Raw genomic sequence first — 57,671 nt, 5'->3', positions numbered from 1 at the left:
GGTCTTGCTGCAAAAATTGCAAAAGGAGAAGTTCCTTTCAATCTGATAAAAAAGCGGGTTTTGGCCTTGGATATGGTTGCTGTCGTTGCAGGAACAAAATTCCGCGGTGATTTTGAAGAAAGAATGAAGAGAATCATGAAAGAGATAAAAGAAGACGGAAACATCATTCTTTTTATCGACGAGCTTCATTCAATAATCGGCGCTGGCGGCTCTGAAGGCGGAATGGACGCTTCAAATATTTTAAAGCCGGCACTGAGCCGCGGTGAAATTCAAATTGTCGGCGCAACTACGACAAAAGAATACCGCAAATACTTTGAAAAAGATTCAGCCCTTGAGCGCAGGTTTCAGATTGTAAAAGTTGATGAACCTTCGGTTTCTGATACGATTGAAATTCTGAACGGCTTAAAGCAAAAATACGAAGATTTCCATGGCGTCGTTTACGATGATGATGTAATTCCTGCGATTGTAAAATTTTCCGAGCGTTATATTCCTGAAAGATTTTTGCCGGACAAGGCGATTGATATTCTTGACGAAGCCGGAAGCGCAAAAAAAATTTCAGGAGAAAGCCGGCCTGTAGAACTTGCCGAACTTGAAAAGGCGATTGAAGAATTGTCTTCCGAAAAAAAAGAACTTGTCGCAAAACAAAATTACGAAAAAGCAGCGGAAGTCCGCGATAAAGTAAAGGATTTAAGGCTCAAACTCGAGGAATTTTCAGAACTCTGGCAAAGCAATTCCTACGGTCTAAAAAAGCACGTTACTGTTGACGACATTTGCAGAATAATTGCTTCGATAACGGGAATTCCTCTTGAGCAGCTAGACTCAAACGAGGCCGGCCGTCTTTTAAAAATGGAAAATCATCTTCATAAAAACGTAATCGGACAGGACGAAGCAATAAAAGTCTTAAGTTCTGCAATCCGAAGAAGCAGGGCAGGAGTAAGTTCTCCGGACAGACCTTTGGGTTCATTCATCTTTCTTGGACCTACCGGAGTCGGAAAAACTCAGCTTGCAAAATCTCTGGCAGAATTTCTGTTCGGCTCAAAAGACGCGCTTATCAGAATCGATATGTCGGACTATATGGAAAAGCACAATGCAAGCCGCTTAGTTGGAGCGCCTCCAGGATATGTCGGTTTTGACGAAGGCGGAATTTTGACGGAAAAGGTTCGGCGTCAACCGTACAGCGTTGTTCTTCTCGACGAAATTGAAAAAGCTCATCCGGATATATTTAACCTTCTGCTGCAGCTTCTCGAGGAAGGCGAACTGAGCGACAACCTTGGACACACGATAAATTTCAGAAACACGGTTATCATTATGACCGGAAACGCAGGCGCAAGACAGATAAATTCTGAGCACAAGCTTGGCTTTAATTCATCTCCAGACGGAATTTTGCCGTATAACGAGATTAAGGCGAACGCCCTTGAAGAATTAAAACGAATTATGCGCCCTGAACTTCTGAACCGGGTTGACGATGTTGTTGTTTTTGAGGCTCTTAACAAAGAGCAGATTTCAAAGATTCTCGATCTTCAGATTAAGGAGCTTGAAAACCGGCTTTCTGACAAAAATTTGACGCTTACGATAAAGCCAAAGGCCAGAAAATATCTTGTAGAACACGGTTACGATGCCAACCTCGGAGCACGCCCAATGCGCCGTCTTATCCAAAGCGAAATTGAGGAGCAGCTTTCGATACTCATTCTGGAAGGAAAGGCTACAGAAAGCAAAAAAATAACCGTGGATCTTTCAAAAGATAAGCTTATTGTAAAAGTTGAAAATCCGCAGAAAAAAAACGAAACAAAAAAAGAAAAACAAAAAGTAGAAGCGCAATAATTTTTTGTGCAGAATAAAAAAAAGAATGTAAGATAAAAACAGCCGAAAACAGCGTCTGTTTCTATCTTTAAAAGTTTGCGTTGCAAACTTTCTTATCATCTGTTGTTTCTCACTTTGTTGCGAAACGACTTAAAAAGCCAAGATTAAAACTTCAGTTTTTATCTTGGCTTTTTATGGGAAATAAAAATGAATTTCAGTGATTTTGGTAAAAAACTTTGCAGCCAGTCGGGAATCCTGCAGCTGATGGACGATATTGGCAGGCCGCTTCCAAAAAACGTAAAACCTTACAGGCTTGGCGGCGGAAATCCTGCTATGATTCCGGAAATTTCTGCAATGTACAGGCAGGAAATGCAAAAAATAATGGACAACGGCGATGAATTTGAAAAACTGATCGGACTTTATGACAGTCCCCAGGGAAGAATGTCTTTTATCGAAACAGTTGCCGAATATCTTTCAAAAACTTACGGCTGGAAAATCGGACCGGAAAATGTTGCAATTTCCAACGGAAGCCAGAGCGCCTGTTTTTATCTTTTTAACCTTTTGGCAGGAACTTTCAGCTCTGAGGGCTCTAAAAACAGAAAAAAAATTGTATTTCCGCTTGCTCCGGAATATATCGGTTACGCTGATCAGGGAATCGAAAAAGAAATGTTTGTTTCAATTCCGTCAACATGGAAAGAAGAGGCCGATCATACTTTTAAGTACCATGTAAATTTTGAACTTCTTGAAGAATATATGAAAAAAAACTCTCAGATTGGAGCAATCTGCGTAACACGGCCGACAAATCCTTCAGGAAACGTTCTTACAGATTCTGAAATTACCCGGCTTTCTAAAATTGCAAGGCAATATTCAATTCCGCTCATAATCGACAACGCATACGGACTCCCATGGCCGAACATTATTTTTACAAGCGATGCAAGCCCGTATTATGACGACAATGTTATTTTGAGCATGAGTTTGAGCAAAATCGGTCTTCCTTCGCTTCGTACAGGAATTATAATCGCTCCTGCCGAAATCGTAACGGCAATCGGAAACATGAACGCAATCGCGGCCCTTGCTTCTGGTTCTTTTGGACAGGCTTTGGCAGAAAATCTCATAAAAACAGGCGCTCTTGTTGAAAAAGCAAAGAATTTTGTCCGTCCATATTATGAAAACAAGGCAAAAAAGGCAGTTCAGGCTTTCCACAAATATTTTGCCGGAACAGACTATGCAGTTCACAAAAGCGAAGGCTCGATTTTTCAGTGGCTGCTTTTAAAAGGACTTTCGATTCCTACAATGCAGTTCTATTCTGAATTAAAAAAGAAAGGCGTAATAGTTGTTCCGGGAGAGTATTTTTTCTTTGGCGACGACACTGAGCACGGACTTCCGCCAGTTTGCGAACATCCCCACTTCAACAAATGTCTTCGCATAAATTATGCAGGAGACGAAGAGGAAGTTGATGAAGGCATCAGGATAATCGCCAAAACTTACCGGAAATTTTCTAAATAGACGTCTTTTCGTTGAGTTTTTCGGCAACAGCCAGAAGTTTTTCACGGTCGTTCATTGACGGATCATCAAGAACGGCCTGAAAAAGTTCATTTAAAATCAAGCCAAGTTTTTTTCCAGGCTGAATTCCTCTTTCAATAAGGTCTTTTCCGTTCACTTTTAAATCTTTCAGGCTCAAAGCCGAGTGTTCGTCTTCGATTTTTTTAATCCGCGCTCTTAGTTCCAGAATATTTTGAATTACGGGGCTGCCAGGCTCTGCTTTTTCGCAATTTTTTCCGTAGTTGTCGGCAAGCCTGAGTTCAAAAAGGTCGTCAAGATAGTCTTTTCCTACGCGAACCAAAAAACGGCGCACAGAAGAATCTTTCCATTCCGGCTCATAATAAAACATGTGCTCGCGAATAAGGTGGCAGATTCTTTCGATTTCGGCATTTGAAAATTTTAACCTTGCAAGGACTTTTTCAGCAATTTCCGCCGAATAAATTTCGTGTTTCCAAAAATGAATTATTTCAACTTTTTCTTTTGTCGCAGGATTTTCTTCAAAACTTACAGATCTTGCCCTTACTTTTCCTACGTCATGAAAAAGCGCTGCAATTCTGACAATGTAGTTGTCTTTTGGAGCGCCATCGCACGAAAAAATATTGTGATCAAGAACATCAAACTGATGAAAACCCCGCGCGTCTGCCTGCGTAACACCGCGGCCCTCTGCGAGTTCCGGAATAAAAAGCCTTAAAATTCCTGTCTGTTCCATAAGTTTCAGGCCGACAGACGGAAGAGGACTTTTTAAAATCTTCAAAAATTCGTCTCGAAAACGTTCCAGCGAAATTGAATTGATTTTTTTCTGAACTTCGCAATTGGAAATTTCTAAAAACGTAGAATTTTCTATGCAAAAATCCAGCTGGCTTGCAAACCTTAGCGCCCGCACAGGACGCAGACCGTCTTCCATAAAGCGTTCATGAGGATTTCCGACAGTTCTTATTGTTTTGTTTTTTATGTCGAGCTGACCGCCAAACGGATCGACTAAATGTCCGTCGTCAAGGCTTGCCGCGATTGCGTTCATTGTAAAATCTCTGCGGCTCAAATCGTCATCAATCGACTCAGCAAAGACCACATTGTCAGGATGCCGTCCGTCGGAATATCCCTGGTCGGCTCTGTATGTTGTAACTTCGATTTCTTTTTTCATAAAGTGAACCGTCACAGTACCATGCTTTATTCCTGTCGGAATTACGTGACGAAAAAGTCTGATTACGTCTTGCGGATGTGCATTTGTCGTCAAATCCCAGTCGCTTGCGCTTTTTTCAAGAAGAATGTCGCGCACAGCACCGCCAACTAAAAAAGCTTCAAAACCAGCTTCTTTAAAAATCGAATTCATTTTTTTGAGTTCATAGGGAATCTGAATTTTTTTCATGTTTAATCTCACTTTTGCACAAGGCCACCAGAAAGAATTTCTATCGAATTTGAAGAAAGGCAGATAAAAACCGCCAGAATAAAAAATACAATAAAAATTATGAGGTGAACATAAAAATAGATTTTTTTAGTCGAAATAATGTAAAAAATGCACTCAAGGCAGGCTGCAAGGGCAAAAAATCCTGTTCCGATTGAAGTGCAGCATATAGAAAAAAGAATGAGATTTAAATTTTCATCAAGAAAATTCTGAATATTTCCCGAAAAAAAGAGCACAATCTGAGAAACAAGGACGCAACTAAAAAAAATAAATGCGCGTCTCGTAAGAGAAAGAAGCAGCGGCAATCTGCGGAAAACTGTAAAATATCTGAGATTTTTCCATTTCGGCTGAGTTTTTCGGAATTTTTTATTGTCTGACAGTTTTTTTTCCATGCTTGCTAACTGCTTTGGTTTCGTTATAAAATCATCTCTAATCTATAAAATAAATTATACAGAAAAAGGGCTGGTATGAAAAAGGGTTTTATAAGCTTTATAATAATTCTTTTATTTGCGGGATTTATTTTTTATCTCGGCTTTGTAAGTTTTAGGGTTCCTGTCGGGAAATACGGCGTAATGACGTCAAAAACTTCCGGTGTGTATCAAAAAATCATCGAAAACGAAAAATTTTGCTGGCGATGGGAAAAAGTCATCCCAAAAAACGCTGAAATTTACGTTTTTGAAAAAAAATCCTGCGTCTTTGAGCAGTCGTTTTCAGGAGAGCTGCCGTCTGGAAAGATTTATTCAAGCCTTGTTAAGGGCGAGCCTGATTTTTCCTATTCCTTTGACTTTGAAATTTATCTTTCTGTAAAACCGGAAAATCTTATAAAACTTGTGGCTGCGCAGAATTTAACAGGGCAAAAGTCGCTTGAAGAATATCTTCAAAAAATTTCTGCAAAAATTTCACAGGAATTGAGCCAGTACATTATAAAAATGAATGAAAATACTGTAATCGCTTCTTACAATGTGCCGGAAATTATCGAAAATCTCAATCTGAATAACAAATATGATTTTGTGACAGTCGATGAGATTCTTATAAAAAACGCTTCTGTTCCTGACTTGAATCTCTACAACCTGGCAAAAGAATCTTATAAAAAACTCCAGGCCGAAATTGATGCAAATCTGGCTGAATACGCAAAGCAGCATGCCCAAAAAATCATCGAAAATGAAAATTCAGTAAAAAAACTTTCAAAAATCGGCGAAATGCTTAAGCAGTATCCGGAACTCAATTCGCTTCTTTCAAATGCAAGCGCCTCGGAAGTATTAAAAGCGCTGAATGATTTAAAATAAAAAAACGCAAGATAAAACTTCCGTAAAAGAGTTTGTTTTATCTGCTAAAGGAAAATTAAAAATGAATTTGTTTTTTAACCAGAAATTAAGGCTTTTTGGAATTCGCGGCGCAACAGGCTGCGAAAATACTAAAGAATCGATTGCAAAAAATGTCGTTGAAATGTGCTCGAAACTTTTTTCAGAAAATAAGGTTCTGCCAGAAAACATTGTTTCCATTCAATTTACTTCGACAAACGATTTAACAGCAATGAATCCTGCAGCGGCATTAAGGCAAGGAGGAGACTGCGGCATTGACGTTTCCAGTGTACCTTTATTTTGCAGCCAGGAACCGGAAATTGAAGGCAGCCCTGAAAAAATGATCCGCATCCTCGTTACCGCATATCTTGCTTCAAATTCAAAGGTAAAACCTGTTTATATAAACGGCGGAGAAAAGCTTCGTCCGGACTTTGCGAAAAAAAATTAAAAAAAGTTTAAAAACTTTTAAAAAAAATATAAAAAGACTATTGACAGTTTTTTTTCAGTTTGCTAATATATAAACACATCGCGAGGGTAACTAAGTAACTCAAGCGAAACAAAAAAAATAAGAATGCTGCCTTAGCTCAGTTGGTAGAGCACGTGATTTGTAATCTCGGGGTCGAGGGTCCGAGTCCTTCAGGCAGCTTTTTTTATTAAAGGGGAGTTTCCCGAGTGGTCAAAGGGGACAGACTGTAAATCTGCTGCCTAGTGCTTCGTAGGTTCGAATCCTTCACTCCCCAGTATCTTGAGCCTTAAGTTAAATCTTAAGGCTTTTTTATTGTATTTTTGCCCTTGCGCAGGAAAATAAAATGTCTTTGTCAGAAAATAATTCTGAAAATAAAATTCCTCCTGAAAATTCCGGTTCATTTGAATATAATTTTAGTGGCAGGGAAATAAAACTTCTTGCCAGGTTTTTGAGAAAAAATCAGTCGCAAATTCCATCCGGACTTGAAAATTTTTCCAGAAAAGTTGAGCTGTATATTTACAGCCTTATGTCGATTGACGAAGTTGAAAAATTTTTTAGAACCGAAGACTGATTTTACATTGGAGTGATTATGAATAAAAAAACATTCGCTCGTTGCGCAGCTGCTTCTGTTTCGGCTGTTTTTCTTTTTGTCTTAGCTTTTCTTCTTACAGAACTTTATGTTCCCGCATCAATTTCAAGAAAGTCTGAAAAAATTCGCGTTGAAATTCCTTCCGGAACAAGCACAAGAAAAATTGCTTCCATCTTAAAAAAATCAGAGCTTATCCGTTCTGAAAACTTTTTTTATGTCTCTTCAAAATTTCCGTTCGTTTTTGGACGAAAAACTCCGTATCTTTTAAAATCTGGAGTTTACGAACTTAGTCCGAATATGACAGTTTCCCAGATTCTTTCCGAACTTGAATCCGGCCATCAGGAGTACATAAAAACGGTTTTGCCGGAGGGGCTGACTGTTTCCAAAATCGCAGAAATTCTTGACGAAGAAGGAGTCTGCAAAAAACAGGACTTTATGCTTGCCTCGAGAAATTACTCGCTTTTAAAAAAATATCAAATTCCTGCCGCAAACATGGAAGGCTTTCTCTTTCCGGACACATATTTTTTTACACCGGGAATGAAGGCTGAAGAAGTCATTGAAATGATGGTAAATAATTTTTTCAAAAAAATTGAATCTATTCCAGAATTTTCAGGAAAAAGCGTCTCAGAATATTACAGCACGATTATCCTTGCCTCTGTCGTTGAGCGTGAATACCGCGTCGCAAGGGAAGCGCCTTTGATTGCCTCTGTTTTTAAAAACAGGATTGAACAGAATATCGGCCTTTATTCCTGCGCAACGATTGAATATATAATCACAGAAATTCTTGGAAGACCGCATCCAGACGTAATCACTTACGACGATTTAAAGATTGACTCACCTTACAACACTTACAAATGGGCAGGACTTCCGCCGTCTCCGATTTCCAATCCGGGAATCGTCGCTTTAAAAGCCGCTGCAAATCCTCCAAAAACCGATTATTATTATTTTACGCTTAATGACGAGATGAACGGAACCCATACTTTCTCAAAAAGCTTCAGCTCTCATTCAAAGGCAGGAATTCAATTTAAAACAAAAAAGGCGGCATCATCTAAATAATGGCAGGATTTATTACTCAAGAATCAATTGAAGCTGTAAAAAGGGCGGCAGATATTGTTTCTGTAGTTGGAGAATATGTAAAACTTGATAAACGGGGCTCGGATTTCTGGGGATGCTGTCCTTTTCATGGAGAAAAAACAGCTTCGTTTCATGTGATTCCTGAAAAAAATGCGTATTACTGTTTCGGATGCCATGCCGGCGGACCTTCGGCAATAAAATTTATTCAGGAAATTGAAAAAATCTCGTTTCCGGAGGCAGTCGAGCTTCTGGCAAAAAAATTCGGGATTGCGCTTCAGTATTCAGAAAACGGAAATGCAGAATATAAGGTCGACCACACAAAAGACGACTTAAAATCCCTTTACAACAGGCTTGCAGGAACTTTTAACTATCTTCTTACTCAGACCGATTCCGGCAAAAAGGCGCTTTCATATATAAAAACCCGAGGAATTACAGACGACGTAATCGAAAAATTTAAATTTGGCTATGCTCCTGCCGACCGCTACTGGCTAAAAAAATTTCTTCATTCAAAGAATTTCAGCGAGGAACTGCTTTCTTCGTCAGGGCTTTTTTCTAAAAATTACAGGGATATATGTCTTTTTTCCGACCGTTTTATGATTCCAATTTTTGATGAACGCGGAGACTGCGTAGCTTTGAGCGGGCGCGTAATTCCTCCGGCAGATGAATCCCAGCGAAAATACATAAATTCGCCGGAAACTGTAATCTATTCAAAAAAACACACTCTTTTTGCCTTGAACCTTGCAAAACGCTCAATGGGCGAAAAAGGTTTTGCGATAATCTGCGAAGGACCGATGGACTGCATCGCATACCATCAGGCTGGAATAACAAACGCCGTCGCTTCCTGCGGAACGTCTTTTACAGAAGAGCATATTCAAAAATTAAAGCGGTATGCCTACAGCCGGGAAAATGGCGTTTCTACGGTCTACCTTTCGTTTGACTCCGACGGAGCTGGGCAAAATGCCACAAGAAAAGCAATTCTTGCCTGCAGAAAGGCCGGAGTCGCCGTAAAAGTAATAAAACTGACCGGTGGAAAAGATCCTTCAGAAATTTTACTCAAATACGGCGCGGAAACCTTGACGATGGACGTCAATAACGCTATATTAGATTCTGACTATCTGTTTGAATCTTTGATGAATGAATATCCGGCCGATACGCCTGACGGAAAAGCGCGAATTTCGATGGCTTTTTTCCAGTATGTAGATTCACTTCAAACTGACATTCAGAAAGAAACTAGCTTGGAGCAGCTTTGTCAAAAACTTAACCTGTCGAGTCAGGCTGTTCTCAGAGATTACAATAATCGGGAAAGTGCCCGCAGCCGTTTAGAAAAACGGACAGATTTACAAAACAGCGAAACCGAAGAAAACATCCGGAAAGGAATGGAATTAAGGGTTTTGCTTGCAGTAATCGCCGATACTAATCAGTTTGAACTGATGCGGCGGGAAATAAACGAAGATGTCTTTGAATCATCTGAAGCTAAGCAGTTATTCATTATTCTGGAGGATTGTTACCAGCAGAAAAAACTTTCTTTCAGTTCAATTTGCGAACACTGTAAAGATCCGAAATTAACGCGACTGATTACCGAAGGTGTAATGTCCGGAGAATATTCTCAAAATACGGAAAAAATTATCAGGGACGGAATTGAGATAATTAAAGAAAAAAATTTAAAACGGCAGATGGATTATATAATCGAGCGCTTAAAAACTCTAAAAAATCCTTCTACACCTGAACAGATTCAGGAATTTAATTCTTTAATGAAAGAAAAAATGAATATTGACAGGCTTGTTTGTTCTAAAAAAAATTAGAATATAAATTCAACTAAAAAAAAGAGGCGAAAAATGGATCAGGAACTCGATCCCGTAGTTGTAAAACTCCTTGAATATGCGAAAGATAAACAGATAATTTCCTGGGACGAAATCAACGAGATTCTCGGTCAGGACTTTGTTAATTCTCCAAAAATGGAAAATGTCCTTCAGCTTTTAACCCAGAATAATATTCAGGTTATGGAAGAAGACAACCTCGATGAAGACGAGGACGATGATGAAAGTCTTGATGAAGACGGAGAAGGTGAAGAATCCGACGACGAAGCCCATATTGTAAACGGAGATAAAGATTCTAGCGTTGACGATCCGATTCGCCTTTATCTGCGCGAAATCGGCAAAGAAAAGCTTCTTACTGCAGAAGAGGAAGTAAAATATTCAAAAGAGATGGAAGACGGCGAAAACATCATTAAAGGAGTTATAAAAGATTCCGGAATGATGATTCCTGAGTTTTTTGCCGTTGCCCAGAAGGCTTTTACAAGAATTGATCCGCATGAGCCGGGAAAAGCAAGAAAAGAAATCAACGAAGAGATGGCGGAAAAACGCCGCTTAAAGTCTTGCTATTCTGAATGGATTAAACCGATTTTGCCAGAAATGAAGCAGTACATGGCTTTGAAAAAAACACTTTTCGAAGCAGAGCAGTCGGCGGATATTTTTGACAATTCTCAGCTTGTTGAATTGAGCGCAAAAATTTTGCCTGAACTCAAAAAAATCGAAATTCAATCTGAAGAAATTGAAAAATTCAGCGGAAAATTTGAGGAAGCAACTGAAAAAATTGAAGATTATCGCCACAACCAGGAAAAGAAAATGAAGGAACTGAGAATCTCAAGCCCTTCAGAACTCCGCAGCCTTGGCCGCAAACTTGCAATTCATTCAGAAGCATTAAAACTCGAAAAAGAACTTGGAATGTCCAGCGACGAGATCCGCGATGTTTACACTCAGATTCAGAAAATAGACAGAAAACTTCGCCGCATGGAATACGATTTTGAAAACAGCGTGGAAGAAATTCTTACAAAGGCAAAGGAAATCAACCGCGGAAAACGCATGATGGAAAAGGCAAAGAATAAGCTCATCAATGCAAACCTCCGTCTTGTTGTTTCTATCGCAAAAAAATATACAAACCGCGGATTGCAGTTTTTCGACCTTGTTCAGGAAGGAAATATCGGGCTTATCAAGGCTGTTGAAAAATTTGAATATCGCAAAGGTTACAAATTCTCAACTTACGCAACCTGGTGGATCCGTCAGGCGATTACCCGTTCAATTTCCGATCAGGCTAGAACAATCCGTGTTCCAGTCCACATGATTGAGCAGATAAATAAAGTTGTCCGCGAAAGCCGCCAGCTTATGCAAAAACTGGGACGTGAGCCAAACGATGAAGAAATTGCACAGCAGCTTGGCTGGCCTGTCGCACGTGTAAAACAGGTTAAAAATGTTGCAAGAGAACCGATTTCTCTCGAAACTCCAATCGGCGAAGAGGAAGACAGCCAGCTCGGAGATTTTATCGAGGATAAGGAAGTTGAAAATCCTGCAAATCAGACTGCGTACAAGATGCTTCAGAATCAGCTGCACGAAGTTCTTTCTTCTTTGCCTGAACGTGAACAGGAAGTTCTTAAAATGAGATTCGGACTTGACGACGGCTACAGCTTGACTTTGGAAGAAGTAGGACTGTACTTTAACGTAACCCGTGAACGAATCCGTCAGATTGAAGCAAAGGCTCTCCGCAGGCTCCGTCATCCGCGCCGTGCCAGCGGTCTTCGCGATTACATCGAATCGTAAACAGCGATTGATAGACAAAAAAAAGTTAATTTTATATAATTTTTCGAATACTTATCTAGGGGATATTAAATGGCAATGACAGAAGTTTTTGATAAGCTTAAGGCTTTGCAGGATGTTCTTGCAGAAAAATACAGTCTTATGGCTAAAATTGAAGATTCTCCAAAACAGCTTTTTACACAGGATGAACTTCTCGTTCGTTTAAGAAAAGAATTCCTGGAAACAAGCGCAGTTTACGAGAAAGTAAAGGCCGAAGCAAGTCAGCTCCAGCTTGAGCTTGAAGAAGCAGAAAAATCTCGTGAAGCAGGCGAAAAAGGAATGGACAGCATTTCTACTCACCGCGAATATGAAGCGCTTGAAAAACAGATTAACGAAGCATCTGCGAAAGAATCTGGAATCCGCAGCGAGCTCCAGAAAAAAGACAAAGAGCGTGAAGAACTTAACGAAAAACTTCGGATGGACGAGGAAATGATTAAGGCTCAGGAAACTGAACTTAATTCAAACAAGGCCGCCCTGGAAAGTGAAGTTCAGTCATATCAGAATCAGATAAAGGAACTCGAAGCTCAGGAAAATGAAATCACTCCGGGATTGGACAGCGAGATTGTCTATAAATTCCAGAGAATTATCCAGCGTAACCGCGAAGGTATCGTTGCCGTAAAGAACGGTGTCTGCACAGGCTGCCACATGATTCTTCCAGCACAGTTTGCCAACGAAGTTCACGAAGGCGAAAAAATCCTTTTCTGTCCATATTGCAGCCGTATCCTTTTCTATCAGGAAATTGCAGAAGGCGAGGAAGCAGAAGACTTCCTTTCAATGGACGAAACAGGAACCCTTGCTGATTTTGATGATGAATTCAGCGATGAATATGACGAAGAATCAGACGGAACTGATGATGATTCTCTCGATGACGGAGATGAAAAATCGATTTCTTTTGACGACTAATAAATGTTAAAAAATTATACAGAAAAGAAATAATCGTGCCCGCAATTTTTAATGATAAATTTTGTGGGTGAGGAAAGTCCGGGCTCCACCGGAAAAAATGCCTGGTAATAACAGGGCGGAAGACGGTAGTTGCATTTTTATGTATAACCCGGTTTCCGACAGAAAGTGTCACAGAAAATAAACCGCCTTAACAAAGGTAAGGGTGCAAAGGTGAGGTAAGAGCTCACCGCATAAATGGCAACATTTATGGCAGGACAAACCTCATTTGGAGCAAAGTCAAGCAGTGGTTTTGGTTTCCGGTCTTTAAGCCACGGGTAGACTGCTAAAGGCTTTTGGCGACAAAAGTTTCGGATAGATGGTTATGCGTCCGGTAAGATTTTTAATTTTGCCGGACAGGACAGAACCCGGCTTATTTTCTTTTCTGTTTTTTTATTTTAAAAGTGTAGCGGTGGGAAAATGAAATTCAATATTTTGCCAGGTGGAACAGTAAAAAGAAAAAGCCATGTGCTTCGCAACAGTATAATTTTATTTTGCTGCGTGCTTTTTTTATCTGCCGTTACTTTTTTTATCTGCCGTTTAATTGATATTCACGTTTATAAAGGAAATTCAATCACCCACTTATCAAAAGAGTGGAAAAATTTTAACTATCAAAAAGTTTATGATATAAGCGGTGCGATTTTAAGGGACAACGCCTTTAACAACAGGGCTTTGACGTACCGCGGATATTCCGCGTTTTATCTTGCCGTTGCGGCTGTTGAACCTTCAGAAACCCAGACTCTTCTCGACGAGTCGATAATCAGTTTGCGGCTTGCCCTTCATGACGCAAAATCTTCGCTTGTTCCGCAGCTTGAATATATGCTCGGAAAGGCTTATTTTTATAAAGATTCGGCATCAAACTACCATTATTACGCCGACCTTGCAATTCTGTATTTAAACCGCGCCCTGAAAGACGGTTATCTGGCAGATGATATTCCTGAATACCTTGGCTTAAGCTATGCTTCTCTCGGAATGACAATGGAAAGCATTTCTGCTTTTACACAGGCGCTTTTGACTCGGGAAAGCGATTTGCTTCTTCTTTCAATTGCAGAACAGTATTATAATGCAGGACAGGCTGCGGCGGCAGAGCAGTATCTGTTTAGAATTTCAAAGGAATGCAAAGAAGAAAAAATAACAGATAAGGCTCATCTTTTGCTTGGAAAAATCTACACAGGACAGAAGAAATTTAGCGAAGCCGAAAAAGAATTTGATTCAATTCTCAAAAAAAATGAAAATTCTGCTGACGCTCTTTGCGGTCTTGGTGTAATATATGAGAATATGGGTGATATTATAAAAGCTCGTTCTTACTGGCGAAAAGCCTTGAAAGTACAGGTTAATCATCCTGAATCATTAAAAAAACTAGCTGAATACAAATAAGTCGTCTTAAAAATTTTAAGATGCGCATAAATATTAAAAAATGGGGCTGGGAGGAATAAAATGGGTTTTTTTGACCGTTTTTCAACAGATGTTGGTATTGACCTTGGAACTTGCAACACGCTGATTTATGTACGTGGTAAGGGGATTGTAGTTGATGAACCTTCGGTTATTGCAGTAGAAAAAGGAACTAAGCGGGTTGTTGCAGTTGGCGCTGAGGCTAAACGCATGCTCTGGAAAACTCCAAAAAACATCATTGCAATCAGACCTCTTGCAGACGGCGTAATTGCAGACATTGACAGCGCCGAAAAAATGATCCGTTATTTTGTTGCAAAGGTTGTTCCTCGCCATCAGTTGTTCAAATCAACTCGCATGAAAATCGGAATACCTTCTTGTATTACTCAGGTTGAGCGCAGAGCTGTAATCGAAGCGGCCCTTAAAGCCGGAGCCAAAGAAGTTGATGTAATTGAAGAATCTCTGGCCGCCGCAATCGGAGCAAAAATTCCTATTGATGAGCCTGCAGGACACATGGTTTGCGATATTGGCGGCGGAACAACAGAAGTTTCTGTAATTTCTTTGGGTGGCATGGTTGTAACAAGTTCAATTCGTGTCGGCGGAGATAAATTTGACGAGGCTATTGTAAAGCACATTCTTCAGGTTTCAAATTTAAACATTGGACAGCAGACAGCCGAAAAAATCAAAATTCAAATTGGAAATGCAGAAACTGACGGCACTACAAACGAAAAAATGCAGGTCCGCGGAACAGATGCAATCACTCATCTTCCACGCCTTCTTGAAATCGACTCTCTTGAAATCCGCGAGGCCCTTAAAGAACCTGTAAAAAAAGTTGTAGATGAAGTAAAACGGACTTTGGGAAAAACACCTCCAGAACTTGCAGCCGATATTATCGAACGCGGAATCGTAATGACCGGTGGCGGCAGCATGCTCAAAGGTCTTTCAAAACTTATTTCAAAAGAAACCGGAGTTCCTGTAATTCTTGTTGAAAAGCCTCTTGAATGTGTTGCTCTGGGCGCAGGCCAGGCATTTGATGTATTTAGCGATGTATCAAGCGGCCGCATGGTTTACAGCGATATTAACGACTAAGTAAAAATGGCACGGCGTTCATTTTCTTTTAGTTTTGCAGAATTCGTATTCCTAATTCTTCTCTTTCTGTCTGGACTGGCGCTTGCTTTTAGTGGCGGTGGGTTTGTAGTCAATTTTCAGAGAGTTGGTTTTTCTGTGGTAACCTCGCTGCAAAAAGCGGTTTACTCGGTTTGCGACGGCGTGACCGGAGTTTTTACGGCGGTTGCAGAACTCAAAAGCCTAAAAGCAGAAAATCAGGAATTAAAAGAAAAACTTAAAAATTATGAATTTTTGCAGAGAAATAATACTGAAATTCGAAAGGAAAATGAGCGTCTGAGAGAACAGCTTCAGTTTGCTACTCACATAGAGCAGAAAAATTTTCCTGCCCAGATAATCGGACGAAATCCAGACAATATCTATTCGGGAATTACAATAAACAAGGGAAGCCGTAGCGGCATAAAAAAAGGAATGTCGGTTATTGCGGTTCAGAACGGAACAACTGGTCTTGTCGGAAAAATTGTTACCGTCGGTCTGGAAACAAGCCTTGTAATGCCAGTTTACGATTCAAAATGCGTTGTTTCTTCAAGAATTCAAAATACGCGTGATATTGGACTGGTAAGCGGAAGCGGAAATGCAAATTCTCCACTGCAAATGAAATATATCAAAAAGAGGGTTCTTTCTGAACTTAATTTTGGTGATATTGTAGTTACTTCCGGAGAAACTGATAATTATGTTGCTGATATTCCTGTCGGCACGATTACAAATATTATGGTAGTTGAATACGATTCGTCTCTTAATATAGAAATTACTCCTGTCGTTGATTTTGCACGTCTTGAAACTGTCATTGTGACAGATTTAAAAGAACCAAATCCGCTGCTGGAAGGGAGTCGCCGGTAAATGAAATCTTTTGGTTTTGCCTGTCTTTTTTTTCTGGGATTCGCCCTGCTTGAAAGCGCCGTGCTTTCAAATATTTTAATTTTGCCGGCAGTTCCTGATTTTATTTTGCTTTGCTCCCTTTATTTTAGCCTGAACAATGGACGTCTTTTTGGCGCATGCTCAGGTTTTGCAAGCGGTCTTTTTCTTGATTTTTTCTGTGCAGCTCCTTTTGGCTATAACTGTCTGCTACGCACAATTTTTGGCTATGTTGCAGGACTTTTCAGCAAAACTTTGAATATAAACGGAATGTTTTTTCCATTTATACTCGGCGCATTTTCTACGTTGTTTAAAGCCTTTGTCTTATGGTTAATCGCTGTTTTTTATCCGAACGTTAATGTCAGTTACAGCATTTTTTCTATTTCTTTTGGATTTGAACTTCTTTTAAATTCAGTTTTGGCTCCTTTTGTTTTTAAGTTTTTAAATATTTTCAAAAATGGAATTCTCCTTGATTTAGAGAAGGTTCGTTAATGGACGATTTTAATAACGACTTGTTTTCCAGCTACGAAAAAAGTCTTGCCGCCTCAAAAAAAAATTTCCGCATCATCATTCTTCTTTTGGGACTTGCTTTAACTTTTTTTATTTATACGGTTAAACTTTTCAGCCTTCAGGTTGTTGAAGGAAAGGCTTACAGACAGCGTTCAAGAACTATTTCAAGCCAGATAAAGACGATTCCCGCACAACGCGGCGAAATTTTTGACAGAAACGCTTATCTTCCTTTGGTCATTAACACAGATTCTTTTGCGGTTGACCTTATTCCTGCTGAAATTCCTTCCGGTTATTATGACACTGTAGTTTCAAAACTCGCAAAATACCTTGATGTTCCAAAAAGTTATATTGATAAGAAAATTCCTGCCAGGATGAGAAATTCTTACAAGGCGATTGAAATTCGCGTAAATGTGCCTTTTAATACGATTTCCAATATCGCAGAAAATATAACTGACCTTCCGGGAGTAAGCTGGCGTTCAAAACCAATGCGAAACTACGTTGAAACAGGTTCCATAAGCCATGTAATCGGATATGTCGGAGATATTACAAAAGATGAATTCAATGTGATGTATAATCACGGTTATAAGGCCAATTCTATTATTGGAAAAACAGGAATTGAAAAGCAGTATGACCGCTATCTCCAGGGAAAGGCCGGACTTGAAAGCCGCACTGTAGATGCCCGCGGACATATTATTTCTGATATTCCGGTAATTCAGCCTCCAGAACCTGGAAAAAATCTTGTTTTGACGATTGATTCCCGCATTCAAAAACTTGCAGAACAGGCGCTTGGAAAAAGAGTAGGTGCGGCTGTTGTTTTAAGACCTTCAAATGGAGAAGTCTTGGCAATGGTAAGTTATCCTTTTTATGACCAAAACCTTTTTAATTCTGATGATGCCGCCAGCGAATACGCAAAACTTGCGACAAGTCCGAATAATCCTCTTTTAAACCGTGCGGTAAATGCAGTTTATCCTCCGGCTTCTACTTTTAAAATAATTATGACAACTGCAATTCTGGCAGAAAAAGCGATTCCGCCAGAAAAAAAGATTGAGTGTCCTGGTCGAATTGTCCATGGAAACAGAACTTTTACCTGCCACATAAAATATCCGGGACACGGCTACCTCGATTTAAAAAATGCGCTTGCCCAGTCATGCGATGTTTACTATTGGATTGTCGGAAGAGATAATCTTGGCGTAGATAAGATCGCTTCTTATTCAAAAGAATTTGGTTTTGGAGAAAGCCTTGGAATAGATCTTCCAGCACAGTCTATAGGTTTTGTTCCGACAAGCCAGTGGAAGGAGCGCCGTTATCATGAAACCTGGAAAGACGGAGATACTATGAATATGTCGATTGGACAAGGCTATACTCTCGTTACTCCAATGCATGCTGCGAATATGGTTGCAATGGTTTGCAATGAGGGAAAAATTTATAAACCTCATCTTTTAAAAGAAGTGCGGGATCCGTCTACAAACGAGACAATCGAAGTTAGAAAACCTGAAATCTTGAGGGAATCGAATATTGACAATGCAGTCTGGAAAGAAGTTCAAAAAGATATGCGCTATATGATTACCGACGGAACCGCGCAATACCCTATGAACAACAGACGTTTTCAGCTTGCAGGAAAAACGGGAACCGCCGAAGTCAACGGTGCTCAAAAAAATCACTGGCATTCCTGGATGGTTGCTTACGGTCCTTACGATGCTCCAGTTGAAGAGCAATATGTTGTTTCTGTGCTTGTCGAAGCTGTAAACGACTGGGAATGGTGGGCGCCGTATTGTACGAACATCATTTTTCAGGGAATTTTGGCAAACCAGACTTTTGACGAGGCAATCGATACTCTAGGCTTTAGATATTTGGTAAAGACAAAGAACAGACAGGAATAATAGAATGAAGGCAAAATTTTTTCAGGTATTTGATTATTTTCTCTTTATCTGCGTACTTTTTCTAGTTTCGCTTGGAATTATGTTCATCTATTCATCTGCGGTCAATTCCGAGGGCTTTCTGGTTTCTAAGGAATATGTAAAACAGATTATCTGGGCTGGAATCGGAATTGTCCTTTTGCTTTTGACAGCAATAACTGATTACAGAAGGATTATTCGCTATGTACCGTATCTTTATGCCGCTTTCGCGCTTCTTTTAATCTATACAAGAATTTTTGGACGCTATGTAAACGGCGCGCGCTCGTGGATTGGTTTTGCCTCGTTTGGAATTCAGCCTTCCGAATTCTGCAAGGTTGTCTATATTATGTTTTTGGCATTGTACCTTGCAAATTCAAAATCAGAATCCCCAAGAAAAAGATTTTTTATTTCCCTGGGAATTTTTCTTCTTCCGACAGGACTGATTCTTTTGCAGCCTGACCTTGGAACTGCAATGGTTTACATTCCGATTTTTTTACTAATGTGCTTTGTCGCAGGACTTCCGCTTCGCTACATTTTTCTTATATTTGCAGGCGGACTTTTGACAATAATTTTTACAGTTCTTCCGATTTATCAGAGTGAAATTGCCCATATCAATTACAAACTGATCAGCGTCCTTACAAATGGAAAATTAAGCCTTCTAGTAATTATTGCATCGTTTGCAATCTGCCTTATTGGAGTAACAGGCAAATTTTTCTTTCCAGAAAATAAATATTTTTACTGGATTGCGTATTATGCAGGAATGTTTTGCGCAGCCCTGATACTTTCAAAAGTCGCGGGAAAGGTTCTAAAAGATTACCAGATAAAAAGACTGATTGTTTTTATAGATCCGGACTCCGACCCAAGAGGTGCCGGCTGGAATATAATCCAGTCTAAAATAGCGATTGGCTCAGGAAACTTATTTGGCCAGGGATTTTTACGCGGAACACAAAGCCATTACCGTTTTTTGCCAGAACAGAGCACGGACTTTATTTTTAGCATTTTGGCAGAAGAATTTGGTTTTGTCGGCTGCATGGCGGTTTTTGTTTTATATTTTGGAATTCTCATTAGAATGGTTTATATTATGAGGGCAACAAACAATGAATTCGGATATTTTATAATTTCAGGAATTCTTGCAATGTTTTTCTTTCATTTTATCGTAAATGTTGGAATGGTAATGGGAATTATGCCGATCACAGGAATTCCTCTGCTTTTTTTGTCTTATGGCGGCTCGTCACTTTGGACCGCAATGATTTGCATAGGGCTCGTTATGAGCATAAAAGGACATAAGTTCGAACTGTAAAACTAAAACGGAAAATAAAGTGCTCAAGAAAAAATAGATAAGGATTTTTGGAATTTTTTCAACGGATTATAAAAAAAGATGCCCGGGAGGGGACTTGAACCCCTATGTCCTTGCGAACACTAGGACCTGAACCTAGCGCGTCTGCCAATTCCGCCACCCGGGCAATAAATAAGATATGATTTTTATATTATGCAAAAAACTTTTTATCGTGTCAATTATCCGGCTTTTGATTTTTTGTATTTTAGGCATATCTTGGACAAGGGATTGCAAGGGTGAGCGAAGCGAAAACAAAGGCCTGCCTTTGGTCGGAGGCGAATGCCGCAGCCCTGGAAAGCCCGGTTTTTGCGAAGCAAAAATGGCCCCGAATTTTTACAATGCCTTTTTTTCATATTGACCAGACTGCAAAAAAAAGCTATATTTTTACTAACCCCTTGAGACTTCGTATGAAGTTTCCATTTGACCATAAGGAGAACATACAAGATGAGAAAGTATGAACTTATGACTGTTTTCTCTACAGAAGAAGACAAATTTAAGGCAGCTTCTGATGCAGTTCGCTCAGTGCTTGCAAATTTCGGTGCAAAAATCGACAAAGAAGAGTCTTACGGTGACCGTGACTTGACTTATGTTATCGAAAAACAGAAACGCGGTCGTTTCGTTCTTTTTACAGTTAGTGCAAATCCTGCAAAAATTACAGAAATCGAAAGTCAGTTCAAATTGACACAGAACCTCTTGAAGTGGCTTTTTGTAAAAATCGAAGACTAGAATTATTTTCATCTAAATAAACACTGTAAATAACAGCCTGGAGGCGTTTTATGACAGATATTAACCGTGTAGTCCTTGTTGGACGTCTTGTCCGTGACTTGGGAAATGATCAGCGTGATTTTGCTTATACTCCAAATGGTCAGGCGCGTGCTAATATCAGCATTGCGGTGAACCGTAGCCGTAAACAGGGTGATCAGTGGGTTGATGAAGCAAACTTTTTCGATGTAACAATCTGGGGTAAAACCGCAGAAAACCTTAAGCCATACCTTACAAAAGGCAAGCAGATTGCCGTAGAAGGATATTTGCGTCAGGACCGTTGGGAAAAAGACGGTCAGAAATTCAGCAAGGTAGGCATTGTTGCTGACAGTGTAATGCTTCTTGGCGGAAGATCGGATAACGGCGGCGCTCAGTCGTCAGGGGGGTACACTCCGAAATTCCAGCAGAATAATGGTTTTGCACAGCAGCAGTCTTATCAGCCACCTGTAGAAAGTCCTTCTTTTGGTGGAAATGGCGGCGGATATTCAGAAGATATCCCATTTTAATGTTTAATCATTAAAATCAATTTTTAGGAGACTTAATATGTCAGACGAAGTAACAACTAACGAAGTTGAACAGAAAGTAAATGTAACAGATACACAGGGCGCTTCAGACGGTCGCGAAGGCGAAGAAAAAGGTGCTCGCAGAGGTAAAAAATTCTTCCGCAAGAAGGTTTGCCGTTTCTGTGCTAATAAAGCAAAAATCGATTACAAAGATGCAGATGGTCTTAAACGCTTTACAACTGAACGCGGTAAGATTCTTCCACGCCGCATTACAGGAACTTGTGCTAAACACCAGCGCGAAGTTGCTCTTGCAATCAAACGTGCCCGTGCAATCTGTCTGCTTCCATTCGTTGCAGAATAAAAAATAATAATAAAACGACGATCCAACTCCTGGTGACGCCGTTTTTTAATATCAAGAGGAGCTTGAAAAATGAAAGTAATTCTTAATGAAGACGTAAAACATCTCGGAGAAATGGGAGATGTTAAAAATGTTGCTAACGGTTATGCCCGCAACTTCCTTTTCCCACACATGTTTGCTGTTCCATACAATGCTGACACTGTAGCATATTTCGAAGGACGCAAAGCAGAAATCGAAGCCCGCAAAGAAGCTAAGAGAAAGGATGCTGCAAGCACAAAAGACAAGCTTGAAGCAACACTCGTTGACCTTACAGTTCCTGCAGCTGCAAACGGCAAACTTTACGGTGCCGTTACAAGTCAGACAGTTGCTGACTTCTTGAACAAAAATGGTTTCGACATTGAACGCAAACGCATTGAAATTCAGGGTGTTACAATTAAGAGTGTAGGACACTACACAGCTTTGATTCACCTTTACGAATCAACAAACGCTGAAGTAAAAATTTCTGTAAAAGGGCAGACTACAGACAGCAAAGCAGAGGAAGTTTCTTCTAAAAAAGAAGCCCCTGCAGAACCTGCTGAAACTCCAGCAGAAGAAAAGGCTGAATAGTTTTTTACTTTCAAAATCTGAAAAAATTCAGACAGTTTGAATAAAAGGCCGGAAATTTTTCCGGCTTTTTTTGTCTATTTTTGAATATAAAAAAATTAGACTGTCGCTGAGTTTTTTATGAAAAAGATAAAAATCGCAGCGGCACTATAATTCAAAAATCAAAATAAATTTTTACAGGAGCAAATAATGGACGAACGATTAAAAGACTCGATTCCGCCACACAATCTTGAAGCGGAAGTTGCAACTTTAGGGGCAATGCTTCTTGACTGGACTTCGATTCAGGATGTTGTAACGTTTTTGCTCCCGGAACATTTTTATTCACTTCAAAATCAGATTATTTACAGCACGCTCATAAAACTTTTCGGAAGCGGAATAACCGGAGACATTCTTACTCTCACAAATGAGCTTTCTAAAAACAATGAGCTGGAAAAAGCGGGCGGCGGAGCTTATATCGCTTCCCTTACAAATGAAGTTCCTTCTGCCGCAAACATCGATTATTATGCGCATGTCGTTTTGGACAGAGCAACCCGACGAAGCCTAATTAAAATTTCTTCAGAAATCAAGGCTTCTGCGTTTGATGAGTCACGTGAAAGCCGTTCAATCCTCGAAGAAGCGGAAAAAAAGATTTTTGCCCTTACTGATATGGGACAGACAATTCAGATTCATGATATGCACGAGGTTGTCCAGAGAACGTCTGAAATAATTCATCAGCATTATCACAACCACGACACTTATTCTGGAATTCCATGCGGTTTTACAAGGCTTGACAGCATGACAAGCGGTTTTCAGAAGTCTGAACTGAGCATTATCGGCGCGCGTCCTTCGATGGGAAAAACGGCTATGGCCCTTTCTATGATGGAAAATATCGCTATCAACCAGAAAATTCCATGCGGTTTTTTCTCTCTTGAAATGTCGTTTGAGCAGATCGGCCAGCGTCTTCTTTCTCAGGTAAGCAGAATTCCTGGACACAAAATTCGATCGGGAATGATGAAACTTGATGATTTGCAAAAAATAAATGATGCCGCAGGCCGGGTTTTTGATTCTCCGCTTTATATCGTCGACACTCCGAATATGCAGCTTTTGGATTTGCGCGCAATGGCAAGGCGAATGGTGCAGTCTAAAGGTGTAAAAATTATTTTTATCGACTACATCGGCCTTATCTCGACGCAAAATTCAGCCGCTCCCGTTTACGAGCAGGTTTCGGAAATTTCAAAATCACTGAAAAGTCTTGCCAGAGAGCTTGATATTCCTGTCGTTGCATTGTGTCAGGTTGCCCGCGATGCCGAAGGTGCAGAACCGACACTTGCGCAGCTGAGAGGTTCCGGCTCTATTGAACAGGATGCAGACGTTGTAATGTTTATTCACCGTGAACGAAAAAAGACGGAAGAGGGCGAAAAAGATCCGGTCCAGGACGCAAAACTGATTGTTGCAAAACAGCGTAACGGTCCAATTGGAGACGTAAACCTTCTGTTCTTGAGTTCATACACTAAGTTTGAAAATAAGGCTGCGGAAGAATAAAAAAAATAGAAATTAAAGATAAAGTTTCTCTTAAACCACAGAATACCCGAGCGAAGTTATTATTTTCTCGATTTTTTCGTTGCCGCTCAGACTTTCTTTTGACAGGATTTTTGCAGACTTTTTCCTAAGATTTACTTTTGCATAAAATCCAGATTCGTTAAGTTTGTTTTGAATGCATCTTGCGCAGTTTTTACACTGCATTCCCTCAATTTTTACGAGAGTTTTATAAGGGTAGTGCGATTTATTCTTGTCTAAAGGATTTATTTTTAATTCGGAATTTCCGCTGCTACAGCAACTTTCGCCATTGAGCCTTTTTATAAAAGCCCTTAGTCCTAAAAATGAGGGCAAAAGCAATAAAATTATCAGGACTGCATTTGCAATCATTAGTTTTCTCCGCAGTGGCTTTTGCACTTGCCGTCCTTAAAAGCCTTGCAAGAATAACATCCGGCAGGAATTCCTGATTTTTTTTCTATTTTTTTTGATTTGATAATCGAGTGAACAACAAACACAATCCAAAAAACAATGAACAAAACAATAAAAATATTTGCAATCATTTTTTTTCCTCCAGCAAAAAAAGTTAAAATATCTGTCCAATTTTTTTGCTTTTTGCTTTGCAAACCGGCAAAGAATTTTTTTTCAGACAGATATTTTTTAGGTTTAGGCAATTTCTGAAACTTACAATTTTTTTTTCAAAAATTTTTCAAAAAATGCCTTTATTTATTTTAATTTTTTTTATCCATTTCAGCATACGGATTTTTTCTGAAAAGTCCATACAGGAACATAAGAACAAAAATTATCGCAAAGACAGTTCCTATTCCAAAATGACCTGTCGTAAAAAGATTGCCTAGCTGATAAACAATCAAGGTTACGATGTAAGCGAAGGCATTCTGGAATAAAATCGCAAACCAGAACCATTTTCGGTTGCGAAGTTCGTTTGCCATTGTGGAAATTGCGGCAAGACAAGGAGAATCAAGCAAGTTGAACAAAAGGAAGCAGAATGCGACAAGTCCTGTCGGGAACCACAATGCAATTGCATCAACTGCATTTTTTGCATTTCCGTCTTCGCTTTCTTCAGCCCCAGCTTCTTCGCCCGAAATTACATCAGAAACATCTCCAGCTCCTGCAAGGGCTTTTGTATCCTCATCGCTTGCTCCAGCAAGAACGCCCATCGTTGTGACAATTCCTTCCTTTGCAGAAAAACCTGAAATTACAGAAGCGGCGCACTGCCATCCGCCTTCTTCATTTCCAAAACCAAGCGGAATAAAGGCATAGCGAAGAACTCCACCGACTTTTGCCATAATTGACTCATTCGCATCCTCAACAAGGCCAAAAACCTGCTTTTCGGCAGTTTGCTGCGCAACAGTCTCATTTTCACTTTCTTCTGTTTTTACAGACCAGCCGTAGCTTGAAAGAAACCACATTACAAGGCAGGCGAGAAAGAGAATTGTTCCCGCTTTTTTTATGAAAGACCACAATCTTTCCCAAGTATGCAAAAGAACAGTCTTTAACTGAGGAATATGGTACTGAGGAAGTTCCATGATAAAGGGAGCAGCCGGACCATGAAAATATTTTGTCTTTTTAAGAATGATTGAAGCAAGCAGAACGCTTAAAATTCCAATTCCATACATAGCAGGACCAACCCACGAACCGTCAGAATTGGTAAATTTAGTTGCAATAATTGCGGCAATCATCGCGATTACAGGAAGTTTTGCACCACAAGGAATCCATGTCGTAGTCATAATTGTCATACGGCGGTCGTTTTCGTTCTCGATTGTGCGGCTTGCCATAATTCCTGGAATGCCACAACCAGAACTTATAAGAAGCGGAATAAATGATTTTCCAGAAAGTCCGAATTTTCTAAAAACCCTGTCCATTACGAACGCGATTCGAACCATGTAGCCGACGTCTTCAAGAATCGAAAGCAAGATGAACAAAACCGCCATCTGAGGAACAAAACCAAGAACAGCGCCAAGTCCGCCAAGGATTCCATTAACAACACAGTCAATAAGAACAGGATTTGCACCAGCGTTTTCAAGCAAAGTCTGAGCACCGCCCTGAATCCATTCACCGAACAGAACGTCATTTGCCCAGTCAGTTCCCATTGTGCCGACAGTAGAAACTGCAACCCAATAAACAAACCACATTACAGCAAGGAAAATCGGAATTCCGAGAATTCTGTTTGTAACAATCCGGTCGATCTTGTCAGAGGCGGTCATCGTTTTTCCAGATTTTACAAGAACGCCTTTCAAAATCGCATTGATGCTCTCGTATCTTTCATTTGTAATGATTGATTCAATATCGTCGTCATGAGACTTTTCCAAGGCGCAAGTTTCGTTTTCAGCCTTGATTTTTGATTCTTCGTCAAGTTTCAGCTTTGAAAGAATCACGCTGTCCCTTTCAAGAACTTTTATTGCCATCCATCTGCGCGTAGATTCTTCAATTTCTGAAGGCAAAATCTCTTCTACTGCGCCGATCGCCTTTTCAACATCAGAAGAAAAACGAATTACAGCCGGCTTAGTTTTTTCAGAAGCGGCTTTTTGCGCGGCGGCAATTATTTCCTTTACGCCTTTTCCGTGGAGAGCTACAGTTTCGATTACTGGACAGCCGAGTTTTTCAGAAAGTTTTGCCGCATCAATTTTATCTCCAGACTTTTTAAGGGCATCAACCATGTTGAGCGCCATTACGACAGGTTTTCCGAGCTCCATAATCTGAGTTGTAAGATAAAGGTTTCTTTCAATGTTTGTCGAGTCGACAATATCGATTACGGCAGCAGGTTCGCCAGAAGCCAGATAATCGCGCGAAACAACTTCTTCATTTGTGTATGGAGAAAGTGAATAAATTCCTGGAAGGTCAGTCACAATCAAATCGCTTTTTCCTTTTACCTTTCCTTCTTTTTTTTCGACAGTTACTCCAGGCCAGTTTCCAACATACTGAACAGTTCCAGTAAGGGAATTGAACATTGTCGTTTTTCCGCAGTTTGGATTTCCTGCAAGTGCAATTTTAGTACTCATTTTTATATTCTTTTTTGATTTTTATTCAACTTCAATATTTTGCGCATCATCTTTGCGCACAGAAAGCTCATATCCGCGGATTGTAACTTCCACAGGATCTCCAAGCGGAGCAACTTTTCTTACAAAAACTTTACAGCCTTTCGTAAATCCCATGTCCATAAGACGGCGTTTTAATGCTCCTTCACCGTCAAGCTTTGTAACTGTCACGGTAGAACCAACCTCAGCGTCTCTTAAAGTACCCATTTTTTCCTCCATTTCCTGCTATTTAATCAGAATTTTTGCAGCCATACTTTTGTCAATTGCAAGCCTGACATCCTTGACCTTAACAATCAAACCTGTTGCAATCTTCTGAATTACCGTAATTTTTGAGCCTTCAGAAAATCCCATGTCAGCCAAATGCTGTTTTACAGCTTGAGTGCCCGTAATCGAGGCAACAGAAACCTCATCTCCGATTGAAGCAAAAAGCAACGGCATAATAAAACCTCCGGCTAAGAATAGTTAGCATTATTGTAATCCAAGTAATAATTACTAACTTTTATTAACCATTGCTAACAATAATAAGTTTTATGTTTTTTTGTCAATATATTTTTCATTTTTTTAGGACTATTTTTTATTCTGCTGACAAAAACCGCAATTTATGCTAAAGTTTTCGCTGTAATTCAATCAAATTTCATTTTACAGGAATGAACAATGTCTAAAACTATAGCAATCGGTGCCGACCACGCAGGTTATTTGTACAAGGCACGTTTAATCGAACACTTAAAATCAAAAGGTTTTGAAGTAATCAATGTTGGAACTGACACTGGAGACAGCGTCGATTATCCGGTTTTTGCAGAAAAAGTAGGCGACTTAGTCGCTTCAACTCAGGCTTTCTGTGGAATTTTAATCTGCGGAACAGGAATCGGAATGAGCATGGCTGCTAACAAACACAAAGGAATCCGTGCGGCTTTGTGCACCGACCTTGTAATGGCAGAATACACACGCCGCCACAACAACGCAAATGTGCTGTGCATGGGCGCAAGAATCATTGCCTACGAAATGGCGGAAATGATTGCCGATAAATTTCTCGAAACAGAATTTGAAGGCGGCCGTCACCAAAGAAGAATCGACCTTTTTGACAAATAATAAAGGCTAAAAAATGATTACAGATGTTATTATCATGGCCGGTGGTTTTGGAGAACGTTTGTGGCCGGCTTCTAGTCCGACTCATCCAAAACAGTTTATGGCCTTAAACGACAATATTTCTTTTTTGCAGGAAAGTTTAATCCGCGCGCTCGCATTAAAAATTTCCGGAAAAATCGTAGTCGTTACCAGGAAAGATATTGAAAATGAATGTACTCTGCAGATAAAAAAACTGGCAGAACGTTCAGAAGAAGCGGACGCAAGAAAACTTCTTGCAGAATCAATAGTCCTGGCAGAACCTGCGCCAAAGCACACTTCAGCGGCAATCATGCTCGGAGTAAATTTAATCAACAAGCTTGAACCGGATTCTTCCCATACTTTTCTTGTGCTTACAAGCGATCACGTAATCAGTCCAGTCGACCAATTTGCAAAAGACTGTAAAAATGCGGCCAATGCGGCAGAAAACGGCAAATTTGTCTGCTTTGCAATCGCGCCAACACAGGCAGCGACAGGTTACGGCTACATAAAGGCCGGAAAAGACTTAACTGGCGAAAACCACACTTTTAAAATCGAAAATTTTAAAGAGAAACCGGACGAAAAAACCGCAAAGGAATATTTTGAGTCGGGCAATTATTTCTGGAATTCGGGAATGTTTGCCTTTGAAGGAAAAATGTTCCTGAACGAAATGCTTTCGTGCACTCCAAAGGTAAGCAATGCCTTTGAAGCCGTTACAAAAGGCAAAAAACCTTCTCTAAAGCAGGTTAATGGCGTTTATGTAATAAAAAGCTGGCCGGAAATGGAAATCACTTATCAAGACGTCCCGTCGATTGCCGTTGACAAGGCTATTGCCGAAAAATCCGAGAATGCAGCTGTCGTAAAGGCTACATTCAAGTGGACAGATGTGGGCAGCTGGGACACTTTCAGCGAACTTTGCACAAATCCGATGAACAACAAAGTCGTTCAGGTTGAATGTGAAAACAATTTTGTTTATTCCGATATTCCTGTAAGTTTATGCGGAGTCAAGGACTTGATTGTCGTTGCAAAAAACGGAAAGCTTCTCGTCATGAAAAAAGGCGAAAGTTCACTTGTCCGCTCAGCCGTAAAGGCAATTGAGCAGTAGCTGCGCAAAAACAGCGATTCAATTTTAGAAAATATTTATTCATATAAAATGAGGTAAGATATGAAAAAAATTATCAGTGGAAAAGTTCGTGAAGTTTACGATCTTGAAGACGGCCGCATGGTTATCGTTACAACGGACAGAATTTCAGCATTTGATGTAATTCTTCCTACAATGATTACAGACAAGGGCAAGGTATTAAATGCTCTTTCAAACTTTTGGTTTGACTTTACAAAAGATATTGTAAAAAACCATATGATTTCTTCAGATTTAAAGGATATGCCGGAAGAATTCAGCAGCCCGGAATTTGAAGGACGCACAATCCTCGTAAAAAAACTCAAGATGATTCCTTACGAGGTAATTGTCCGCGGTTATATGTTCGGTTCTATGTACGAGGCATACAAAAAGGGCGAACCTTTCCTCGGTCACAGTTTTGACAAAGAGTACAAACAGGCAGAAAAACTTGACGAGCCAATTGTAACTCCATCAACAAAGGCTGCCGAAGGTCACGATATTAACGTGACAATCGATTATATGAAAAAAGATCTCGATGAAAAATTCCCTGGAAAAGACCTTGGAAGCAAAATCGAAAAAACAGCTCTTGCAATTTACAAGAAATGTTATGAACATGCGCTCAAAAACGGAATCATCATTGCAGACACAAAATTTGAATTCGGTCTTGACGAGAACGGCGAGCTTGTTCTTGGCGATGAAGTTTTGACTCCAGATTCAAGCCGCTTCTGGAATGCAGAAACCTACAAGGTAGGAACAAGTCCTGCAAGCTATGACAAGCAGTTTATCCGCGACTGGCTCAAAGAAAACAACCTTGCCGGTGATCCGACGATTAAAAGCGTTCCAGCAGAAGTTGTTGCAGAAACTTCAAAGCTCTATCACGAATGTGTAAAAAAAATCACTGGAAAAGACCTGTAATTTTTTCAAATCAGATTAAAGAATAAAAAAGGCTGTCTTTATGAAGTTTTTCTAAAGACAGCCTTTTGTTTTATTCTGATTTATCTTTTTGAATAGTTTTTTTCTACCCAGTTAAGATATTCTCCTGACAGAATATGGTTAATCCAGTCTTTATTGTTCAAATTCCATTTTACAGTCAGCAAAAGTCCCTGTTCAAAAGACATTTTTCTTTCCCAACCAAGTTCGGTTTTAATTTTTGTACAATCGATTGCATAACGCTGGTCATGTCCAGGTCTGTCTTTTACGTGAGTAATTGTGCTTTTTATGTCAGATTCGTTCATGCCGGTTTCTTTAGCGGTAAGCTCGATAAGTTTGTCGAGAAGCGTAATATTCTGCCATTCATTTTCGCCGCCGATATTGTATTTTTCGCCTGTTTTTCCGTTATTTAAAATGAGCCAAACTGCGCGGTTGTGATCTTCAACATAAATCCAGTCGCGGATGTTTTTTCCTTCGCCATAAACAGGAAGATTTTTCTTTTCCTGCATATTTAAAATCATCAAAGGAATAAGTTTTTCCGGGAACTGATACGGACCGTAATTGTTTGTACAGTTTGAAAGAGTAATTGGAAGCCCGTAAGTGTGATAATATGCCATTACAAGATGGTCGCTGGAAGCTTTGCTTGAAGAATAAGGTGAACGAGGATCATAGGCTGTAGTTTCAGTAAAATATCCAGTAGGACCCAAAGAACCGTAAACTTCATCAGTAGAAATATGGTGGAACAAAACATCGTCACGAGGATTGTCGAGGCTTACTCCCCAGTAATTGCGGGCAACGTCCAAAAGTGTATAAGTACCGAAGATGTTTGTCTTGATAAAAGTTTCAGGTCCCAAAATCGAGCGGTCTACATGGCTTTCTGCCGCAAAATGAACGACTGTATCTATATCATACTGCTTAAAGATTCTTTCGATTTCACTTCTATCGCAGATGTTTACTTTTTCAAAAAAATAACGGCGTTTTGAAGGGTCTTTCTCGCCTGAACCAAAAGTTTTGTCAATGTCTTCTAGTGTTTCTCCGTTTCCTGCGTAAGTAAGGCAGTCAACGTTGATTATTCTTCCTGAAAAATTTGCATCTTCAAAGGCTTTCTCGCCGCTTGTTGATTTTCCAAAAAGATAATGAATAAAGTTTGAACCGATAAAGCCGGCTCCGCCTGTAACAAGCACATTCTTAAGTTTTCTCATATTTTTCTCCAATAAAAAGTCAAGATTAAAACTTCAGTTTTAGGATTGACTTTTTAAGTTGTTTCGCAACGAAGTGAGAAACAACCGATGATAAGAAAGTTTGCGACGCAAACTTTTGCATAATAAAAAGCATAAAATAAAAAAAATTGACTATTTTACACTAAACCTTTCATCTTTTATAAAATCTTCGAGAGAAAGTTTCCAATCTGGAAGTTTTATGTTCAAAGCTGACTGGATTTTTGAAGTATCAAGCACGCTGTAAGCAGGACGCTTTGCTTTTACAGGATATTCGTCTGTCGTGCAGCTGTTGATTGCGCAGTTATTTGAAATTCGTCCGTATTTTGTTCCAAGAGAATAGATTTCCCTGCAAAAATCAAACCAGGTGGTCTGGCCGGCGTCGGTCACGTTGTAAATTCCATATGGAACTGTTTTTTTGCTGCAAATTTCAAAAATAACCTGAGCTAAAGTCGAACAGTTTGTCGGCGTTCCTTTTTGGTCGCAAACAACCTTGACACTTTCCCTGCTGTTCATAGCTTTTGTCATTGTGTATACAAAATTCTTTCCGTAAAAACCGTAAAGCCACGCTGTACGAAGAATATAATATCTTTGAGTTGATGAAATTATATTGTCCTCGCCACTGGCTTTTGTTTTTCCATAAACGCTGGCCGGAGATTTTTTTTCAGTCTCTAAAATAGGCTGAATGGCATTTCCGTCAAAAACGTAATCTGTGCTTATGTGAATAATTGCAGCGCCTTTTTTTTCAGCAATTCGCGCCAAATTAAAAGGTCCTGCCGAATTAATTTTTTGAGCAGATTCTTTTTCGTCTTCCGCCTTGTCAACGGCCGTATAAGCAGAGCAATTTACGATAAAATCAATCTTAGAACCTGAACTTGACTCGAGTTTATCCGCAAAATTTTCAAGCTCCGAAAAATCTGTAACATCAACTTCGCTACCAGTTCCAGTGTAAGAAAGTTTATTCTTTTGAAAAAGCTCACAAAGCTGAGAACCGAGCATTCCTCTGCAACCAAGAACCCAAATCATCTCAGTTTTCTCCAATCCAATGGGCGCTCATATCAAAATACTTTTTTGAAAAATCAAAGGCTGGATGTTTTGTGTCTTTTTCGCTCAAAAGAGGCTCTACATCTCCACAGATTGAATGCCAGTCAACGTTAATAGACTTGTCGTTCCACATAAGGCCAGCTTCATCTTCCGGATGATAAAAATCAGTACATTTATATGTAAAAACTGCAAAATCGCTAATTACATAAAAACCGTGCGCAAAACCTTCCGGAATGTAAAACATATTGTTTTTCTGAGAATCGAGAACAACTCCGTAAGATTTTCCGAAAGTAGGAGAGCCGTTTCGTAAATCTACAGCAACATCGTAAACCTTTCCTTCGAGAGCACGAACGAGTTTTCCCTGCGGATGTTTTGTCTGAAAATGCAGTCCGCGCAAAACTCCTCCTTTGCTAGCGCTCTGATTGTCCTGAACGAACTTCATTGTAAGACCGGCTTCAAAAAAGTCTTTTTCTGAATATGTCTCTGCAAAGTAACCACGGGCATCTCCAAAAATTTTTGGCTGAATTTCCCACAAACCTTCAATCGGGCATTTATTGAATTCAAAAGCCATTAGAAATTCTCCGCAATATATTTTAAGTAAGCACCGTAATCGGTTTTAAAGCCTTTTGCAATTTCAAGAAGCGCATCTTTTGTAATCCAGCCGTTGTTAAATGAGATTTCTTCTATGCAGGCAACATACATTCCCTGACGTTTTTGAATCGTCTCGATGAAATTTCCGGCTTCAGAAAGACCTTCGTATGTTCCTGTGTCAAGCCAGGCAAAACCGCGTCCCAGAATTTCTACGTTGAGTTTTTGCCGAGCCAAATATTCATTATTAACAGAAGTGATTTCGATCTCACCACGGGCAGAAGGTTTTACATTTTCCGCAATTTTTACAACGCTGTTGTCATAAAAATAAAGTCCAGGAACTGCATAGTTTGACTTCGGATTTGCAGGTTTTTCTTCAATACCGAGGGCTTTTCCGTTTTTGTCAAATTCAACAACTCCGTAGGCTGTCGGATCTTTTACAAAATAGCCGAAAATTGTCGCTCCGCCTTCTGATTCCACGCGTTTGCGGGCATTTGAAAGGCTTTCTGAAAAGCGCTGGCCGTAAAAAATGTTATCGCCGAGAACTAGAGCAACGCTGTCGTTTCCGATGAATTCTTTTCCAACAATAAAAGCATCTGCAAGACCTCTCGGTTTGTCCTGAACTGCGTATTCAAATTTCATTCCGAGCTGGCTTCCATCGCCAAAAAGTTCTTTAAAAACCGGTAAATCGCGTGGAGTTGAAATTATCAAAACTTCGCGGATTCCTGCAAGCATAAGACAGCTAAGAGGATAGTAAATCATAGGTTTGTCATAAACTGGAAGAATCTGCTTGCTGACAGCTCTTGTAAGCGGATAAAGACGTGTTCCGCTTCCTCCTGCAAGAATTATACCCTTCATAAAAAAACTCCCATAGTTTTTAATTTTCAGGACAATACAAGTCCTGTTCTTATTATTTTACCATTATTGAGCATAATAAATCAATTCGTTAGAATAGGAGCATTGTGTTATACAGATATTCCAAAGACGGACGTGGACGGCCTGTCAAAACCGCCGCTATTTATACAAAAAAAGAACATAAAATTTCTTTAGACAAAATTGACGCAGACTGTCTTAGAGTTGTTTTTCATTTAAAAGAATGTGGATTCAACACTTACATTGTCGGTGGAGCGGTAAGAGATTTGCTTACTGGAAAAACTCCAAAAGATTTTGACATTGTTACAAATGCAACTCCAAGCAAAATTAAAAAACTTTTTAGAAATTCCCGGATTATTGGAAAAAGATTCAGGCTTGTCCATGTTTTTTTCGGGGAAAAGATTTTTGAAGTCTCAACTTTCCGCTCGACAGTTGACGGAAGTGTAGGAAACAGCTTTGGTTCGATTGAAGAAGATGTCCAGCGCCGCGACTTTACTCTAAACGCCCTTTATTACGATCCTTCAAAAGAGCAGATTATCGATTATGTCGGTGGAGTACAGGATATAAAAAATCATATTTTAAGACCTGTAATTCCTTTGAACAGAATTTTTGAAGAAGACCCTGTCAGAATGCTACGCGCAGTAAAATACAGTTCGACCTGCAATTGCAAAATGGGCTTTGTGTTAAAACACAAAATCAGAAAAAGCGCGCATCTTTTGCTTCCTGTAAGTCCAAGCCGTCTGACAGAAGAAATGCTGAAAATTTTGAATTCCGGACATTCCTCTGAAATAATAACAGCCTGCCTTAAGACAGACCTTTATATGTATCTTCAGCCGAACGCAAGCAGCATGATGTATCAGTCGAAAAAATTTGAACAAAGCTATATGAAACATCTTGCCGAAATGGACGGAATGGTTCAAAAAGACAAAACTGTAAGGCTCGGACAAAAACTGTTCTATCTGATTATTGATTTTGTCGATACGCTTACAGACTGGAAAAAAGAAATTTCAGGAAAAACTGCAACTGGCGAACTTTATTTAAAAACTTGGACTCAGGTAAGAAATTTTGTTCTTCCAATAAATCCCCAGCGCACAGAACTTGAATACGCAATCCGTCTGGCCTTAAAAACACTCGGAGTCGCAATAAAGATTCCAAAAAGCGCGTTTAAAGTCCGAAAAACCGTAAAATTTCTTCCGGCAGAAGAAAAAACTGCCGAAGTAAGATAAAAAAATTGAATTAGAACACAAAAACACCTTTTAAGACGGCTAAAGCTTGCGTTTTTAAGGTGTTTTTTTATGCAGTCTTTAAATCCGAAAGCAAAATGTGGTCTACAATAATCGAAATATCTTCAAGGAGAATTCCCGCATTTTTTTCGATTGACGAAGTTACGTAGTTTTTTAGATTTTTGCTCAGCTCTGTAAGAGGCTCTCCAAAAGGAACGTCTATAGTTACAAAAAAACGGTATCCAGTCTTGTCCGCCTTTATATTCAAACTTTTTAAGCGGATCAAGCTGTTAAATTCCCTGACCGCAAGACCTGCAAGACCTGCAAGGTGGGCCTGAGAAATATTTTTTCGCGCAGTAACAGAGAAGGCCGGGCGAACTACTGATTTTTCAAAAAGCTTCGCATTTACTTCGACCGGAGTCTTCTTTTCTTCGGTTTTGAAAAAATGACGGAAAAATTTTCTTTTTGAAAGGCTTACCTTTACTTTTGAAACAAAAATTCTTGAATAATTTCCAGCTTCTTTTACTTCGTATGAGCGGACAGGAATTACATGCTTTCCTTCAATCTGCCGGCTTATGCGGGCTTCTTCAATCTGCTGGGGAGTCGCAATGTCCTCAATTCTTATATATTTTTCCGGAAGAGGAATCTGAAGGCGCATTGCAATCTTATTGACCATTTTTTCGCTTGTGCCGAGAAGCAGGATTTTTTTTATCTGTTTGCGCTGAATTGCAAGCGCCACGCTGTCCCTGTGCTTTTTGTCATCAAAAAGAGCAACGCGAACTGCTCCCATATAACTTTTTTCGAGCTTTGCGGAATGACCGGCAAGAATATTGTCTTCATAAATCAAAAGTCCGTCATCAATTATCGCTTTTATATGATATTTTTGAGCGACAAGCTTTGCGCGAAAACTTTTTCCAGTGCCAGAAGGACCGAAAAATGCAAAAACTTGAAGAGGCTTTTGTTTAAAATTAAGAATTTCTCCAATATTCATACCTATATTATAATTCACAAGGCAAGTTTATCAAGGCGGATTTTAAAACTGAAACAAAATTTTCTCCTGGAGGACAAACTATTTTTTTGGGAAGGCTGAATAGATTCTCCTGAAATTCCAAAGAATAGGAATGAAGAAAAAGATTTTGCTTTTCTGAAATTTGTCTTGCTCCGTAAACTGTATCTCCAAGCAGAGGATGTGAGTGATAAGCGCTTGTCGCGCGAATTTGATGAGTTCTCCCTGTCGAAATTATAAATTTTACGAGACTAACCTGAATTCCCTTATACTTTCCGTACGCAATCGGAATTGCCGTTGTATTGCTTTCCTTTGAATTTTTTGAATCGGAATCCACAGAGACTGTATGAAATTTTGAACTATTTAAGTCTTTTTCGTTTCTGCTGATTTTTTCCGTCCAGGTTTCTGTCTGTTCAAGAGCGCCTTCAACTATCGCAAGATAAGTTTTTTTTATCCTGTGTTCCTGAATTGCCTTGGAAAAAGCCTGTGCTCCTTCAAGATTTTGGCTAAAAGCAATAAGTCCTGTAGTTCTTCTGTCAAGGCGATGCAAAGGGCCTGTCCTAAACGAAAGACTTTTCCGTATATTTTGAAAATCGTAATCTTCCTGAACCAGAACATTTAGAGCCCGTTCGCCGGCTTTTGACTTTTGAACAGGAAGATCGTAAGGCTTGTTCAAAAAAAGAAGCTCCTGAGTACGAATCACAATCCATTCTTCTGGAAGAGGAGTGATTTTTTCTTGATTTTTTTTGTCTGCAGGAACTGCATTTTCCGCCAAAAACGAGGCAATTTTTATTTCGTCGCCTTTTTGGATTCTATATTCACCTTTCTGTTTTTTTTCGTTGACTTTTATCAATCCATTTCTGAGAGCTTTATAAAGCTGCGAAAGGTTTTCTTCCGAGAGAAGTTTTTTTGCAATCCTGTCAAGCCTTCTTCCTTCATCATCTTTTCCAGTTTTAAAGCGAATGAATTCCATAATTTATAAAATATAAACTTAACTTATAAAAAGTTCAATTTTTTAAAACAAAACTTATACAAGCTCAATATAAAATGTCTGCATAAAACGCCTAAATAACTAGACAAAAATGCGCATACCGATAAAATAATGTGTATGTTTAAAGGTGTATGGGAACAGTTTCAAACTCTTTTGTCTTCTCCGATATTTCTTGCCTGTGTTTCCAGTTGGTTTCTTGCTCAGTTTTTAAAAACACTAATAAAACTTTTTGCTGGAAAAGTTCACAGCATAAAAGAGCTTGTTGAGCTTCTGATATGGCGCACCGGAGGAATGCCTTCGAGCCATAGCGCCCTTGTTGCCTGTCTTTGTACTTGCATTGGAATTACGGACGGATTTGATTCCGGACTATTTGTCCTTTCTTTCTGTTTTTTTATGGTTACAATCCGCGACGCTGTCGGTGTAAGAAGAGCAAACGGAATTCAGGCAAATATGATTAACAGGATCGGAAATCTTTTAAAGGATCAGGGACTTGTCCAGGAATACAAAAATCTAAAAGAAGTTCAGGGACATTCTCCGATGGAAGTTATCGTTGGCTGTATTCTCGGTTTTTTTGTCGGCATCGGTTTTTTAGTTTTGTAGGCTGCAATGAAAATTTCGACAAAACTTCTGGCTTCTTCTGCTTTATTTGCATTGACCTTTTTTTTTATAATCTGTTTCCGCACTGTTCCAGAAAGTCAGCTTTGGAAAGGCTGGCGGCTTCTTTACGTAAAGTCCGAAAAGCTTTCTGAACAGAATATCTGTTCAATTCTTGAAAAAAACGGCTGCAAAAACGTCGTGAGCAGGGTAAACCAGAAAAGTCCTGTCTATTCAGAATTCGCACCGATTCAGGTTCAGCCGAAAAACTCATATATTTACAGAAAAAACGGATTTTTTAGAGACAGTTCTTCTACGTATCTTGTATTTTATGTTCCAGAAAAAAGCGCTTCCGCTCTGGAAAATGCAGTTTCTGAAATAAACGGATATTCAGAAACCTTTGCCTCTTGTGACGGAGGAACCGTTTTTCCGTGGATCTGTCCTTTTTTAGCCTTTATTTTTTTCGCTGTCCTCTTTTATTTTTCCAAACAGAAATTTAAATTTCTTACAGTCTCCCTGCTGCTTCTTGTCTTGTCGGTTACAAGACCTTTGTACACAGTCTGCGGAGCAATTTTTCTTTCACTTTTTGCAAATTTTCTTCTCGTAAAAATCTACGGCAGGGACGGCTTTTTTAAGGATTCAAAAAACGCTGTTTTTATAGTGCCTCTGATTGTTTTTTCTTTTATTGCGCTTGCTTTTTCGTCGGTTTTCAGTTCATTTTTATTTGCAGTTTCCTTTGCAGGCGGTTGGCTCGGACTTAAGGTTTTTGAAGAATTTTATTCATTTTTCTGCAAAAAAAATGGAAACCTTCAGTTTGATTTTGTTTACATCAAAAAATCTTCGGACGTAAAAACCGTCACCCAATCAAATTCTTTTTTGCTTGGAATTGTTTTTGTCTTTATAGCATTTCTTTTTGCATTTTCTTCGATTTTTTCGGGAATTTCGCAAGTTTCATCCTCTGAGCAAAGACCTTTTCTTCCGGCTCCTCTTTCCTCAAACTCAAAAATTTCAAAAGAAGCCGAAACACTTCCAAATCTTGAAGATTTTGTTGACTGGAGCTGGTTTACACTTTCTTTTCCGTTCAAAAAATTGACTTCTTCTTCAGGTGAAATTCAAAATTCTTTTGGCGAGAGCGTCGTTATTCCGGATTTTTTTATGGAAAAAGACAGTTCTTCTGGAAAAGAGACGATTTTTTCATCTCAAAATAAAGTTTTGACCTATGATTCTTCCTTTGTTCACTTGATTTATGATAAGATAGATAAAAGCGATTATCCTGCCCTTGAAAAAGTTCTGCTTTTACAGGGGAAAAATACATCTTATGGATACACAAAAAGCGCAGGAACAAGTTCAGAAAAAGCAGTTCCTCTTGTATTGAGCTTTTTTGCATTTATTCCATTGATTCTCTTTTTATATTATTTTGTGGGAACTAAAAAAAATGAGGCCAATTTATAAATTTGTTTCAGAAGATACTGGATTGATTACTAAAACTGTAAGCGGCTTTATTCCAGAAACAGTTGTAATTCCTCTAAAAAAAAGCAGCCAGGATGAAATTGAAATTCTCGTAAAAGCCGGAGACAAAGTAAAAGAAGGGCAGGTCATTGCAAAATCTCAGGACACTTGCATTCATTCTTCGATTCCAGGAACTGTTGTAAATATCATTCATTCGAAATTTGCAGACGAAAATGAAGGTTATGCCGCAAAAATCCGGCTCGAAGGAGTTTTTTCTTTTACCGGAAAAAAAATTATCGAAAAAGAATGGAAGTCAAAAGAGCCTTCAGCCATAATTTTTTTGATGAAAGAGGGCGGAGTTTTAAACACTTACTCTTCTCCTGAACCGCTCAATGCCCAAATAAAAAATCTCGATAAAACAAAAGACCGTTTTCTTGTAGTCCGGCTTTACTCTGAAGACCCTTCAAGAATTACAGACGCTTTTGTCACTGAGCATTATTTTGAAAAAATAAAGACCGGCGCTGCAATTACAGCAAGAGCAATGGAAGCGAAAGGAATTCTTTTTGCCTTTGACAGCAATAAATCAATTCCCCAAAATTTCGCGGACGGTTTTGAAACAGAAACAGCAGTTGTTTCTCTTGATGCAAAAAACTACCCAAATGGTTTTATGCACGAAATTGTAAGTACGGCAAAAAAAACGCTCAAAAATTCAATTTTTAAGAATGTTGGAAACCGTGATCTGTTCATAGATTCAGTTACCGCTCTGAATGTTTACAATGCGGTTGTTTTGGAAAAACCTGAAATTACGGCAGAAATTCAAGTTACGGGAGACTGTCTTAACGCAGGAGCTGTAATAACCGTAAAAACAGGAACAAGCTTGCGGCAACTTGCAGAACAGGCCGGCGGTTTTAAAAGAGAGCCTGGAAAAATTATAATAAATGGAAAAATCACAGGAAATTCTGTTTCGGACATAGATATTCCTGTTTCAAAAGATGTAAAATCTGTGGCATTTATTCCTTTTAGCCAGCTTCACAACCAGACAGAGCAAAACTGCATTCGTTGCGGAAACTGTCTGAACTGCTGTCCTGTAGGACTTTCGCCAGAAACTCTTTACAGATGCTTTAAAAATAAAGACCACAACAACAGCGAATTGCAGCTAATCGAAAAAACTGCGGTTTTGTGCACAGAATGCTCTTTGTGCAATACAGTCTGCCCGTCAAGAATTCCGCTGAGCCAGACAATCGCGCTTTTAAAAAAAGGAAAAATAAATGAAAAATAAAATAAAAATTACCTTGCATCCTTTTTCGTATTTGGATTTTTCTGAAAAAACAAATGCAATTTTTTTACTCACATTCTTAGCCTGCCAGGTTTTTATGCTTTTTATAACAAACAGCTGGGCGAACCTTTTTGTAATTCTGGCGGCTGTTGCGGCGACAGTTTTGGCAGAAGTTTTTGAAAAAACATACGGAAAAAGAAAAGATTCCTACAGTTTTCTCAATTCGATTATTCAAGGAATTTTAACTGGACTTTTTTTACCTTCGACTTTTCCGGTTTATGCTGTTTTTTTTACAGTTTTTTTTGTATTTGTCTGTTCGAGATACTTTATCGGAAATTTTGCCGACTGCTGGATAAATCTTCCTTGTCTTTCTGTCTGCATCTGCTGGATTTTGGGAACTTCGCTCTTTCCAGACTGGCAGCTCACGCATGAGATTATATTCGCAAGAAATCCATCTCTGGAGCTTATTCAAAACGGCGCATTTCCAATGATTGCCCTTGATACAAAAATTACATCGTTTTTTAACAGGACGATTTTTTCGCTTTTTGGAGTTTCAATTCCGGACGGTTATATTTCTCTTTTTTGGGACACAGGCTCTCTAATTCCGGCATTCAGATTCAATTTTATAACGCTGATCTCTTCGATTGTTTTAATTTCGATGGACGTTGTAAGGGCGATGATTCCAGGACTTTTTTTGATGACCTATGGTATTCTCGTTTTTGCAGGTCCATATTTCTTTGGATTTGGCGGACACGGCGACCTTCTTCTTGCGTTCTGTACAAGCGGACTTCTTTTTTCTTCGATTTATTTGCTTCAGTTTGCAGGAACAACTCCAATGACACTTTTAGGAAAGGCATTTTATGCTTTTCTTGCAGGAATTCTTGCATATTTGATAATTGGAGCCGGAACATCTCCTGCAGGAGCCGTTTTTACAGTCCTTTTGATGAATATTTTGAGCCTTTTTATCCAGCATATTGAAAAAATCGCCGAAATCAAAAAAGTTAAAAAAATTCTTCTTGAACGCGTAAAAGAACTTGAGGAAGGAACAAATGCTTAGCGAAAAAAATAAAGTAATTTTAATAAAAGTCAGCATTCTGGCAGGAGCATTTATCGTAACCTGCGCAATTCTAATTACGATGATTTTCCTCGCAAAAGGTTTCTGGAAAAACGGACTAAGGGTTAGTGTAGGGCAGACTCTCGAAAGATATTCCGAAAACACATATAAAACTGGAGATTTTGTCGAATTAAAATCGCAGTTTTCTCCTGGAGCGGCAGTTTTTAATTGTAAAAAAAACAACGATTCAAACCGTTATTATGCCGTAATAATGCGGATTTCTACAATTTCGGGACCTGCGCCAGCGGTTTTTTTGTGCTCGGAATATGACGCCGAATTTGCGGGATTTGCTGTTGAAAACGGAAATTTAAAACAGACAATGAACCCGGATTTTCAGGAAATCCATATACGCTACTGGAAATCTTTGTTGCCGAAAATTTTACAAAAGGCAGGACTTTTTGATGACTGATTATAAAAAATTTCTTATTTACATTGGAACAACACTTGCAATAGTTCTTCCTTTTCCGGGAAGAATAGCATACGGAATTTTCGCGCTTCTTCATTTTAATGTTTCTGTAGTTCTTTTGACGCTGATGTTTTATGCGATAAACCTATTAAATGTAAAATTTTTGCGTCTTGGAATCTGTTCTCTTGAACTTGTCGCTTTGACAATTTTATACAAGCAGCTGCTCGTCATTTTCTGCCCTGTTGCAGCTCTTACAATCGGCTTTTCTTTTTATTTGCCGGCAGTTTCCGCTGTCGTAATAACGATTTTCAATCTTAGAATAAAAAATTCAATAAAAGAAAGTTGTCTTGATAAATTAAAAAAATCGCTCAGCATTTCTGCCTTTTGTTTTATAATTTTTGTTCTAAGAGACATTTTAGGATTCGGAACAATAACGCTTCCAAACTGGCAGTCGCTCTTAGTGATAAAAATACCGGAAATTCCATTTTTAGCAGGAAATTCATTCATGTCCTTTTTTGCGACAATTCCGGGCTGTATGGTTTTGACAGTTCTTATTTTTTTTGCCGGTCTAAAACTAAATGTCGTTTTTGCAGGAGAAAAAAATGCTTGAAATCATTTTCTTTTATCTTTTTTTCGGCTCAATAGCACTTTATTACGGTGTCGGATTAAAAAAAATTCTTACCATAAGAAAAACCCCTCTCTGCTATTTAAAAGATGTCTTAAAATCTCTTTTTATTACAGTCTCTGTTTCTTCAGCCACTTTTCTGCTGGAAGAATATGTTTTTGCCAGACTTGGCATAAGCGAAATATATCCTTTTTTTATGACGATTTTTTTTGCCGCAATTTCATACGGCATTCACAGACTTATAAAAACAAGGGTTTTTGATTTTACGGAAGATTATATCGTTCCTTTTATGATTGTCCTGATGAGTTTGACAGAAGGATTTTCTTTCTTAAGCACAATTTTAATCTGTGTTTCAGGAGTTCTTTCTTTCTATCTTCTTATTTTATTCGTCTTTGCATTAAGAACCCGCTTTAAAATTTATCAAAAAGATGCTGGTGAAAAGCCGTTTTTTATGCTTCTTCTTGGAACAGCAGTTCTTTTTATAGCAATTTACGGTTTTAACGCTTCATGGCTTAATCTTGGGCTGATTTTATAAGATTTTTGAAAAAAAATAAAAAAAATTGTTTCTTTTTTTAGTGATTTTGTTATACACTGTAAGAACCATCTTTTTTTATAAAAACAAAGAGGTTCGTGTAATTAAGGTTTGCGTTGCAAACTTTCTTATTATCGGTTGTTTCTCACTTCGTTGCGAAACAAATTAAAAAGCCAATCATAAAACTGAAGTTTTAATCTTGACTTTTTATTGGAGGAGATGTGAAAGTCTTAAATTTATGCCTGTCGTTGACTGCAAATTCGACAGTTCTTTCAACTTCTCTGACCTTTGAACAGCAATATCAAAAAATCTACAAAAAGCTTATAGCATTTTTATATCAAAATCCGACTGCAAAATTTTCATTTTCGTTTACAGGCTTGCAGCTTGAATGGTTTGAAAAAGCGCATCCAGAGTTTCTTCAGATTCTGCATGAGCTTGTTGCCAGAAAACAGATTGAAATTTTGGGCGGTGGTTACTACAATCCTGTTTTCCCGCTTTTATCTCCAGTCGACAGAGCAGGGCAGATTGAACTTTTAACGGTTGAACTAAGAAGAATTACAGGAAAACGTCCGCGCGGAATTTCAGTTTTAAGTTCTGTTTGGGACCGCTCGCTTATTCCATGCTTTCAAAATTGCGGAATGGAATGGGTTCAACTTGATTCTTCAATTATTCCAGAAAAAAGCCGGCATTTTCTTCCTCAAATTTTAGGGGAACAGGGAAAAACAATAAAAGTTCTGCCTGTTTACAGAAATTTGCAGAATGTAATCAAAAAGAATATTTCGCCGGAACAATATTTAAAAGAACTCGTAGATAAAATTGAAAAATCGACAAAAAACGATGAATACAATTATTATGCACAGGAAAGGGTAATTTCCGTGAATTTTGAATTTGACAGCGCGGAAATTCTTTTAAGCGGCAATTGGATTGAAAATTTATACAAGTCGATAAATCAGGAATTTGCCGAAAAAATCAGAGTTTGCCTTCCGACAGAATACATTCACCGTGCAGAAGAATTTATTCCATCATTTACAGGAATTGGTATCCGGGACGATGTTGCAAAATGGGCGTTAAAACCTTACGAAATTTCCGGAGAAAAATCGGAACTTCCTGTTTCCATAAACAATTTTTTGATTACCTATCCAAGATGCCGCGCGCTTTATAACCGGGAACTTTATATTTCACTGCTTGTTTCAAACTGTCATGGCGACAAGGCTAGAAAAATGGCGGCCAGAAAATCGCTTTGGAAAGCTCAGACAGGAGATGCAGTTTTGTGTTCTCCAAAAGGAGTTTTTCCTGACAAAAAAATGCGTCAAGCCGCTTACAAAAATCTTACGGAGGCAGAAAAATACATTCGCGAAGCTGTTCCTTTTAAGGAATCAGTAACATCTTTTGACTACAATGCGGACGGTCACAACGAATATCTGTGCTCAATGGAAAAATATACAGCCTGCATAAGCGCACGGGGCGGACAGATTACAGAACTCAACGTAATTCACAATCTTGAAAATTACGCTGACAATTTAAGCCGGATTGAAAAATTCGACAAAGTGAATGATAACTATGAGCGAGGACTTTTTGTTGAACATGTTTTCAGCAAAGAAGAATTCTCTGATTATAAAAAAGGTCTTCCATCTGGTTGCGGAGTTTTTTCAAAGGCACTTTTTAGAGAAGCCGAATTTAACGGAACAAAAAAAGAAATAAAGCTGAAAGGCGAAGGAACATATTCAAATCTGGACATTCCAATCAGCCTGCGAAAGCGTTATCTCATAAATTCCAATGGATTTATGGTTCAATATATTTTAAAAAATGAAGGCCCAATTGCTTTTAGCGGAAATTTTGTAGTTGAATCAAATTTTGCCCAAACAGATTTTTCTAATGCCGATAAAAATTCATACAAATTAGACTTGATTTCTGACGGAAACGGAATTTCTTACGAAACAGTTGATGAGCCGGTTGTAAAAAAAGACATTTCGTTTGTACAGATTACAGATACGTCAAGCAATATTTCTTTTGTTTATGAGCCAAACGAAGAAGCAGGAATAAGCTGCCAGCCTTTACTTTTTAAAAGACCAGATTTAAATTCCGAAACACCTCAAATTGCAGAAAACACATTTACGGTTTCGCTTTTCTGGGAATTTGATCTTGCAGGTGGAATGGAGATAGAAAAAACAATAAACTTCACAATAATCACTCCAAAAAAACGCCGGACAAAGAAGATTTAAGGGGAAGTGCAAAAAAGCGTATTTGAAAAAACTGGTAAATATTTCGCACTGGTAGACAGAACCTATATTATGCTAAGTAATATAGGTTTAATTTAGGATACAGCATTTTTTGCAATCTGTAAAGCTGTTTTTATTTGTCTGTTATGTTTTCTTTTAGTTTTACAAATTATTGTAAAAAATCGTATTGAATTTAAACTTCATTTTAGGTTCTTTTCTTATAATACCCTCAAACAGAAAACAAAAAATTGGAGGCTTTTTATGAAAAAAATGATCTTTTTTATACTTATTTCTTCTTTCGTTATTTTAAGTTTTTTTGCTTCGCCACAGCTTCAAATTGAAGATTGCATTGACGGAGTTTGTCTTGTTCCCAAGAAAAATGAAAATGAAAAAGAAATTTTTGCAATCTCTTCTCCCATAGGTTATCACAATGTAAAATTTATTAAACAAGCACCACGACTTTCAACTTTAAATGGAAAAACAATTGCATTAGTTGGAGGTTCTTTTAATGCATTTATAACACACGAAGAATTAAAAAAATGTATTCTTTCAAATTATCCAACAGCAAAAGTTCTAATGTTCGAAGATATTGGAGATGCAGGTCCTTTTTCTGTAACTAGCCAAAGTAAAAAAACTATTTCTTTTCAAAAAGCACTAAAAGATAATAAAGTTGATGCTATAATTTCAGGTAACTGTGCCTGTGGACTTTGTACTGTAAAAGAATGTGGCTCTTCAATTGCCGCAGAATATATCGGAATCCCATCTGTTACAATTGGTTCACCTACTTTCATTCAACAGATTTATTCTACTGGTGTTAACCGTGGAGTTCCTGTTCTTCGTGCTGCAGAGTATCCAGGAGCTTTTGCCTCTGATTCAAAAGAAGATTTAATAAAAAAAACTCGTGAAAAAGTATGGCCTCAAGTTGAAGAACTTCTAAAAAAACAAATTTCAAAAGAAGAGATTATAAAATATGCTCATAGCGGAGAACGACCTTTCGATGAAATCATTTTCTACGGAACTTTTGAAGAAATTCAAGATTTCTGTGAAGCAAATAATTGGACTGATGGACTTCCTATTATTCCCCCAACAGATCAAACTATCCGCGAATACTTAAAATATTGCGTCGAAAAAGCTGATACAGTAATAGGAACTTTTGCTCCAGCTTACAGAAAATCCTACGGATACACTGTTGCAGCTAATGCAGTTATGTCTGGAATTCCAAAAGAATTTATGCCAATCTGCATGGCTTTTGTACGTTGCCTTGGTGATGGGGAATTTCGTCGCACACTTTCTTCAACTCACGGCTGGACTCCTTATGCATGGTTAAATGGACCTTTAGCACGCCAACTTGGAATTGACTGTGGACAAGGAATGATTAGCGAAGATGTTAATAAAAAACTTGGACGTTTTATTGAACTTGCAATGCTAAACATTGGTGGATATTACATAAAAGATAATCGCATGGGAACTTTTGGCTACCTTACTCCTTGGACATTTGCAGAAGATGAACAGGCATGTCTTAACAATGGCTGGATTCCTTATCATGTAGAACATGGCTTTAAACTCAATTCTAATACAATTACTGCAGGTTCCGCTCTTGCTTGGGGAAACAATGTATCACCTTCAACAGACAACGCAGAAATGATTATGAAAACTTTAGCTTTTGATATTACTGAAAAACAACAGAATGGACTTGGAAATACAAAACCACAAGTTTACAGAACAATTTTCATCACTGAACCTATAGCAAATAATTTATCAAAACAATACAAATCCAAATCTGATTTAGAAGATGCATTGATAGAAAATGCCCGTCGCCCTTTATGGATGAGAACTTTTGCCTATTATTGGGCAAACACAGGAAGCAGTCAAGATAAAAAACGCTCTATTGAACAGGAATATATGTACCTCAAAAAAAATAAAGATGAAAAAGTTGAAAAAACAGAAACTCCTGACTGGTTAAAAGGTTTTGTTAATGATGATAAAATCGAAACAATTGCCACAATGTTAAAAGGGCAGACACCAATTCTTGTAACAGGAGATTCTAGCCGAAATAAGTTTCAGGTAATGCCAGGTGGCGGATATGTAACTTTTGAAATTAAACTTCCAAAAAACTGGAATGAACTTGTAAAACCACTAGGATATGAACCTATAGAAAATTTTTTCTTAAAATAACGGAGACTTAAAATGAAAAAAAAATTTATTACATTCACAATCCTCTTATTTTTTTCAATGTTTGCATTCAGTCAAAACATTTTTCCAAAAGATTTTTCAACACAGACTGTTGAAGGCAAAGCAGTAACCTTTGCAGATTTTCAAAAAGCTGAAATTACTATGCTTAATATTTGGGGAACATTCTGCAGTCCGTGCATTCGTGAAATGCCAGATCTTGCAGAACTTTCAAACAAATACCAAGATAGAAATTTTCAAATAATTGGAATTGTCCTTGATGTAACAAATTCAAATGGAAATATAAATCAAAAGAAACTTAATGAAGCAAAAAATATAATTTCTTTAACAAATGTTTCCTATAAAAATCTTGTTCCAACAAAAAATATGATAGATACCTTTTTACATAACATTTACGTAGTTCCAAATACTTTTTTTATAGATAAAAATGGCAATCAAATTGGTGATGAAATTTTTGGGTCAAAGTCAAAGAATGAATGGGAAAAAATTATTGACGAAAAGTTGAAATTAGTAGAATAAACCAAAGTAATTTTTTATAAAATATAGGATTAAGTAATGAAAAAATACACTCCATTTTTTCTTTTTATAATCGGAATTCTTCTCGTAGTTTTTGGAATTGTAACAGAAGAAAATGAAACTGTTTTTGAAAAGGCTACAAGAATCTGTCTTGAATGCATAGGGATCGGCTAATGAAAATACGAAATTTTCGTCACATAATCCAAGACTGTTTTGCAGCTTTATCAAACGGCTATATTTCAGGTTTTGTTCACGGAAAAATATATACAGGAAACACAAAATATCTTTGTAATCCTGGAATGAACTGTTATTCCTGTCCAGGAGCACTAACATCCTGCCCTATCGGATCTCTTCAAGCAGTCTTAAATAGCAGAAATTATAAATATTCTCTTTATGCTGTAGGCTTTATATTTATTTTTGGAAGCCTGCTTGGACGATTAACCTGCGTTTTTTTGTGCCCATTTGGCTTTATTCAGGATTTGATTTACAAAATCTCATTTATAAAAAAAATCCGCTCCTTACCAGCAGAAAAATTCTTGCGAAAAATAAAATATATATTTCTTTTTGTAATGGTTATCCTCCTTCCACTTACCATTACAGATAAAACAGGTCTTGGACTTCCATTTTTTTGTAAATACATCTGCCCTGTCGGAACTTTAGAAGGTGGCATTCCACTTATTTTATTAAACAAAACTTTACAATCTGCAGCACTTTTTTTATTTAAATGGAAGTTTGCAATTTTGATTGCGATTTTAATGTCATCTGCGATAGTATACAGACCTTTTTGCCGATATTTTTGTCCACTTGGAGCTATTTATGGCTTTTTCAACAGATTTTCAATTTATCGTTACAAAATTGATAAAACATCTTGTACAAACTGTGGCACCTGTCAAAAAAAATGTAAGTTCAACATAGAAATCTATAAAACCCCAAACAGTGCTGACTGCATCCGTTGTGGTGAATGTATAAAAGCATGTCCTAAAAATTGTATCAAAATAAAAGGATTAAAATAAAACTAATGCGACTACTTCTAATAGAAGATGAAAAAACTCTCTCAAAAGTTATTTCAACACTTCTCAAACAGAACAACTATACTGTAGACTCAGTTTTTGACGGAAAAGAAGCTTTGCAATTATTGAACTCAAACGAAACTTCAAATATTTATGACGGAATAATTCTTGATTTAATACTTCCAAAAATCAATGGAATTGAAGTCTTAAATCAAATCCGTAAAAACGGAAACAAAACGCCAGTACTTATACTTTCTGCAAAATCAGAAATTGATGATAAAGTAAAAGGTTTAGACAGTGGTGCAAACGATTATCTAACAAAACCTTTTGATTCAAAAGAACTTTTAGCTAGAATCAGAGTCTTATTACGGCAAACTTCAATTGCCACAAATTCTGTGATAAAAATTGCAAATCTTTCCCTTGATTCTTCTTCCTGTAGGATTTCTACACCTAAAGGATGTTATAATTTAGTTGGTAAAGAATACCAAATACTTTTGCTTTTTATGAACAATTATAACTGCATTCTTTCAGCTGAGAAAATAATGGAAAAAATTTGGGAATTTGATAGCGAAGCAAATATCAATACAGTATGGACTTATATTTCCTACATACGCCGGAAACTAGAAGCATTGGAATCAAAAGTACAAATTTTTACAAAACGCAATCTAGGATATATTCTTGAAAAACTCTAAAACTCTCCATGTACGCATTTATTTTGTTTTATTTTCAAATTTATTTTTAATTTTGCTACAATCTGCAATCATTTTTTTTAGTTACAAACGCAGTCTACATTTTATGACAAAAAAAGCAGATATACAATTGGAACAAATTTTAAATGATCAGACAGAAATTTTAAATGGTCAGACAGAATTTTCTGAGGAACATTATTTTGTAGTAACAATAGATTCAGAGCATAATCTTAAAATAATAAAACGTAATAATATCAATGAAAAAGAACTAAAAAAAATAAGCCTTTTTCTAAAACAAATAAATTTTTCAAAAAAGAAAGGATTTATAGATAGGTATAGATTTCTGATCGAAAAAAATAATTTAAGTACAAAAATAGCTTTCATTGTAAAATCAGGCAATCTTTCAATGTTGAAAAACAATCTTCATTCTCAGATTCTTTTTTCAATATTTGGAATTGGAATTATTTTTTTTGTTTTAATTTTCGTTTCAAAAATCATAGTCCTCCCCCTTAAAAAAAGTGAAAAACTTCAAAAAGAATTTATTACTTCCGCAAGCCACGCTTTAAAGACACCTCTTACAATAATATCAACTTCTGCAGATTTATTAGAAACGGAAAGTAATGAATTAAAAGGAAATGAATGGTTAAAAATCATAAAATCACAAATCAAAAATCTTACAAAAATGACAAATAATCTAGTTACAATTTCAAAAATGCAGGAAAATCAAAATAGTATAAAAATCAAGTTTCCGCTTTCTGACGTATGTGAAGAAACAGTTGAAACTTTCATGGGCATAATTAAGTTAAATAATCAGCAACTTCAAAAATCTATCAACAAAAATATTTCATATTTTGGAAACGAAGATGAAATACGACAACTTCTATCTATTATTCTTGAAAATGCATGTAAATACGCTGGAAGAAATGGAGAAATAAAAATATCTTTACAAAAAACAAGATTTTCAATAGAGATTATTGTAGAAAATACATCACAATTCTATGATGAAATCGAACTAAACAAATTATTCCACAGATTTTATCGGGGTAAAAATACTACTCAAAATGGCTTTGGTATCGGTCTTTCTGTTGCGAAAACTATCTTAGAAAATCATTCGGGAAAAATAAAACTATACATGAATAATGATAAGTTTTGTATAAGAATAAAACTGTAAAACAAATAAAATTTTGATTATTTTCGTTTTTTTATTTGTCTGTTATGTGTTTCTTTTAGATTTATAAATTATTGTAAAAAATCGTAAAAAAAAGTAATATTTTGTGGTATATAGAATACTTTTTGGAGTAAAAAATGGCAGATACAATGCATGCTTTGGAAAAAAATCCAAATTGGAAAGGACGCCGCGGACCGGTTGTTCTGGTTATTATGGACGGTGTTGGTTACGGAAAATATGTTGAAGGCGATGCTGTAAAGGCTTCTAAAATGAAGTATTTGGACTGGTTTACGGCTAACTGTCCACACACAAAACTTAAGGCTCACGGAACTGCGGTAGGGCTTCCGAGCGATGATGATATGGGAAACAGCGAGGTCGGACACAATGCGATTGGCTGCGGCCGTGTTTTTGCCCAAGGCGCTAAGCTTGTCGGCGAGTCTATTAAGTCTGGTCTGATGTATCAGGGCGATACCTGGAAAAAACTGATTAAAAATGTAAAGGACAAGGATTCTACGCTTCATTTTATAGGTCTTGTTTCTAACGGAAATGTCCATGGACATATCGACCACCTTAAGGCTATGGTTGCAGAGGCTAATAAGGAAGGAATTAAAAAAATCCGCGTTCATGCGCTGCTTGACGGCCGCGATGTTGACCCTACTTCCGCGCTGACCTTTGTTACTCCGCTGGAGGAATACCTTGCTTCGTTCAAGGATTCTGACTATAGAATCGCTTCTGGCGGCGGACGTATGTTTATTACAATGGACCGTTACAACGCTGACTGGCCGATGGTTCAGCGCGGCTGGTATGCCCATGTTCTTGGCGAAGGCCGGCAGTTTGAAAGCGCTACAAAGGCGATTGAAACTTACCGTTCTGAGCAGGCCGGGCTTTTGGACCAGGATATGCACGAATTTGTAATTGCGGAAAATGGAAAGCCGGTTGGAACTGTTGAGGACGGTGATTCTGTTATTCTGTATAACTTCCGCGGCGACCGCGCTCTTGAGATTACAAACGCTTTTGAGGCTGGAAGCGAATTTAATCATTTTGACAGAAAGCGCGTTCCTGCGTGCGAATATGCCGGTATGATGGAATACGATGGCGATGCGCACATTCCGCATCAGTATCTTGTGAATCCGCCGAGCATTGACCGCACAATGGGCGAATATCTTACAAAGACTGGCGTTCATCTTATGGCGATTTCTGAGACTCAGAAATATGGCCACGTAACTTACTTCTTTAATGGAAACCGTCAGGGTAAATTTGATGAAAAACTTGAGGATTACGTTGAGATTCCTTCCGATGTTGTTCCTTTTGAGCAGCGTCCATGGATGAAATGCGCTGAAATTACTGATAAAGTTATTGAGGCAATCAAGTCTGGAAAATATGACCACATCCGCCTGAATTATCCTAACGGTGATATGGTCGGCCATACTGGCGTATTCAATGCTGTATGCTGTTCTATGGAAGGAATGGATTTACAGCTTGGCCGTCTTAAGGCTGCTATTGACGAGGCCGGAGGAATTCTGTGTCTTACCGCTGACCACGGAAACAGCGACGACATGTACGAGCACGCAAAAGACGGTTCTGTAAAAATGGACAAAAACGGCGAGCCTAAGCCAAAGACAAGCCATTCTTTGAATCCTGTTCCAGGAATTATCTACGACCCTGAATACAAGGGTGAATACGATAATGAAAAATTGAACGACGGTCTTGGAATTTCCAGCTGGCCTGCTACATTGATGGAATTGATGGGATATTTACCGCCAAAAGATTACGACAAAAGTTTGATTAACTTAAAATAAGTTTTTGATCAAAGTTATAAAAACTGCCCAATCAGCGGAAGATTAAATCTTCTGCGGTTGGGCTTTTTTGCGTTACGGATTGCAAGGGCGCCGGAGGCGTTGTTTTCTGGAAGAAAACAATGACAACCCTGAAAAGCCGGACGGCAACTTGTTGCCGGAACGCCCTACCCTTACCCCTACCCTTAAATTAAAGTTTCAAGTTTTTCCCGGATATATTCGCTTTTTTCTTTTAGGCCGATTTTCCCGGTTGAAAGAATCAGCTGGTTCGGTTTTGTGCTGTCAAGACGAATTTTTCCAGAATTTTCCTTTATGAGCTTCATCAGCTTGTCGAGCGGAATGTCTGTTACGCGGCCGAATTCTACGGTTATCTCGCCTTTTCGTTCGCGCAATGTTGTTATGCTCAATTTTTTTGCAATAATTCTGACTTCGGCAAGGCTCAAAAGGCTGTACACTTCGTCCGGAATTGGTCCGAAACGGTCTTCAAGCTCGTTGTACATGCGGTCTAGCTCCTGTTTTGTCTGAATTCCCGCAACTTTTTTGTAAATCTCCATTTTGGTCTGGATTGAATGAACGTAAGTGTCTGGAATAAAGCCTGTATATTCAAGCTCAAGGAGGACTTCGTTTTGCTGGTGATAATCTTTCTGTTCCGTGAGCCGTTCAACTGCATCGCTTAAAAGTTTGACATAAAGCTCAAAACCGACAGAATAAACATCGCCGCTCTGATCTCTTCCAAGAAGGTTTCCGGCCCCGCGGATTTCCATATCCTTCATTGCAATTTTAAATCCGGCTCCAAGCTCTGTAAAGTCAGAAATTACCTGAAGTCTTTTCATTGCAACTTCTGACAAAACCTTGTGCTCAGGATAAAGAAGATACGCATAGGCTTTTCTGTCGCTTCTGCCTACCCGTCCGCGCAACTGATAAAGCTGGCTTACACCGTACATATCCGCGCGGTCAATTATGATTGTGTTTACGTTAGGAATATCAATTCCGTTTTCGATGATTGTTGTGGCGATAAGAACTTGAAAGCCTCCAAGTTTAAAACGCCTGAAAATATCGTCAAGTTCTTCTGAACTCATCTGTCCGTGAGCCGTTTCTATCATCATTTCAGGAACAATGCGCTGAAGTTTTAGCCTTGTTTCTTCAAGCGATTCTACGCGGTTGTGAAGATAGAATACTTGTCCGCCACGGTCTGTTTCCCGGCGAATTGCCTGCGCGACTTTTTCTTCTGTGTATTCGGCGACTATTGTCTCAACGGGTTTTCGTGTTTGGGGCGGCGTTGTCAAAAGCGACATATCGCGGATTTTTAAAAGGCTCATGTGAAGAGTCCGTGGAATCGGAGTTGCGGACATTGCAAGACAGTCGATGTTTGCTTTTAAGGATTTTAATTTTTCCTTGTCTTTTACACCAAAACGCTGCTCCTCATCGATTATCATAAGACCTAAATCTTTGTATTTTACGTCTTTTTGAATTATTCTATGAGTTCCAACCAAAATATCTACTTTTCCGCTTTCGAGTTCTGCAAGAATTTTCTTCTGTTCTTTTGGAGAAACAAAGCGGCTCATCTGTTTTATTGTGACCGGGAAATTTTTAAACCGTTCAAGACAGGTTTCATAATGCTGTTCCGCAAGAATTGTCGTAGGAGACAAAAATGCAACCTGTTTTCCGCCCATTACAGCCTTGAAAGCCGCCCTCATTGCAATTTCTGTTTTTCCAAAACCTACATCTCCACAGACAAGCCTGTCCATTGGAACCGGTCTTTCCATGTCTTTTTTGATTTCCTGCGTAACCGAATACTGATCGGCAGTGTCTTCGTAAGGGAAACTCGCCTCAAAAGCTGTCTGCCATTCATTGTCCTTTGGAAAAGGAAATCCTCTTGAAGCCTGACGTCGGCTGTAAAGCGCAATCAATTTTTCCGCCAAATCTTCAACAGCCTTTTTAACTTTGTTTTTGCGGTTTTCCCACGATTTTGAACCGATTTTATCGAGATGAGGTTTTTCGCCCTCATTTCCAATGTATCTTTGGACGAGGTTTACCTGTTCAATCGGAACAAAAACAAATTCCTCATCAGCGTATTCAAGCTTTATGTAATCGCGCTCGTTGCCCATGGCTTTTACGCGCTGGATTCCTTTGAACTGGCCAATTCCATAATTTACGTGAACTACAAAATCTCCTTCGTTAAGCTCAACAAAAGTATCAATTACCTGGCTTTTTACATGTCCAAGAGATTTTTGAACATGCTTTCTTCTGCCAAAAATTTCATTTTCCTGAATAACAAGTGTTTTTGTTTCATCAATTCCAAAACCGCTACTAATAGGAAACGGAAGGACTGTAAGCGCAAAGTCTTTTAAAATTTCTTTTATGCGAAGCGACTGATTCGGATTATCCGCAAAAACAACTACGCTCCAACCAGAAACAATCGCTGCATTAAGCTCATCTTTAAGATAGTTTATGTTTCCAAAAAAACTTCTTCCAGGATTGCATCGGACTGTCAGTTTTGAACGGGATTTTTTCGAATTTTGAAGAATTTCCGGATTCCCGTCTTCAGACTGTACACTTTTTTCTACATCTTCAGATTCCGTTGTAAGGGTTCGGAAAAAAATCGATTTTTCGTGAATATTTATAACATCGTCAAAATTCAAAAGCATCTGCTCTACTTCGAGAACCGGAAAACTTTGACGCGCAATTCTGAACATTCCAGAATATTCCCTGACAAAACTTTCCTGTGCGTTTTCCTGACGGTCGTAGTCAAAATAAAAAACCGGAGTATTTTCCGCAACGTAGTCTAAAACCGTATAAATTTCATCCCACAAAACAGGATAAACAAGCTCTTCGCCTTCGCTTTGAGCCTTAGTTTTTAATTCTTCAATAAGCTTGTCTTTTGCTTTTTTTGCCGTATCAGTAAGTTCAAGATGTTCTGAAAATTCCTGTGTTTTTTCAAGCCTAGAAATAAACTCGTCATTCCAAACCACTTCTTTCATCGGAAAAACCAAAATGGAATCGACAGTTCCAATCGTAGCCTGATTTTCCGGATTAAAAGTTTTTATGTTTTCAATCTGGTCAAAGTCAAAAAGAATTCGGTTTGCAACATCCATTCCCGGTGTAAAAACATCCAGAACTTCGCCACGAAGAGTAAATTCTCCCGGCACGCTGACTTTTGGAACCCGAAGATACCCCAATCTGGCAAGTTTTTCTGCAATTTGAGTTGAATCAATCTGCTGATTTTTGTGCAAACTAAAAATAAGAGAGCGAAGATAATCTGGCGGAGGAACAGGAGACTGGAGGGCTCTTTGCGTTACAAGAAAAATTCTAGGCTTAACAGAAGAGCTTAGCTTTCTTTCCTGAAATGCAAGTTTTGACAAAAAAGCCGAACGCTTTCCAAAAACCGCCGAACCGACATTTGCCGCCCTATACGGAACAGTTCCCCACCACGGAAGCGTAAAAATTTCCACATTTTCTTCAAAGGCAGTCGCAAGATCCGAAGAAAGCTCCGCTGCATCTTTTTCGTTTGGAACTACAAAAACCGCATCAAGCGAAGTGGAACCGTTTGTTTTTACTATGTTTTTTTGGGCTGGATTCACCGCAGAATTTGAATAGCGTCCTGTCGTCTCATACTGCATTCTGCTAAAAGCCGCATTTTTTGCGCTGTCAAGGCAAGCTGCCGCAAAAAAAGGAATTGCCGCTCCCTGCAGGCCGTTTATTTCGATTGGAAAAGAAGTCCCGTCGTTTTGAGAAGTAATTTTTTTTACAGCGGAAGAGAATTCCTGCCAACCATTTAAAATAGATAAAACGGAATTTGATAATAATGATTTCATTAAAAGTATCCGATATTAAAATATAACATGTTGAATTAAGGGAGACATAGGTTTTGAAACGAAGTCCACTTTTGATTATAGCGATTTTTTCTTTATTTGCACAGACAGCGTTTTCTAGCGGTCTTTCGGATGAAAAAAATGACGCGAAAAAAGACTTTTCCGATGCGAGCGTAAAAATTAAATTTTACGACAGGACAGTTTATTACACTTCTGCAGCTCAGGATAATCCTGTTTATGTAACTGTTTCTATCGAAAATACAGGCTCTCAGACGCTGCGATTTAAGCTTGCAGACGACCGCGCTTTTAGCCTTGATTTTGCTGCAAGAACAATAAAAAACAAGGTTTTGCCGGCAACAGAAAATCTTATCATGAAACGTTCTGTAAACCAGACTGTATATTTTCGAGAGCTTTCCATTGAACCTGGAGAAGCATATTCTTTTGTCGAAAACGTAAAGGATTATATTAAGTTTGATGAGCCTTCGATTTATTATCTTGAATTGAAATTTTATCCGGAACTTTACAAATCGAAATACATTGAACTCGTGTCAAACCGTCTCAGTCTTGAAATCCGCCCTTCACCATCTGCGGCAAATTCTTTGATTCTTCCTGTTTCTGAAGAAAATGGACTTCTCCTAAAACCGGAAAACATTTCTCCAGACAAAGTTGTAGAACAGACAATTGTTGCAAGACAGAAATCCCTTTGGAATCAGTATTTTCTGTATATGGACGTTCAGGAAATGATGCTTAGAAATTCACAGCGGCGACGCCGTTACAATGCCGCTTCTGCCGACGAAAGGGAACGTTTGTTAAAAAATTACAAAGCCGACCTTATGCAAAATAGAATCGACAGCGATATTGTTGCTGTTCCTGAACAGTTTTCAATCGAAAACACATCTTACGGTCAAAACGAGGGAACTGTAACAGTAAAAGAATGGTTCAAATATCCGAATTTCCATGAAGTTAAGCGTTACATTTACAAAGTTCGTCAGCGAGCTGGAATCTGGCAGATTTACGACTATTCAGTAACAAACCTCGGAACAGAATAAAAAAAATTTAAAAAATATAATATAAGGTAAAAAAAATGAAAGCACTTTTGGTAGCAGACAATCAGATCGCAATTGACAACATTTCTCAGGTTCTCGAAACAGCAGGATACGACGTTATTATCTACAAATGGCTTTTAAAAGCTCTTGATAACGTTGAAGAAATTGCTCCTCACTTGATTATTGTAAGCACAAAGGATTATCCGCGCCACTGGAAAACTCTAACTCAATACGCGCAGACTGTATGCACATCTTACAAACCTCAGGTAATTTTATACTCAGAAGGCGGCCTCGAAGATGAAGAAGCCCAAAAGGCAAAAGTATTAAATGTCCGCGGAATTTTTGAATCAGTTGACGTAAAAGGTCTGGACGAATTTAGAAAGATTCTTACAAAAGAAACTGACATTTATTCAGGAAAACTTCTTTCTGACGACGGAATTCCGACAGTTGGAAACCTGCTCAACAATAGCGAAGACGATGAAAAAACTGAAAC

At 38.4% G+C, this 57,671-nt stretch carries 55 protein-coding genes, 3 tRNA genes and 1 other RNA gene (2 of these 59 cut by a window edge); 44 read left to right on the top strand and 15 right to left on the bottom strand.

Annotated features, from left to right (window positions below):
* Positions 1-1,821 carry the 3' portion of an ATP-dependent Clp protease ATP-binding subunit gene (locus B5D47_RS01825; RefSeq protein WP_078930145.1) on the top strand. It extends 750 nt beyond the left edge of the window, so only the last 1,821 of its 2,571 coding nucleotides appear in the window; its start codon lies off the left edge, out of view; it ends in the stop codon at positions 1,819-1,821.
* A gap of 186 nt (positions 1,822-2,007) precedes the next feature.
* Entirely contained in the window at positions 2,008-3,306 is a 1,299-nt protein-coding gene (locus tag B5D47_RS01820; protein WP_078930107.1) for a valine--pyruvate transaminase, read from the top strand.
* On the opposite strand, the gene B5D47_RS01815 is transcribed toward B5D47_RS01820, so the two are convergent.
* Entirely contained in the window at positions 3,299-4,708 is a 1,410-nt protein-coding gene (locus B5D47_RS01815) for a CCA tRNA nucleotidyltransferase (RefSeq protein ID WP_078930106.1), read from the bottom strand. The two genes, B5D47_RS01820 and B5D47_RS01815, sit on opposite strands and share 8 nt — an antisense overlap.
* A gap of 8 nt (positions 4,709-4,716) precedes the next feature.
* The gene (locus B5D47_RS01810) at positions 4,717-5,136 is read right to left on the bottom strand and encodes a hypothetical protein (protein WP_078930105.1); all 420 of its coding nucleotides are present in this window, start codon (positions 5,134-5,136) and stop codon (positions 4,717-4,719) included.
* 75 nt (positions 5,137-5,211) lie between these two features.
* On the opposite strand from B5D47_RS01810, the gene B5D47_RS01805 reads away from it, so the two are divergent.
* The 16 genes from B5D47_RS01805 (at position 5,212) to rodA (ending at position 19,816) form a co-directional block, all read left to right on the top strand.
* Positions 5,212-6,030: a hypothetical protein gene (locus B5D47_RS01805; protein WP_078930104.1), complete on the top strand. Its 819-nt coding sequence runs from the start codon at positions 5,212-5,214 to the stop codon at positions 6,028-6,030.
* 61 nt (positions 6,031-6,091) lie between these two features.
* Positions 6,092-6,493, top strand: coding sequence for a chorismate mutase (aroH, locus tag B5D47_RS01800; RefSeq protein WP_078930103.1), 402 nt, complete (start codon positions 6,092-6,094; stop codon positions 6,491-6,493).
* Positions 6,494-6,618: 125 nt separating this feature from the next.
* A tRNA-Thr gene (locus tag B5D47_RS01795) sits at positions 6,619-6,691 on the top strand.
* Between the two features lie 12 nt (positions 6,692-6,703).
* Positions 6,704-6,785 (top strand) — tRNA-Tyr (locus tag B5D47_RS01790).
* Positions 6,786-6,854: 69 nt separating this feature from the next.
* Positions 6,855-7,082: a hypothetical protein gene (locus tag B5D47_RS01785; RefSeq protein WP_078930102.1), complete on the top strand. Its 228-nt coding sequence runs from the start codon at positions 6,855-6,857 to the stop codon at positions 7,080-7,082.
* A gap of 18 nt (positions 7,083-7,100) precedes the next feature.
* The gene (gene mltG, locus B5D47_RS01780) at positions 7,101-8,156 is read left to right on the top strand and encodes an endolytic transglycosylase MltG (protein ID WP_078930101.1); all 1,056 of its coding nucleotides are present in this window, start codon (positions 7,101-7,103) and stop codon (positions 8,154-8,156) included.
* Positions 8,156-9,976 (top strand): DNA primase, encoded by a 1,821-nt coding sequence (gene dnaG / locus B5D47_RS01775; protein WP_078930100.1) that lies wholly within the window; start codon positions 8,156-8,158, stop codon positions 9,974-9,976. Before mltG ends, dnaG begins: the two co-directional genes overlap by 1 nt.
* Before the next feature lie 33 nt (positions 9,977-10,009).
* The gene (gene rpoD / locus B5D47_RS01770) at positions 10,010-11,767 is read left to right on the top strand and encodes an RNA polymerase sigma factor RpoD (protein ID WP_078930099.1); all 1,758 of its coding nucleotides are present in this window, start codon (positions 10,010-10,012) and stop codon (positions 11,765-11,767) included.
* Positions 11,768-11,836: 69 nt separating this feature from the next.
* Positions 11,837-12,706: a zinc ribbon domain-containing protein gene (locus B5D47_RS01765; protein ID WP_078930098.1), complete on the top strand. Its 870-nt coding sequence runs from the start codon at positions 11,837-11,839 to the stop codon at positions 12,704-12,706.
* Positions 12,707-12,725: 19 nt separating this feature from the next.
* Positions 12,726-13,134, top strand: an RNA gene (rnpB, locus tag B5D47_RS01760) — RNase P RNA component class A.
* A 28-nt stretch (positions 13,135-13,162) separates the two neighbouring features.
* Complete coding sequence (locus B5D47_RS01755) at positions 13,163-14,119, top strand: tetratricopeptide repeat protein (protein WP_078930097.1); 957 nt, start codon at positions 13,163-13,165, stop codon at positions 14,117-14,119.
* A 60-nt stretch (positions 14,120-14,179) separates the two neighbouring features.
* Positions 14,180-15,220 (top strand): rod shape-determining protein, encoded by a 1,041-nt coding sequence (locus B5D47_RS01750; RefSeq protein ID WP_078930096.1) that lies wholly within the window; start codon positions 14,180-14,182, stop codon positions 15,218-15,220.
* A 6-nt stretch (positions 15,221-15,226) separates the two neighbouring features.
* Entirely contained in the window at positions 15,227-16,096 is an 870-nt protein-coding gene (mreC, locus tag B5D47_RS01745; protein WP_078930095.1) for a rod shape-determining protein MreC, read from the top strand.
* Positions 16,097-16,603: a rod shape-determining protein MreD gene (gene mreD, locus B5D47_RS01740; protein WP_078930094.1), complete on the top strand. Its 507-nt coding sequence runs from the start codon at positions 16,097-16,099 to the stop codon at positions 16,601-16,603.
* Positions 16,603-18,501: a penicillin-binding protein 2 gene (gene mrdA / locus B5D47_RS01735; protein ID WP_078930093.1), complete on the top strand. Its 1,899-nt coding sequence runs from the start codon at positions 16,603-16,605 to the stop codon at positions 18,499-18,501. Before mreD ends, mrdA begins: the two co-directional genes overlap by 1 nt.
* 4 nt (positions 18,502-18,505) lie before the next feature.
* On the top strand, positions 18,506-19,816 hold the full coding sequence (rodA, locus tag B5D47_RS01730; RefSeq protein WP_078930092.1) for a rod shape-determining protein RodA: 1,311 nt from the start codon (positions 18,506-18,508) through the stop codon (positions 19,814-19,816).
* 79 nt (positions 19,817-19,895) lie between these two features.
* Here the strand turns inward: rodA and B5D47_RS01725 are convergent.
* A tRNA-Leu gene (locus B5D47_RS01725) sits at positions 19,896-19,979 on the bottom strand.
* A gap of 317 nt (positions 19,980-20,296) precedes the next feature.
* Between B5D47_RS01725 and rpsF the strand changes: the two genes are divergently transcribed.
* From rpsF to dnaB, 5 genes are all read left to right on the top strand, one after another.
* Entirely contained in the window at positions 20,297-20,578 is a 282-nt protein-coding gene (rpsF, locus tag B5D47_RS01715) for a 30S ribosomal protein S6 (protein ID WP_078930090.1), read from the top strand.
* A 50-nt stretch (positions 20,579-20,628) separates the two neighbouring features.
* The gene (locus tag B5D47_RS01710; RefSeq protein WP_078930089.1) at positions 20,629-21,120 is read left to right on the top strand and encodes a single-stranded DNA-binding protein; all 492 of its coding nucleotides are present in this window, start codon (positions 20,629-20,631) and stop codon (positions 21,118-21,120) included.
* 37 nt (positions 21,121-21,157) lie between these two features.
* Positions 21,158-21,478 carry a 30S ribosomal protein S18 gene (gene rpsR, locus B5D47_RS01705; protein WP_078930088.1) on the top strand — a complete coding sequence of 107 codons (321 nt, stop codon included), beginning with the start codon at positions 21,158-21,160 and terminating at the stop codon, positions 21,476-21,478.
* A gap of 69 nt (positions 21,479-21,547) precedes the next feature.
* Positions 21,548-22,081 (top strand): 50S ribosomal protein L9, encoded by a 534-nt coding sequence (gene rplI, locus B5D47_RS01700; protein ID WP_078930087.1) that lies wholly within the window; start codon positions 21,548-21,550, stop codon positions 22,079-22,081.
* Positions 22,082-22,267: 186 nt separating this feature from the next.
* Positions 22,268-23,599 carry a replicative DNA helicase gene (gene dnaB, locus B5D47_RS01695; protein WP_078930086.1) on the top strand — a complete coding sequence of 444 codons (1,332 nt, stop codon included), beginning with the start codon at positions 22,268-22,270 and terminating at the stop codon, positions 23,597-23,599.
* 30 nt (positions 23,600-23,629) lie between these two features.
* On the opposite strand, the gene B5D47_RS01690 is transcribed toward dnaB, so the two are convergent.
* The 5 genes from B5D47_RS01690 to B5D47_RS01670 form a co-directional block, all read right to left on the bottom strand.
* Positions 23,630-23,983: a heavy-metal-associated domain-containing protein gene (locus B5D47_RS01690; protein WP_078930085.1), complete on the bottom strand. Its 354-nt coding sequence runs from the start codon at positions 23,981-23,983 to the stop codon at positions 23,630-23,632.
* The gene (locus B5D47_RS11390; RefSeq protein WP_159443461.1) at positions 23,983-24,153 is read right to left on the bottom strand and encodes a hypothetical protein; all 171 of its coding nucleotides are present in this window, start codon (positions 24,151-24,153) and stop codon (positions 23,983-23,985) included. The genes B5D47_RS01690 and B5D47_RS11390 overlap by 1 nt, the downstream gene beginning before the upstream one ends.
* Positions 24,154-24,321: 168 nt before the next feature.
* A complete protein-coding gene (gene feoB, locus B5D47_RS01680; protein WP_078930083.1) occupies positions 24,322-26,610 on the bottom strand; it encodes a ferrous iron transport protein B in 2,289 nt (762 codons plus the stop codon).
* A 21-nt stretch (positions 26,611-26,631) separates the two neighbouring features.
* Positions 26,632-26,853 carry a FeoA family protein gene (locus B5D47_RS01675; protein ID WP_078930082.1) on the bottom strand — a complete coding sequence of 74 codons (222 nt, stop codon included), beginning with the start codon at positions 26,851-26,853 and terminating at the stop codon, positions 26,632-26,634.
* A gap of 18 nt (positions 26,854-26,871) precedes the next feature.
* Positions 26,872-27,084 (bottom strand): FeoA family protein, encoded by a 213-nt coding sequence (locus tag B5D47_RS01670; protein ID WP_078930081.1) that lies wholly within the window; start codon positions 27,082-27,084, stop codon positions 26,872-26,874.
* 216 nt (positions 27,085-27,300) lie between these two features.
* Between B5D47_RS01670 and rpiB the strand changes: the two genes are divergently transcribed.
* Genes rpiB through B5D47_RS01655 form a run of 3 tightly spaced genes read left to right on the top strand, consistent with a single transcriptional unit; the run spans position 27,301 to position 29,779 of the window.
* Positions 27,301-27,735, top strand: a complete 435-nt coding sequence (rpiB, locus tag B5D47_RS01665; protein WP_078930080.1) for a ribose 5-phosphate isomerase B — start codon at positions 27,301-27,303, stop codon at positions 27,733-27,735.
* Between the two features lie 13 nt (positions 27,736-27,748).
* Positions 27,749-28,852, top strand: a complete 1,104-nt coding sequence (locus B5D47_RS01660) for a mannose-1-phosphate guanylyltransferase (protein ID WP_078930079.1) — start codon at positions 27,749-27,751, stop codon at positions 28,850-28,852.
* A 60-nt stretch (positions 28,853-28,912) separates the two neighbouring features.
* Positions 28,913-29,779: a phosphoribosylaminoimidazolesuccinocarboxamide synthase gene (locus B5D47_RS01655; RefSeq protein ID WP_078930078.1), complete on the top strand. Its 867-nt coding sequence runs from the start codon at positions 28,913-28,915 to the stop codon at positions 29,777-29,779.
* Between the two features lie 80 nt (positions 29,780-29,859).
* Here the strand turns inward: B5D47_RS01655 and rfbB are convergent, their stop codons facing one another.
* The 4 genes from rfbB to rfbA form a co-directional block, all read right to left on the bottom strand.
* Entirely contained in the window at positions 29,860-30,996 is a 1,137-nt protein-coding gene (rfbB, locus tag B5D47_RS01650) for a dTDP-glucose 4,6-dehydratase (RefSeq protein ID WP_078930077.1), read from the bottom strand.
* Positions 30,997-31,146: 150 nt separating this feature from the next.
* A complete protein-coding gene (rfbD, locus tag B5D47_RS01645; RefSeq protein ID WP_078930076.1) occupies positions 31,147-32,037 on the bottom strand; it encodes a dTDP-4-dehydrorhamnose reductase in 891 nt (296 codons plus the stop codon).
* Between the two features lies 1 nt (position 32,038).
* Positions 32,039-32,626: a dTDP-4-dehydrorhamnose 3,5-epimerase gene (rfbC, locus tag B5D47_RS01640; protein ID WP_078930075.1), complete on the bottom strand. Its 588-nt coding sequence runs from the start codon at positions 32,624-32,626 to the stop codon at positions 32,039-32,041.
* A complete protein-coding gene (gene rfbA, locus B5D47_RS01635) occupies positions 32,626-33,501 on the bottom strand; it encodes a glucose-1-phosphate thymidylyltransferase RfbA (protein ID WP_078930074.1) in 876 nt (291 codons plus the stop codon). The genes rfbC and rfbA overlap by 1 nt, the downstream gene beginning before the upstream one ends.
* 104 nt (positions 33,502-33,605) lie before the next feature.
* Here rfbA and pcnB point away from each other — a divergent pair, with 104 nt between their 5' ends.
* On the top strand, positions 33,606-34,742 hold the full coding sequence (gene pcnB / locus B5D47_RS01630; RefSeq protein ID WP_143592571.1) for a polynucleotide adenylyltransferase PcnB: 1,137 nt from the start codon (positions 33,606-33,608) through the stop codon (positions 34,740-34,742).
* A gap of 67 nt (positions 34,743-34,809) precedes the next feature.
* Here the strand turns inward: pcnB and B5D47_RS01625 are convergent, their stop codons facing one another.
* Together B5D47_RS01625 and B5D47_RS01620 are read right to left on the bottom strand one after the other, a co-directional pair.
* Positions 34,810-35,730 carry a hypothetical protein gene (locus B5D47_RS01625; protein ID WP_078930073.1) on the bottom strand — a complete coding sequence of 307 codons (921 nt, stop codon included), beginning with the start codon at positions 35,728-35,730 and terminating at the stop codon, positions 34,810-34,812.
* A gap of 7 nt (positions 35,731-35,737) precedes the next feature.
* Positions 35,738-36,718 (bottom strand): RluA family pseudouridine synthase, encoded by a 981-nt coding sequence (locus B5D47_RS01620; RefSeq protein WP_078930072.1) that lies wholly within the window; start codon positions 36,716-36,718, stop codon positions 35,738-35,740.
* 135 nt (positions 36,719-36,853) lie between these two features.
* Here B5D47_RS01620 and B5D47_RS01615 point away from each other — a divergent pair, with 135 nt between their 5' ends.
* The 15 genes from B5D47_RS01615 to gpmI all read left to right on the top strand — a co-directional run bounded on the left by B5D47_RS01615 (position 36,854) and on the right by gpmI (position 52,323).
* Positions 36,854-37,336: a divergent PAP2 family protein gene (locus tag B5D47_RS01615; protein ID WP_078930071.1), complete on the top strand. Its 483-nt coding sequence runs from the start codon at positions 36,854-36,856 to the stop codon at positions 37,334-37,336.
* Positions 37,337-37,342: 6 nt separating this feature from the next.
* Positions 37,343-38,782, top strand: a complete 1,440-nt coding sequence (locus tag B5D47_RS01610; protein ID WP_078930070.1) for a hypothetical protein — start codon at positions 37,343-37,345, stop codon at positions 38,780-38,782.
* Positions 38,766-40,058 carry a 4Fe-4S dicluster domain-containing protein gene (locus B5D47_RS01605; protein ID WP_078930069.1) on the top strand — a complete coding sequence of 431 codons (1,293 nt, stop codon included), beginning with the start codon at positions 38,766-38,768 and terminating at the stop codon, positions 40,056-40,058. The genes B5D47_RS01610 and B5D47_RS01605 overlap by 17 nt, the downstream gene beginning before the upstream one ends.
* Positions 40,048-41,112, top strand: a complete 1,065-nt coding sequence (locus B5D47_RS01600; RefSeq protein WP_078930068.1) for an RnfABCDGE type electron transport complex subunit D — start codon at positions 40,048-40,050, stop codon at positions 41,110-41,112. The genes B5D47_RS01605 and B5D47_RS01600 overlap by 11 nt, the downstream gene beginning before the upstream one ends.
* Positions 41,105-41,578, top strand: coding sequence for a hypothetical protein (locus B5D47_RS01595; protein WP_078930067.1), 474 nt, complete (start codon positions 41,105-41,107; stop codon positions 41,576-41,578). Before B5D47_RS01600 ends, B5D47_RS01595 begins: the two co-directional genes overlap by 8 nt.
* A complete protein-coding gene (locus tag B5D47_RS01590; RefSeq protein WP_078930066.1) occupies positions 41,571-42,185 on the top strand; it encodes a hypothetical protein in 615 nt (204 codons plus the stop codon). The genes B5D47_RS01595 and B5D47_RS01590 overlap by 8 nt, the downstream gene beginning before the upstream one ends.
* Complete coding sequence (locus B5D47_RS01585) at positions 42,178-42,735, top strand: hypothetical protein (RefSeq protein WP_078930065.1); 558 nt, start codon at positions 42,178-42,180, stop codon at positions 42,733-42,735. The genes B5D47_RS01590 and B5D47_RS01585 overlap by 8 nt, the downstream gene beginning before the upstream one ends.
* A gap of 218 nt (positions 42,736-42,953) precedes the next feature.
* A complete protein-coding gene (locus B5D47_RS01580; protein ID WP_078930064.1) occupies positions 42,954-44,954 on the top strand; it encodes an alpha-amylase/4-alpha-glucanotransferase domain-containing protein in 2,001 nt (666 codons plus the stop codon).
* A gap of 258 nt (positions 44,955-45,212) precedes the next feature.
* Positions 45,213-47,126: a UGSC family (seleno)protein gene (locus B5D47_RS01575; RefSeq protein WP_078930063.1), complete on the top strand. Its 1,914-nt coding sequence runs from the start codon at positions 45,213-45,215 to the stop codon at positions 47,124-47,126.
* A gap of 12 nt (positions 47,127-47,138) precedes the next feature.
* Positions 47,139-47,660, top strand: a complete 522-nt coding sequence (locus B5D47_RS01570) for a TlpA family protein disulfide reductase (protein WP_078930062.1) — start codon at positions 47,139-47,141, stop codon at positions 47,658-47,660.
* A 36-nt stretch (positions 47,661-47,696) separates the two neighbouring features.
* Entirely contained in the window at positions 47,697-47,831 is a 135-nt protein-coding gene (locus B5D47_RS11755) for a CD1871A family CXXC motif-containing protein (protein WP_143592570.1), read from the top strand.
* Complete coding sequence (locus B5D47_RS01565; RefSeq protein WP_078930061.1) at positions 47,831-48,670, top strand: 4Fe-4S binding protein; 840 nt, start codon at positions 47,831-47,833, stop codon at positions 48,668-48,670. Before B5D47_RS11755 ends, B5D47_RS01565 begins: the two co-directional genes overlap by 1 nt.
* Before the next feature lie 5 nt (positions 48,671-48,675).
* Positions 48,676-49,359: a response regulator transcription factor gene (locus tag B5D47_RS01560; protein WP_078930144.1), complete on the top strand. Its 684-nt coding sequence runs from the start codon at positions 48,676-48,678 to the stop codon at positions 49,357-49,359.
* Between the two features lie 103 nt (positions 49,360-49,462).
* Complete coding sequence (locus B5D47_RS01555; RefSeq protein ID WP_078930060.1) at positions 49,463-50,527, top strand: sensor histidine kinase; 1,065 nt, start codon at positions 49,463-49,465, stop codon at positions 50,525-50,527.
* Between the two features lie 134 nt (positions 50,528-50,661).
* The gene (gpmI, locus tag B5D47_RS01550) at positions 50,662-52,323 is read left to right on the top strand and encodes a 2,3-bisphosphoglycerate-independent phosphoglycerate mutase (protein WP_078930059.1); all 1,662 of its coding nucleotides are present in this window, start codon (positions 50,662-50,664) and stop codon (positions 52,321-52,323) included.
* Positions 52,324-52,505: 182 nt separating this feature from the next.
* On the opposite strand, the gene mfd is transcribed toward gpmI, so the two are convergent.
* Entirely contained in the window at positions 52,506-56,135 is a 3,630-nt protein-coding gene (mfd, locus tag B5D47_RS01545; protein ID WP_078930058.1) for a transcription-repair coupling factor, read from the bottom strand.
* Positions 56,136-56,188: 53 nt separating this feature from the next.
* On the opposite strand from mfd, the gene B5D47_RS01540 reads away from it, so the two are divergent.
* On the top strand, positions 56,189-57,181 hold the full coding sequence (locus tag B5D47_RS01540) for a hypothetical protein (protein WP_078930057.1): 993 nt from the start codon (positions 56,189-56,191) through the stop codon (positions 57,179-57,181).
* A gap of 35 nt (positions 57,182-57,216) precedes the next feature.
* Positions 57,217-57,671 carry the 5' end (the start) of a response regulator gene (locus B5D47_RS01535; protein ID WP_078930056.1) on the top strand. Its footprint extends 481 nt past the window's final position, so the window shows 455 of its 936 coding nt (coding positions 1-455); it begins with the start codon at positions 57,217-57,219; its stop codon lies off the right edge, out of view.

It is taken from the genome of Treponema berlinense (assembly GCF_900167025.1).
GTDB lineage: Bacteria > Spirochaetota > Spirochaetia > Treponematales > Treponemataceae > Treponema_D > Treponema_D berlinense.
The sequence above is the reverse complement of the archived record's forward strand: the minus strand, read 5'-3'. Positions and strand labels throughout refer to the sequence as shown.

What these genes read in the sequence shown, in the direction of transcription:
- B5D47_RS01820 (WP_078930107.1), top strand. Translation starts at nt 2,008, where the DNA reads ATGAATTTCAGTGATTTTGGTAAAAAACTTTGCAGCCAGTCGGGAATC.
- B5D47_RS01815 (WP_078930106.1), bottom strand. Translation starts at nt 4,708, where the DNA reads ATGAAAAAAATTCAGATTCCCTATGAACTCAAAAAAATGAATTCGATT.
- B5D47_RS01810 (WP_078930105.1), bottom strand. Translation starts at nt 5,136, where the DNA reads ATGGAAAAAAAACTGTCAGACAATAAAAAATTCCGAAAAACTCAGCCG.
- B5D47_RS01805 (WP_078930104.1), top strand. Translation starts at nt 5,212, where the DNA reads ATGAAAAAGGGTTTTATAAGCTTTATAATAATTCTTTTATTTGCGGGA.
- aroH (WP_078930103.1), top strand. Translation starts at nt 6,092, where the DNA reads ATGAATTTGTTTTTTAACCAGAAATTAAGGCTTTTTGGAATTCGCGGC.
- B5D47_RS01785 (WP_078930102.1), top strand. Translation starts at nt 6,855, where the DNA reads ATGTCTTTGTCAGAAAATAATTCTGAAAATAAAATTCCTCCTGAAAAT.
- mltG (WP_078930101.1), top strand. Translation starts at nt 7,101, where the DNA reads ATGAATAAAAAAACATTCGCTCGTTGCGCAGCTGCTTCTGTTTCGGCT.
- dnaG (WP_078930100.1), top strand. Translation starts at nt 8,156, where the DNA reads ATGGCAGGATTTATTACTCAAGAATCAATTGAAGCTGTAAAAAGGGCG.
- rpoD (WP_078930099.1), top strand. Translation starts at nt 10,010, where the DNA reads ATGGATCAGGAACTCGATCCCGTAGTTGTAAAACTCCTTGAATATGCG.
- B5D47_RS01765 (WP_078930098.1), top strand. Translation starts at nt 11,837, where the DNA reads ATGGCAATGACAGAAGTTTTTGATAAGCTTAAGGCTTTGCAGGATGTT.
- B5D47_RS01755 (WP_078930097.1), top strand. Translation starts at nt 13,163, where the DNA reads ATGAAATTCAATATTTTGCCAGGTGGAACAGTAAAAAGAAAAAGCCAT.
- B5D47_RS01750 (WP_078930096.1), top strand. Translation starts at nt 14,180, where the DNA reads ATGGGTTTTTTTGACCGTTTTTCAACAGATGTTGGTATTGACCTTGGA.
- mreC (WP_078930095.1), top strand. Translation starts at nt 15,227, where the DNA reads ATGGCACGGCGTTCATTTTCTTTTAGTTTTGCAGAATTCGTATTCCTA.
- mreD (WP_078930094.1), top strand. Translation starts at nt 16,097, where the DNA reads ATGAAATCTTTTGGTTTTGCCTGTCTTTTTTTTCTGGGATTCGCCCTG.
- mrdA (WP_078930093.1), top strand. Translation starts at nt 16,603, where the DNA reads ATGGACGATTTTAATAACGACTTGTTTTCCAGCTACGAAAAAAGTCTT.
- rodA (WP_078930092.1), top strand. Translation starts at nt 18,506, where the DNA reads ATGAAGGCAAAATTTTTTCAGGTATTTGATTATTTTCTCTTTATCTGC.
- rpsF (WP_078930090.1), top strand. Translation starts at nt 20,297, where the DNA reads ATGAGAAAGTATGAACTTATGACTGTTTTCTCTACAGAAGAAGACAAA.
- B5D47_RS01710 (WP_078930089.1), top strand. Translation starts at nt 20,629, where the DNA reads ATGACAGATATTAACCGTGTAGTCCTTGTTGGACGTCTTGTCCGTGAC.
- rpsR (WP_078930088.1), top strand. Translation starts at nt 21,158, where the DNA reads ATGTCAGACGAAGTAACAACTAACGAAGTTGAACAGAAAGTAAATGTA.
- rplI (WP_078930087.1), top strand. Translation starts at nt 21,548, where the DNA reads ATGAAAGTAATTCTTAATGAAGACGTAAAACATCTCGGAGAAATGGGA.
- dnaB (WP_078930086.1), top strand. Translation starts at nt 22,268, where the DNA reads ATGGACGAACGATTAAAAGACTCGATTCCGCCACACAATCTTGAAGCG.
- B5D47_RS01690 (WP_078930085.1), bottom strand. Translation starts at nt 23,983, where the DNA reads ATGATTGCAAATGCAGTCCTGATAATTTTATTGCTTTTGCCCTCATTT.
- B5D47_RS11390 (WP_159443461.1), bottom strand. Translation starts at nt 24,153, where the DNA reads ATGATTGCAAATATTTTTATTGTTTTGTTCATTGTTTTTTGGATTGTG.
- feoB (WP_078930083.1), bottom strand. Translation starts at nt 26,610, where the DNA reads ATGAGTACTAAAATTGCACTTGCAGGAAATCCAAACTGCGGAAAAACG.
- B5D47_RS01675 (WP_078930082.1), bottom strand. Translation starts at nt 26,853, where the DNA reads ATGGGTACTTTAAGAGACGCTGAGGTTGGTTCTACCGTGACAGTTACA.
- B5D47_RS01670 (WP_078930081.1), bottom strand. Translation starts at nt 27,084, where the DNA reads ATGCCGTTGCTTTTTGCTTCAATCGGAGATGAGGTTTCTGTTGCCTCG.
- rpiB (WP_078930080.1), top strand. Translation starts at nt 27,301, where the DNA reads ATGTCTAAAACTATAGCAATCGGTGCCGACCACGCAGGTTATTTGTAC.
- B5D47_RS01660 (WP_078930079.1), top strand. Translation starts at nt 27,749, where the DNA reads ATGATTACAGATGTTATTATCATGGCCGGTGGTTTTGGAGAACGTTTG.
- B5D47_RS01655 (WP_078930078.1), top strand. Translation starts at nt 28,913, where the DNA reads ATGAAAAAAATTATCAGTGGAAAAGTTCGTGAAGTTTACGATCTTGAA.
- rfbB (WP_078930077.1), bottom strand. Translation starts at nt 30,996, where the DNA reads ATGAGAAAACTTAAGAATGTGCTTGTTACAGGCGGAGCCGGCTTTATC.
- rfbD (WP_078930076.1), bottom strand. Translation starts at nt 32,037, where the DNA reads ATGATTTGGGTTCTTGGTTGCAGAGGAATGCTCGGTTCTCAGCTTTGT.
- rfbC (WP_078930075.1), bottom strand. Translation starts at nt 32,626, where the DNA reads ATGGCTTTTGAATTCAATAAATGCCCGATTGAAGGTTTGTGGGAAATT.
- rfbA (WP_078930074.1), bottom strand. Translation starts at nt 33,501, where the DNA reads ATGAAGGGTATAATTCTTGCAGGAGGAAGCGGAACACGTCTTTATCCG.
- B5D47_RS01625 (WP_078930073.1), bottom strand. Translation starts at nt 35,730, where the DNA reads ATGAATATTGGAGAAATTCTTAATTTTAAACAAAAGCCTCTTCAAGTT.
- B5D47_RS01620 (WP_078930072.1), bottom strand. Translation starts at nt 36,718, where the DNA reads ATGGAATTCATTCGCTTTAAAACTGGAAAAGATGATGAAGGAAGAAGG.
- B5D47_RS01615 (WP_078930071.1), top strand. Translation starts at nt 36,854, where the DNA reads ATGTTTAAAGGTGTATGGGAACAGTTTCAAACTCTTTTGTCTTCTCCG.
- B5D47_RS01610 (WP_078930070.1), top strand. Translation starts at nt 37,343, where the DNA reads ATGAAAATTTCGACAAAACTTCTGGCTTCTTCTGCTTTATTTGCATTG.
- B5D47_RS01605 (WP_078930069.1), top strand. Translation starts at nt 38,766, where the DNA reads ATGAGGCCAATTTATAAATTTGTTTCAGAAGATACTGGATTGATTACT.
- B5D47_RS01600 (WP_078930068.1), top strand. Translation starts at nt 40,048, where the DNA reads ATGAAAAATAAAATAAAAATTACCTTGCATCCTTTTTCGTATTTGGAT.
- B5D47_RS01595 (WP_078930067.1), top strand. Translation starts at nt 41,105, where the DNA reads ATGCTTAGCGAAAAAAATAAAGTAATTTTAATAAAAGTCAGCATTCTG.
- B5D47_RS01590 (WP_078930066.1), top strand. Translation starts at nt 41,571, where the DNA reads ATGACTGATTATAAAAAATTTCTTATTTACATTGGAACAACACTTGCA.
- B5D47_RS01585 (WP_078930065.1), top strand. Translation starts at nt 42,178, where the DNA reads ATGCTTGAAATCATTTTCTTTTATCTTTTTTTCGGCTCAATAGCACTT.
- B5D47_RS01575 (WP_078930063.1), top strand. Translation starts at nt 45,213, where the DNA reads ATGAAAAAAATGATCTTTTTTATACTTATTTCTTCTTTCGTTATTTTA.
- B5D47_RS01570 (WP_078930062.1), top strand. Translation starts at nt 47,139, where the DNA reads ATGAAAAAAAAATTTATTACATTCACAATCCTCTTATTTTTTTCAATG.
- B5D47_RS11755 (WP_143592570.1), top strand. Translation starts at nt 47,697, where the DNA reads ATGAAAAAATACACTCCATTTTTTCTTTTTATAATCGGAATTCTTCTC.
- B5D47_RS01565 (WP_078930061.1), top strand. Translation starts at nt 47,831, where the DNA reads ATGAAAATACGAAATTTTCGTCACATAATCCAAGACTGTTTTGCAGCT.
- B5D47_RS01560 (WP_078930144.1), top strand. Translation starts at nt 48,676, where the DNA reads ATGCGACTACTTCTAATAGAAGATGAAAAAACTCTCTCAAAAGTTATT.
- B5D47_RS01555 (WP_078930060.1), top strand. Translation starts at nt 49,463, where the DNA reads ATGACAAAAAAAGCAGATATACAATTGGAACAAATTTTAAATGATCAG.
- gpmI (WP_078930059.1), top strand. Translation starts at nt 50,662, where the DNA reads ATGGCAGATACAATGCATGCTTTGGAAAAAAATCCAAATTGGAAAGGA.
- mfd (WP_078930058.1), bottom strand. Translation starts at nt 56,135, where the DNA reads ATGAAATCATTATTATCAAATTCCGTTTTATCTATTTTAAATGGTTGG.